Annotated in this window: 39 protein-coding genes, 1 tRNA gene, 1 pseudogene and 1 CRISPR repeat array (2 of these 42 only partly in view); of the genes and pseudogenes, 20 read left to right on the top strand and 21 right to left on the bottom strand. The window is 41.4% G+C overall.

Annotation, left to right across the window (positions count from 1 at the left end; genetic code table 11):
• A protein-coding gene (locus tag H6G08_RS02745; RefSeq protein ID WP_190538753.1) for a phycobiliprotein lyase crosses the window boundary here: on the bottom strand, window positions 1-374 show its 5' portion. The gene continues 166 nt to the left of window position 1, outside the view; the window shows 374 of its 540 coding nt (coding positions 1-374); the start codon lies at window positions 372-374; the stop codon falls past the left edge of the window.
• 506 nt (window positions 375-880) lie between these two features.
• Between H6G08_RS02745 and H6G08_RS02740 the strand changes: the two genes are divergently transcribed.
• Both H6G08_RS02740 and H6G08_RS02735 read left to right on the top strand, forming a co-directional pair.
• A complete protein-coding gene (locus H6G08_RS02740) occupies window positions 881-2,326 on the top strand; it encodes an efflux RND transporter periplasmic adaptor subunit (RefSeq protein WP_190538752.1) in 1,446 nt (481 codons plus the stop codon).
• 23 nt (window positions 2,327-2,349) lie between these two features.
• Window positions 2,350-5,595 carry an efflux RND transporter permease subunit gene (locus H6G08_RS02735; RefSeq protein ID WP_190538751.1) on the top strand — a complete coding sequence of 1,082 codons (3,246 nt, stop codon included), beginning with the start codon at window positions 2,350-2,352 and terminating at the stop codon, window positions 5,593-5,595.
• A 311-nt stretch (window positions 5,596-5,906) separates the two neighbouring features.
• Here H6G08_RS02735 and H6G08_RS02730 read toward each other — a convergent pair whose 3' ends face one another.
• A complete protein-coding gene (locus H6G08_RS02730) occupies window positions 5,907-7,367 on the bottom strand; it encodes a hypothetical protein (protein WP_190538750.1) in 1,461 nt (486 codons plus the stop codon).
• Between the two features lie 421 nt (window positions 7,368-7,788).
• Window positions 7,789-8,268 (bottom strand): hypothetical protein, encoded by a 480-nt coding sequence (locus tag H6G08_RS02725; protein ID WP_190538749.1) that lies wholly within the window; start codon window positions 8,266-8,268, stop codon window positions 7,789-7,791.
• Window positions 8,269-8,339: 71 nt separating this feature from the next.
• Between H6G08_RS02725 and H6G08_RS02720 the strand changes: the two genes are divergently transcribed.
• The gene (locus H6G08_RS02720; RefSeq protein WP_190538748.1) at window positions 8,340-13,484 is read left to right on the top strand and encodes an nSTAND1 domain-containing NTPase; all 5,145 of its coding nucleotides are present in this window, start codon (window positions 8,340-8,342) and stop codon (window positions 13,482-13,484) included.
• A gap of 19 nt (window positions 13,485-13,503) precedes the next feature.
• Window positions 13,504-13,653 (top strand): hypothetical protein, encoded by a 150-nt coding sequence (locus tag H6G08_RS02715; RefSeq protein WP_190538747.1) that lies wholly within the window; start codon window positions 13,504-13,506, stop codon window positions 13,651-13,653.
• Window positions 13,654-13,900: 247 nt separating this feature from the next.
• On the opposite strand, the gene H6G08_RS02710 is transcribed toward H6G08_RS02715, so the two are convergent.
• On the bottom strand, window positions 13,901-14,494 hold the full coding sequence (locus H6G08_RS02710) for a nuclear transport factor 2 family protein (RefSeq protein WP_190538746.1): 594 nt from the start codon (window positions 14,492-14,494) through the stop codon (window positions 13,901-13,903).
• Between the two features lie 148 nt (window positions 14,495-14,642).
• Here H6G08_RS02710 and H6G08_RS02705 point away from each other — a divergent pair, with 148 nt between their 5' ends.
• Window positions 14,643-20,093 (top strand): ATP-binding sensor histidine kinase, encoded by a 5,451-nt coding sequence (locus H6G08_RS02705; RefSeq protein WP_190538745.1) that lies wholly within the window; start codon window positions 14,643-14,645, stop codon window positions 20,091-20,093.
• A 125-nt stretch (window positions 20,094-20,218) separates the two neighbouring features.
• Here the strand turns inward: H6G08_RS02705 and H6G08_RS02700 are convergent, their stop codons facing one another.
• The 3 genes from H6G08_RS02700 to H6G08_RS02690 all read right to left on the bottom strand — a co-directional run bounded on the left by H6G08_RS02700 (window position 20,219) and on the right by H6G08_RS02690 (window position 22,795).
• Window positions 20,219-21,412 carry a site-specific integrase gene (locus H6G08_RS02700; RefSeq protein WP_190538744.1) on the bottom strand — a complete coding sequence of 398 codons (1,194 nt, stop codon included), beginning with the start codon at window positions 21,410-21,412 and terminating at the stop codon, window positions 20,219-20,221.
• Window positions 21,413-21,590: 178 nt separating this feature from the next.
• Window positions 21,591-21,664 (bottom strand) — tRNA-Arg (locus H6G08_RS02695).
• A 33-nt stretch (window positions 21,665-21,697) separates the two neighbouring features.
• A complete protein-coding gene (locus H6G08_RS02690) occupies window positions 21,698-22,795 on the bottom strand; it encodes a tocopherol cyclase family protein (protein ID WP_190538769.1) in 1,098 nt (365 codons plus the stop codon).
• A 121-nt stretch (window positions 22,796-22,916) separates the two neighbouring features.
• Here H6G08_RS02690 and H6G08_RS38480 point away from each other — a divergent pair, with 121 nt between their 5' ends.
• From H6G08_RS38480 to H6G08_RS02680, 3 genes are all read left to right on the top strand, one after another.
• Complete coding sequence (locus H6G08_RS38480) at window positions 22,917-23,168, top strand: WD40 repeat domain-containing protein (RefSeq protein ID WP_313940975.1); 252 nt, start codon at window positions 22,917-22,919, stop codon at window positions 23,166-23,168.
• A gap of 9 nt (window positions 23,169-23,177) precedes the next feature.
• Entirely contained in the window at window positions 23,178-23,828 is a 651-nt protein-coding gene (locus tag H6G08_RS02685) for a WD40 repeat domain-containing protein (protein ID WP_313940973.1), read from the top strand.
• Between the two features lie 71 nt (window positions 23,829-23,899).
• Window positions 23,900-25,333 carry a WD40 domain-containing protein gene (locus H6G08_RS02680; RefSeq protein ID WP_190538743.1) on the top strand — a complete coding sequence of 478 codons (1,434 nt, stop codon included), beginning with the start codon at window positions 23,900-23,902 and terminating at the stop codon, window positions 25,331-25,333.
• Between the two features lie 34 nt (window positions 25,334-25,367).
• Here H6G08_RS02680 and H6G08_RS02675 read toward each other — a convergent pair whose 3' ends face one another.
• Together H6G08_RS02675 and H6G08_RS02670 are read right to left on the bottom strand one after the other, a co-directional pair.
• Window positions 25,368-26,822, bottom strand: coding sequence for a GTP-binding protein (locus H6G08_RS02675; RefSeq protein ID WP_190538742.1), 1,455 nt, complete (start codon window positions 26,820-26,822; stop codon window positions 25,368-25,370).
• Window positions 26,823-27,216: 394 nt separating this feature from the next.
• Window positions 27,217-27,819, bottom strand: a complete 603-nt coding sequence (locus H6G08_RS02670) for a hypothetical protein (RefSeq protein ID WP_190538741.1) — start codon at window positions 27,817-27,819, stop codon at window positions 27,217-27,219.
• A 400-nt stretch (window positions 27,820-28,219) separates the two neighbouring features.
• On the opposite strand from H6G08_RS02670, the gene tpiA reads away from it, so the two are divergent.
• Entirely contained in the window at window positions 28,220-28,945 is a 726-nt protein-coding gene (tpiA, locus tag H6G08_RS02665; RefSeq protein WP_190538768.1) for a triose-phosphate isomerase, read from the top strand.
• A gap of 150 nt (window positions 28,946-29,095) precedes the next feature.
• Window positions 29,096-29,959 carry a dihydropteroate synthase gene (folP, locus tag H6G08_RS02660; protein WP_199322327.1) on the top strand — a complete coding sequence of 288 codons (864 nt, stop codon included), beginning with the start codon at window positions 29,096-29,098 and terminating at the stop codon, window positions 29,957-29,959.
• On the opposite strand, the gene H6G08_RS02655 is transcribed toward folP, so the two are convergent.
• The 6 genes from H6G08_RS02655 to fabI form a co-directional block, all read right to left on the bottom strand.
• Window positions 29,956-30,783, bottom strand: coding sequence for an SPFH domain-containing protein (locus H6G08_RS02655; RefSeq protein WP_190538740.1), 828 nt, complete (start codon window positions 30,781-30,783; stop codon window positions 29,956-29,958). The two genes, folP and H6G08_RS02655, sit on opposite strands and share 4 nt — an antisense overlap.
• A 516-nt stretch (window positions 30,784-31,299) precedes the next feature.
• Window positions 31,300-32,553: a CRISPR direct-repeat array (repeat unit 37 nt; unit sequence GTTGAAATTTCAAATAATCCCTATGAGGGATTGAAAC).
• Between the two features lie 319 nt (window positions 32,554-32,872).
• The gene (locus H6G08_RS02650) at window positions 32,873-34,600 is read right to left on the bottom strand and encodes an alpha/beta hydrolase (RefSeq protein WP_190538766.1); all 1,728 of its coding nucleotides are present in this window, start codon (window positions 34,598-34,600) and stop codon (window positions 32,873-32,875) included.
• A gap of 117 nt (window positions 34,601-34,717) precedes the next feature.
• Window positions 34,718-36,181: an SLBB domain-containing protein gene (locus tag H6G08_RS02645; RefSeq protein ID WP_190538739.1), complete on the bottom strand. Its 1,464-nt coding sequence runs from the start codon at window positions 36,179-36,181 to the stop codon at window positions 34,718-34,720.
• A gap of 1,094 nt (window positions 36,182-37,275) precedes the next feature.
• On the bottom strand, window positions 37,276-38,259 hold the full coding sequence (locus H6G08_RS02640) for an ABC transporter ATP-binding protein (protein ID WP_190538765.1): 984 nt from the start codon (window positions 38,257-38,259) through the stop codon (window positions 37,276-37,278).
• Window positions 38,260-38,435: 176 nt separating this feature from the next.
• Window positions 38,436-39,104, bottom strand: a complete 669-nt coding sequence (hisB, locus tag H6G08_RS02635) for an imidazoleglycerol-phosphate dehydratase HisB (RefSeq protein ID WP_190538738.1) — start codon at window positions 39,102-39,104, stop codon at window positions 38,436-38,438.
• A gap of 134 nt (window positions 39,105-39,238) precedes the next feature.
• On the bottom strand, window positions 39,239-40,015 hold the full coding sequence (gene fabI / locus H6G08_RS02630; protein WP_190538737.1) for an enoyl-ACP reductase FabI: 777 nt from the start codon (window positions 40,013-40,015) through the stop codon (window positions 39,239-39,241).
• Window positions 40,016-40,397: 382 nt separating this feature from the next.
• On the opposite strand from fabI, the gene ntcA reads away from it, so the two are divergent.
• From ntcA to rbsK, 6 genes and pseudogenes are all read left to right on the top strand, one after another.
• Window positions 40,398-41,069: a global nitrogen regulator NtcA gene (ntcA, locus tag H6G08_RS02625; RefSeq protein WP_010998529.1), complete on the top strand. Its 672-nt coding sequence runs from the start codon at window positions 40,398-40,400 to the stop codon at window positions 41,067-41,069.
• A gap of 456 nt (window positions 41,070-41,525) precedes the next feature.
• Window positions 41,526-43,019, top strand: coding sequence for a DUF3084 family protein (locus tag H6G08_RS02620; RefSeq protein ID WP_190538736.1), 1,494 nt, complete (start codon window positions 41,526-41,528; stop codon window positions 43,017-43,019).
• A 254-nt stretch (window positions 43,020-43,273) separates the two neighbouring features.
• Window positions 43,274-43,720, top strand: a complete 447-nt coding sequence (locus tag H6G08_RS02615; RefSeq protein WP_190538735.1) for a pre-16S rRNA-processing nuclease YqgF — start codon at window positions 43,274-43,276, stop codon at window positions 43,718-43,720.
• Between the two features lie 150 nt (window positions 43,721-43,870).
• Window positions 43,871-44,137 (top strand): annotated as a pseudogene (locus H6G08_RS02610) (DUF1838 family protein); the annotation flags it as partial.
• 33 nt (window positions 44,138-44,170) lie between these two features.
• The gene (locus H6G08_RS02605; RefSeq protein ID WP_190538733.1) at window positions 44,171-44,830 is read left to right on the top strand and encodes a HEAT repeat domain-containing protein; all 660 of its coding nucleotides are present in this window, start codon (window positions 44,171-44,173) and stop codon (window positions 44,828-44,830) included.
• Between the two features lie 79 nt (window positions 44,831-44,909).
• The gene (gene rbsK / locus H6G08_RS02600) at window positions 44,910-45,830 is read left to right on the top strand and encodes a ribokinase (RefSeq protein WP_190538732.1); all 921 of its coding nucleotides are present in this window, start codon (window positions 44,910-44,912) and stop codon (window positions 45,828-45,830) included.
• 685 nt (window positions 45,831-46,515) lie between these two features.
• Here the strand turns inward: rbsK and H6G08_RS02595 are convergent.
• Both H6G08_RS02595 and H6G08_RS02590 read right to left on the bottom strand, forming a co-directional pair.
• Window positions 46,516-48,966, bottom strand: a complete 2,451-nt coding sequence (locus H6G08_RS02595) for a CHAT domain-containing protein (RefSeq protein ID WP_190538731.1) — start codon at window positions 48,964-48,966, stop codon at window positions 46,516-46,518.
• A gap of 683 nt (window positions 48,967-49,649) precedes the next feature.
• Entirely contained in the window at window positions 49,650-50,786 is a 1,137-nt protein-coding gene (locus tag H6G08_RS02590; protein WP_190538730.1) for a saccharopine dehydrogenase family protein, read from the bottom strand.
• Between the two features lie 270 nt (window positions 50,787-51,056).
• Between H6G08_RS02590 and H6G08_RS02585 the strand changes: the two genes are divergently transcribed.
• Window positions 51,057-51,731, top strand: coding sequence for a HEAT repeat domain-containing protein (locus H6G08_RS02585; protein ID WP_190538729.1), 675 nt, complete (start codon window positions 51,057-51,059; stop codon window positions 51,729-51,731).
• A gap of 311 nt (window positions 51,732-52,042) precedes the next feature.
• Here H6G08_RS02585 and H6G08_RS02580 read toward each other — a convergent pair whose 3' ends face one another.
• Window positions 52,043-52,462, bottom strand: a complete 420-nt coding sequence (locus H6G08_RS02580; protein WP_190538728.1) for an Hsp20/alpha crystallin family protein — start codon at window positions 52,460-52,462, stop codon at window positions 52,043-52,045.
• Window positions 52,463-52,926: 464 nt separating this feature from the next.
• Here H6G08_RS02580 and H6G08_RS02575 point away from each other — a divergent pair, with 464 nt between their 5' ends.
• The 3 genes from H6G08_RS02575 (at window position 52,927) to H6G08_RS02565 (ending at window position 55,355) form a co-directional block, all read left to right on the top strand.
• Entirely contained in the window at window positions 52,927-53,160 is a 234-nt protein-coding gene (locus H6G08_RS02575; protein WP_190538727.1) for a hypothetical protein, read from the top strand.
• Window positions 53,161-53,681: 521 nt separating this feature from the next.
• Window positions 53,682-54,617 carry a competence protein CoiA family protein gene (locus tag H6G08_RS02570; protein WP_190538726.1) on the top strand — a complete coding sequence of 312 codons (936 nt, stop codon included), beginning with the start codon at window positions 53,682-53,684 and terminating at the stop codon, window positions 54,615-54,617.
• Window positions 54,618-54,893: 276 nt separating this feature from the next.
• Entirely contained in the window at window positions 54,894-55,355 is a 462-nt protein-coding gene (locus H6G08_RS02565; RefSeq protein WP_199322325.1) for a hypothetical protein, read from the top strand.
• A gap of 154 nt (window positions 55,356-55,509) precedes the next feature.
• Here H6G08_RS02565 and H6G08_RS02560 read toward each other — a convergent pair whose 3' ends face one another.
• The 3 genes from H6G08_RS02560 to H6G08_RS02550 form a co-directional block, all read right to left on the bottom strand.
• On the bottom strand, window positions 55,510-55,923 hold the full coding sequence (locus H6G08_RS02560; RefSeq protein ID WP_190538725.1) for a heavy metal-responsive transcriptional regulator: 414 nt from the start codon (window positions 55,921-55,923) through the stop codon (window positions 55,510-55,512).
• A gap of 761 nt (window positions 55,924-56,684) precedes the next feature.
• Entirely contained in the window at window positions 56,685-57,320 is a 636-nt protein-coding gene (locus tag H6G08_RS02555; RefSeq protein WP_190538724.1) for a cupredoxin domain-containing protein, read from the bottom strand.
• A 69-nt stretch (window positions 57,321-57,389) separates the two neighbouring features.
• A protein-coding gene (locus H6G08_RS02550) for a heavy metal translocating P-type ATPase (RefSeq protein WP_190538723.1) crosses the window boundary here: on the bottom strand, window positions 57,390-57,671 show its final stretch. 1,983 nt of this gene lie beyond the right edge of the window; 282 of the gene's 2,265 nt are visible here — the last part of the coding sequence; its start codon lies beyond the right edge, outside the window; the stop codon is at window positions 57,390-57,392.

Here is a 57,671-nt window from a genome sequence, read left to right as displayed (position 1 = left end):
TAATATTCGGCGGTGATTGGCTTAGATGTGGCGAAACCGCGATCGCGATACAAAATATTTCCTAATGCACCAAATAATGTGGAACCTTGAGATTCTGGCTTACCTGTGACTACATCTGTACTATCCCAGGTGACTTCTGTACCACATACCAAACTGACTGCATCTGGTAATTCGTGTAATTGCGCTAGTTTTTGCAATTCTTCGCATCCCGGCTCTAAAAACCGAATTGCGATCGCACTGACTATTTCTTTGGTCGTTCCTGATGATAGGGTGTAATAACGCCGTTCCGATCGCCACTTACCCACTGATTCCTGAAAAAATTCTGCAATCTGTGATTCTTCAGTGGTTTTTGTCAGTTTGAGTGGTGATTTCACTGCTTTCCTTCCTTAGACAAAATAATATAGATAGTAATAGATAGTTTGGCTTGGAAACTCACTACATTACATCTGTCCCTAATACCAAATTTCTTTACTATTTTTAATCTAAACTAGATATTGAAACTATTACTGATAGTTTGGCTACAATGCTAAACAACCAAATTTTTACTTTCTTTCTGCCTGGGGATAGAAGCTAAAAATTAAAAAATTATTTTGTAGTCTTGCTTTGTCTTATATCTTGCGGCAGATCTTAGGAAGGCTAAAAATACGTATACTAAATTTACATGAGGAGTTCAGTACCATTAAATTCTCTGGCACTGTCTAAAACTAATTCTTCCTTCTGCAAAATGCAGGCTGGAAATCTAGCTTCAACCACTCAGGGGAAAAGTTGATTCCATGCAAATTCACAAAGAATTGGTGACAGCAGTACAGCAAAGAGAATTTATCTGCTTTTGTCTTTGTAGACGGCTGTTTTCAGCCAGCGCCGCCCGATGAGAAAATCAATGATTTTGGACGGAAATAAGCCGCACAAACTCTTAAACATGCCAAATACTATAGCTGCATCCCAAATAATTAACTCTCGGTTACATCACAAAGCTCATCAAGAACATAAGCAAAAGTCTAGGTTAGTAATTGCTTGCTTCCTGGGCTTGAGCTTATTCACAACGAGTTGTGCTTCATCTCCCAAAGAATCAGCCGATGCTCAATCTCAAGGGCCTAATGCAGGTAGACAAGGGGGTGGCGCTACACCTGTAGATGTGGCGATCGCGCGCACGGATAGCCTGCAAACACAACCGGAGTATACTGGTACTACCATTCCCTACCGTACAGTATCACTGCGATCGCAAGTTGAAGGGCGATTATTAGGATTAAATGTCGATGTTGGCGATCGAGTTAGACAAGGGCAAAATATTGGACAATTAGATGATGTCCTGCTGTTAACAGACCTCAAGCAAGCAGAAGCAGAATTAGCCTCACTGCAATCAGAAGTAGCCAGAGCTACAAATCAAGTAAGTAATGCCCGCGCTCAAGTAGAAAGTGCTAGGTTGCAATTAGTACAAGCTCAAGCGGATTCCCAACGCCAACAGCAACTAGTTAAACAAGGCGCGATCGCGGAGCAAACAGCCCAACAAGCCCGCACTGAAGCGCAAACAGCCGCCCAAGCCTTACGAGCTGCCACCGAGCAAGTACGCACCGAACAGCAAGCAGTCGCCGCCGCCCAAGGTCGAGTAACCGCCCAAAAAGCCGTAGTTGCCCAAGCTAAAGAACGCCGCTCCTATACCCGCTTAACATCTCCCATCGCTGGTGTAATTACTGAGAAAGTGACAGAACCAGGTAACCTACTGCAAGCAGGTGGGGAAGTATTAAAAATAGCCGACTTTAATCGCGTTAAAGTCGTCGTCCAAGTTTCCGAATTAGAACTGGGACAAATTAAAATTGGGCAATCTGTAGAAGTGCGTTTAGATGCTTTCCCCGACCAAACATTAGTCGGGAGAGTCGCCCGCATTTCCCCCGCCGCCGATGCGACAGCTAGGTTAATTCCTGTAGAAGTAGTCATTCCCAACAGCGAGGGTAAAATTGGTAGCGGATTATTAGCAAGAGTTAATTTTGCTACTCAAGCAGCACAGCGAGTAGTAGTACCGCAAACAGCACTTCAGAAACCAGCTAGAAATCAAGCTGCTTCCCAAACTACAGAAAATAAACAAGCATCAAATGAGCAAACGGGTACTTTATTTGTAGTTACAAATACTGAAGGTAAAGCCCAAGTCACAGCCCGTTCTGTAACTCTAGGAAAAAGAGCTGATGCGAAAGTCGAAATTTTATCTGGGTTGCAACCAGGAGAAAGCTATGTTGTGCGCAGTGGTAAACCGCTAAAAGATGGGGACGCCGTGCGTCTTTCAATTATTTCAGAAAAATCTCAGTCAACCCCGAAAGGGAATCAACAGTAATTTTTGAATAATCAAAGAGAAAGATGCAACAGGTCAAACAAACTAGCGGTTTTAGTATCAGCGCTATCTCCATCCGCCAACACATTGGCACACTTATGCTTACCCTGGCAGTAATAGTTTTAGGTGTATTCTTTATCCTAAAACTGCCAGTAGATTTACTACCATCAATTACCTATCCCCGGATTGGGGTGCGGATACAAGCCCCCGGCGTTTCTCCAGAAGTTGCGGTTGATGAAGTCACCAAGCCTCTAGAAGAAGCCTTTTCCGCCACAGAGGGAGTATTACAGGTTTTTTCCCAAACTCGTGAGGGACAAGTCAGCTTAGATTTGTTCTTCCAACCAGGGGGAAATATTGACCAAGCCTTGAATGATGCAACAGCAGCATTTAATAGAGCCAGAAGCACCTTACCAGATACCATTGAAGAACCGCGCTTATTTAAAGTCGATCCTTCCCAATTACCCGTATATGAATTGGCGTTAACCTCACCATCCTTAGCAGGTGTAGATTTGCGGGTTTTCGCTGAAGAAGAATTAGCCCGCGAACTCGGTGTAGTTCCCGGAGTCGCCGGGGTAGATGTATCGGGGGGAGTGCAAGAAGAAGTTAGGGTTAATATCGATTTAGACAGGTTACAAGCCTTAGGCGTAGGTTTAACCGATGTCTTAGACGAACTGAGAGACCGTAACGTCGATGTCTCTGGCGGTCGGATTTTAGGGCAAAATTCCGAACCTTTAACCCGGACTGTGGGAAGGTTCAAAAATGCTCAGGAATTGAGAAATTTATCTTTTGAGGTAGGCTCTACTTCATCTGCTAACTCAGCCAGCAATCCTCTAAGTACAATTCCAGCACGCCGCGTTTACATGCGGGACTTTGCCGAAATTATTGATGGCTCAGAACTACAACGGGTTTATGTTCTTTTGAATGGGGAAGAAGCGGTTAAAGTCAGCATTCAAAAGCAACCAGACGCAAACACCATTGATGTTGTTGATGGTGTAAAAAAACGTTTAGAAGAACTGCGCCAATCTGGGGTGATTCCCGAAGGGACAATTTTGACACCTACCCTAGATGAATCACGGTTTATCCGTAATTCTATTTCCAATGTTACCAGTTCTGGTTTGATTGGGACAGCATTGGCCGCGATCGCAGTTTTACTCTTTCTTGGTTCCCTCAGACAAACATTCATCATCGTCATTGCTATCCCCCTAGCCACTCTCGCCGCAATTATCTTGATGGGAATGTTTGGTTTATCCCTCAACGTTTTTAGTTTAGGTGGTTTAGCTTTAGGTGTCGGTATTGTCGTTGATAACTCCATCGTCATGTTGGAGAACATCGCCGAAGGTGCGGGAATGACTCCGGGTAAAGATAACAAATCCCGCTTGAGTTCGCAACAACTCATTTCCCAAGCTGAACAAAGTAGCCAACAAGTCGAATCAGCCCTGATTGCTTCCACCAGTACCAACTTGGTAGCGGTATTACCGTTTTTGCTCATCGGTGGATTTATCGCCCTACTCTTCAACGAATTAATTCTCACCATCTCCTTTTCCGTCGCCGCCTCAATTTTAATCGCCGTTACCGTTGTCCCCATGCTTTCTTCGCGGATGTTGGGATGGCGTGTTTCCAGTAAATTGAGCGAATTTTGGCTGCTAAAACAATTTAACCGCAGATTTGATGCTGCTACAGGCGGATATGCTCGGTTTTTAGCTGGTATATTGCGCTGGCGGTTAGTTGCAGTCGCTTTAGCACTGCTGCTTTTTGGTGGTGGTAGTTTGTGGATGGCTCCACAAATTCCCCAAGAAATTCTCCCCCGCATCAACACCGGACAAGCCAACTTAAATGCTCAATTTCCCCCCGGTACACCCTTAGAAACCAATCAAAAAGTCATGAATGCGGTGAACGAAATTCTCCGCAGTCAACCAGAAACCGAATATGTATTCACGACAATTGGGGGTGCGCTCTTTGGTAACACCACTAATGCTAATCCTCTGCGAGGTACTAGCAACATTACCCTCAAAACAGGTACTAACGTAGAAGCTTATGTAGAAAGAGTTACCCAGCAATTTAACAAGCTGAATTTAGCCGGAATTCGCCTGCGCCTTTCCCCCGGTCAAGTCCGAGGTTTAATTCTCAACAACTCACCCATCAGAGGTGCTGACATTGATTTAATTCTTCAGGGAAATAACACAGACACCTTAGAACAAGCTGGTCGTCAAGTATTAGCCGCCTTAGAAGAGCAAGCCACCCTCGCCAGATTCCGTCCTGATGCAGACGACCGTCAACCAGAAATTCAAATTCTTCCCGATTGGGAACGAGTTGCAGCCTTAGGACTGACAACTCAAGACATCGGTGACACCATTCAAACAGCCCTCGAAGGTAGCGTACCCACTCAACTACAACGGGGTAACCGCTTAGTAGATGTTCGCGTACAGTTAGATGAAAGATCAGTACAAACACCTTCCCAACTAGAAAGGTTACCTTTGTTTGTCGATAATAATCGTCAAATTCGCTTGCGAGATGTTGCCAAAATCGTTGAAGCTCAAGCACCTGGAGAAGTACAACGCATTAATCAACGTCAGGTATTCTTAATAGCCGGAAACTTAGCCGAAGGAGCTAGCTTAAGTGACGCTCTTGCCCAAGTAAATAAAGTAGTTAATAGCATAGATTTACCTGAGGGCGTTAGTTTATTACCAAGTACAGCTGCTGAATCTAATCGACAACTTCAAAGTTCGTTACAGCTATTAGGCGGACTAGCTAGCTTTTTAGTCTTTGTAGTGATGGCGGTGCAATACAATTCTCTCATTGACCCGCTAGTAATTATGTTTACAATTCCCTTAGCATTAGCTGGGGGTATATTCGGACTTTACATCACTCAAACAGCTATTGGTGCGACTGTGATAGTTGGTGCCGTGTTGCTAGTAGGTATCGTAGTTAACAACGCCATCATCATGGTAGAACTAGCAAACCAAATCCTCGAACGGGAAGATGTTGACCGCAAAACAGCGATTTTAAAAGCAGCACCCCAAAGGTTACGTCCAGTATTAATGACTACAATTACTACTGTTTTGGGTATGTTTCCCCTAGCCTTAGGTATTGGCGAAGGTTCAGAATTTTTGCAACCATTAGGAGTAGTAGTATTTTCCGGTTTGTCTTTAGCAACAGTATTGACTCTGTTTATCATTCCTTGCTTCTACACACTACTCCACGACATTCTTGATTGGCGCTGGACAAAGCCCATTTTTACGCGACTGCGTTTATTGGGGAAAAAATTCTCGTGACATCTGCTCCAAAAAACTTATACCAATTCAAATAATCTTGGCGACACATCAAAATATTCTCGAGGGCATGGCAGTGCCAGTGCCCCTACAATCTGTCGCATTCTTTTTTCCAATTGGTATAAGTATAAAGCAGACATAAGCTCGCAAAATATGAAGCACTTGGCGATCGCTCTCAATTACAATTGCATTAAGGGACTTCCAGAGAATAAATTACTCAATTTATTTAAGCAGATTTTTCTTTACTCCCCCTGCTCCCTGCCCCCTGCCCCTCTGCCTGCATAGCGATTGGTTATTTTTTTAATTGGAAGTCCCTAACTGTATCGTCTCCATAAACGCCGCCAAAGCAAAACTACTAATATAGCGATGACAAAGCCGCTGAGGGTGTATATTCCCTTGGTAGCTGGGACTAGCCACCAAGGTTCTTGGTTTGCCTGCTGTGTAACTGTTTTTACCTCTTTGGTTGTTGTTCCTGCTTTTGTACTTAATGGCTGTGTAACTGTCTTTACTTCTGTTGTTGTCTTTACGTCTTCTATACTGGGTTTGAGATTGAAAGAATTAATTAGGAACGATCTAACAGGGTTATCGTTCTTTTCACCCAATCCTGGCAAAGCCGCAACAAAAGAGCCAAAAGTCCAGCCTACAGCCAGAAGGCTAAGGAATTCTTGAAAATTGCGATCGCGTTCAGCTTTTTCTAATTCAACTCGACTGCTAACTGCATTAATAGTATCTGAGAGTAATTTTAAACCTCGCTCTAGGTTTTCTGAGTCTTTAGTTATCTGTAGCCGATATTTATCTTTAACTAATTTACTAAACTCTGTGAAAAACTCAACTTCTGTTTCTTTATTTGCTGTAATTTTCTGAGATTTTTGTTGAATTCTCTCTAGCCGTTTTTCATAATTGCTCAAATTAATATCAATCGTCCCACCCTGAAAATCAAGTATAGTTAATTCTCTGGTATATTCATTAAGTGTATTTTGCACATCGACTAATGTTTTCTGCAATGTATTTAACTCGCCTTTCTTCTTTCTAGCTTGTTCAATAGCATCACTTCCGACTTTAATCTTCGTAAAATAATTTTGTAGAGAATTTTTTAAGAAACGACTTTGGCTATAAGCCCAAACTATTTTGTGGCGATAATAAAATAAACGTATCCAGTCAGCATAAAATTTGCCAGATTGGTCTAAAGTAGCTTCATCTGGATATATTATGATAATAAAATGCTGATTATTTTGAGTTAGTTCAAAAATATTTGCTCCGAGAAAGTGTCCTTGACCTTGTAAATCTCCTTCCCAATCTAAACCGGGCATTAATGCTTGATAACAAGCTTGAGCAATCTCTTCAGAACTCTTAGTTTGAGCAGGAGGTAGCCAGCCAGAAAGCATCCAGGTTTGCCCAATAGTCACTGTTTGACTCTTTAATATGCGCTCAATTTCAGCTTTGATATCGACAAATATTTTAGCAGGTTGAGCATGAGTTTTATTTTTGAATGCACACTCTACAAGTAAGCCATAACTATCACCGAGTAGCACCGGATAGAAATAGCCTTCATATTGTTCATTATGATGTTTTGTCTGTGCGTATACATCTTGGAGAAGATGAACATATTCACCTTGTAAATCTTGCCCATTTTCTAACAATAATGGGCGAATGTATTCAGGAATTTTATTGTAATAAGATTGTTGATTTTGCTTAATTTCTTCTGGATTATCTCCTAAACTATATTTCAAGTCATAGAGAAACAGGTCAATAGTGGGATAGATGAGGTCAGTCATTCAAGGAAATCATTTTAGATTGTTGATTCTGGATGGGAAACACAGACAAATAAAATTTTTCTCCTTCAGGGGAAAGACTATTACATTGCCACTCAGTCAGCCAAAAAATTTAGTTTTTAGCTAATACAGCAGATTACCAGTTGGTGAGGTACAGATTATCGTTGATTGTAGGGGCACTGGCACTGCCATGCCCCGAAGCGCGTACCTCATTTACCTCAAATATGCTGTATATCAAGCCAATTGAAACCGAGTAGGATTTATGGTTTTAACCCATTTTCATAGATTTGACCATTAGTCTAGTAGTCGATTAATAATTACGCAAGTGAAGGTAGGAACTAACCCCGCCTTTTTCAGCTAGGAGGGTTAGGGAAAATAAAGTCAAGCGCTATGGCTCTGGCAAATATAGATAAATGAGATAGCGTTATTTTTGGGCAAAATTTTGGGTTAAAAATTGTTGGAATTTATCAAAGCTACTTAATTTTTTGGCAGTTTCCGAAGGGTTGGGAGTTGCCATAACCCTGATAGCCATATTGGTAATTTCATTGCTTCTCAAGTCTGAGGAACTAACTTGTGGAATACCACGAGTTACCACTTGAGGTTTCTGCTTTGGGGCTGCTTGTTCTAGTTCAGCCTCGCTAGGTAGTAAATTTAACGGGATTTTATCGCCTAAATTATCTAATAAAGATTTAGCAGCTTGAAACCTTTGATTTAAAGTTTCATTAGCTTGGATCATCACCAACAAACGGGGTTCGATGAGTATTTCCCAGGCTTTTGGGTTGGCAGAAAGCTGTTCAGCTACTTGGGATAAGTCGGATTGTTCTGTATCACTGAGAGTAATTTCTGAATCTTGCAGGGCTAGTAACAAAGCTAATAAAGTATTGTTAAGATTGCTGGTTTCCATGAGGAAAATAACTAATATTTTTTGTTTACATAATCAACTAGTTTACCTGATACTTAAATTCATTGGCAGCTATGGAAAGAGAAGCACTGGTGATCGGCATTAATCGCTATCCTACCTTGATACAAAAACCTAGCGATCGCCCGCCGCATCTCAAAGCCCCAGCAACTGATGCCGAAGCCATAGCCCAAATCCTGGAAACTTATGGTAAATTCCATGTCGAGCGTTTACCAGTAGCTTATAATCAGGATGGATCTTACTTTGTCGATCCTCAGCAGCAGCTAACAGTCCAAGAATTAGAAACAGCTATTGTTCAACTTTTCAATCCCCCTGGGCGCAGCATTCCTGATACAGCCTTGCTGTTTTTTGCGGGGCATGGTTTACGCAAAGATATCGGTGGAGTCACAGAAGGCTTTTTAGCTGCCAGCGATACTTGTCCTGTGATTGGACAGTGGGGACTTTCCCTAGACTGGCTACGCAAACTTTTACAATCTTCGCCAGTGCGGCAGCAAATTGTGTGGTTAGATTGTTGTTATAGCGGTGAGTTATTGAGTTTCGATGATGCCGATCCTGGGAGTTTTGAGACAAAGGATAGATGTTTAATTACCGCTTCTCGTGAATTTGAAGTCGCCTATGAAGAGTTGAGTGGCAATCATGGGATTTTGAGTGGCGCATTAGTAGAAGCACTTAAACCGGAAAATCATGCTGAAGGCTGGGTGACAAACTACTCCCTGGTTGACTTAATCAAGCAGCAGCTAAAAACTGCCCGTCAGCGTCCGATTTTTCATAACACTGGCACAGAAATTATCCTCACGGGACAAAAAGAAAAAATTGACCGTGCTGTTTTAATGGCAGAATTCTGCCCTTACAAAGGTTTAGCAGCTTTTGAATTTAACGAATCAGACCCGAAATATTTCTACGGACGCACCGCTTTAACTGATTCGCTGTTGGAGAATATTAGGCAAGGGAATTTTTTGGCAGTTGTCGGCGCTTCGGGAAGTGGTAAATCTAGTGTAGTTAAGGCAGGTTTACTGCATCAACTGAAGTTAGGCAAAAGATTGGGAGGAAGCGATCAATGGGTAATCAAGATTTTTCGCCCCGGAGAGCATCCCCTCAAAAGTTTAGCTAGAGTATTTTTAGATAATATAATTCCTCCCCAGGTTCAGGATGCCCAAACACAGACAGATACACCCAAATCTGAACTTGAAACAGCAGAAGAGTTACTCAATCAGGGTGCAAGGGGATTAACTCAATTAGTCCAAGCCACATTACATCAGCTAGAGCCTGATGCAAACACTCCATCCTTGCAAACCCCAGTTTCCCATCCCGGCATTTCTCACAAAACGGTAGGGGCAGGTTCACGAGATATTCGTGAATCATCGAAGCATATTTGTGAACCCGCCCCTACAGCCTCTGGGCCTAGATTTTATAAATTTGGTGAGAAATCCGGGCATCGTCTCATTCTCGTCATTGACCAATTTGAAGAAGTTTTTACTCTCTGTAAAGATGAAAACGAACGACAGGAGTTTTTTGAGTGTTTGTTAGGGGCATTAAATAATTCTCTGTTGACAGTGGTAATGACGATGCGGGCAGATTTTTTTGGGAAATGTGCCGAACAAGAATATGCAGGATTAGCACAGAAAATTCAAGAGAATCTGATTACTGTCACCCCCATGAATAAAAAGGAGTTGACAGAAGCCATTACCCAACCTGCCTATCAAGTCGGGTTAGAAGTGCAACGGGAACTAGTAGAACAAATGTTAGCCGATGTGGAAGGCCCTGGTAGTTTACCTTTGTTGCAATATACCCTAACGGAATTATGGCGGAAGCGAGAGGTGAATCGCTTAACTCTGGCAGAATATAGCAGACTGGGTGGAGTTAAAGGCACGCTACAAAAACGGGCTGATGAAGTTTATGATGCTCTCGACTCCACAGAACAACTGACTGCTAAACGGATATTCATTGAGTTAACTCAGTTGGGAGAAGGAACAGAAGACACCCGCAGACAGGTGTTTAAGACAGATTTAGTCAACCCCCAGCAATCGGCTGAAGTGGTGGAACAAGTGCTAATGAAGTTGACAGATGCCAGATTAGTGGTGACATCGGAACTGCAAGCACGGGGAGAGAGTCAAAAGACCGTGACAGTGGTGGATGTAACTCATGAAGCATTGATTCGCCATTGGCCAAGACTGCGTGCTTGGGTGAGTGAAAACCGAGCCGCCATCCGCGTTGAGCGCAAGATTGAGGCAGCATCAGAGGAGTGGGAAAGTAAAAACAAGTCCAAAGATTATCTGTTTACCGGGTCAAAATTGGCAGAAGCAGAGAATTACTTACAAGAGTATGGGGATCTCGGTTTGCTGTCGCATTTAGCATCGGAATTTGTGCAGAAAAGTATTCAGCAACGTAATACAAGTAAATGGGTTAGGTTTGGCGTAGTTGCTGCTTTTGTAGGCGTGGTAGCTATAGGCGCAGTGGCTTCAACAATTTTTGGATTTGAGTCTCGCAAACAAGCAAGCATCGCTAATCTGAGAGAAAAAGCTACAAATATCAAATATTTACTGTCATTATCAACAAATGTAGAGCCATTAATTTCAGCAATTGGGGCAACTGGTGAAAGTCAGTCACAACTGGGGGAAGTTTTAAGTGAAGTTCAATCTAGTTTATTAGAAGCAATAGAAGCTGTGCGTGAGCGCAATATTTTTTCCGGTCATACAGGACGTGTCACGGATCTGGCGTTCAGTCCCGATGGTCAGTACATTGTCAGTGGCAGTGATGACAGTAATGACAAGACGCTACGGATGTGGGATACAAAAGGCAAGTTGCTCCACACCCTCAACGGTCATACCGATACTGTCACGGATCTGGCGTTCAGTCCCGATGGTCAGTACATTGTCAGTGGCAGTAGTGACAAGACGCTACGGATGTGGGATACAAAAGGCAAGTTGCTCCACACCCTCAACGGTCATACCGATACTGTCACGGATCTGGCGTTCAGTCCCGATGGTCAGTATATTGTCAGTGGCAGTAGTGACAAGACGCTACGGATGTGGGATACAAAAGGCAAGTTGCTCCACACCCTCAACGGTCATACAGCACCTGTCACGGCGCTGGCGTTCAGTCCCAATGGTCAGTACATTGTCAGTGGCAGTAATGACAAGACGCTACGGATGTGGGATACAAACGGCAACTTGCTCCACACCCTCAACGGTCATACAGCACCTGTCACGGCGCTGGCGTTCAGTCCCGATGGTCAGTACATTGTCAGTGGCAGTAGTGACAATACGCTACGGATGTGGGATACAAACGGCAAGTTGCTCCACACCCTCAACGGTCATACATCTGTTGTCTGGGCGCTGGCGTTCAGTCCCGATGGTCAGTACATTGTCAGTGGCAGTAATGACTATACGCTACGGATGTGGGATACAAAAGGCAAGTTGCTCCACACCCTCAACGGTTATACAGGTCTTGCCAGGGCGTTGGCGTTCAGTCCCGATGGTCAGTATATTGTCAGTGGCAGTAATGACAATACGCTACGGATGTGGGATACAAACGGCAACTTGCTCCACACCCTCAACGGTCATACACGTGAAGTCACGGCGCTGGCGTTTAGTCCCAATGGTCAGTATATTGTCAGTGGCAGTTATGACAACACGCTACGGATGTGGGATACAAAAGGCAAGTTGCTTCACGCCCTCAAGGGTCATACAGGAGGTGTCAATGCGCTGGCGTTCAGTCTCAATGGTCAGTACATTGTCAGTGGCAGTAATGACAAGACGCTACGGATGTGGGATACAAACGGCAAGTTGCTCCACACCCTCAATGGTTATACGGGTCTTGTCAGGGGGCTGGCGTTCAGTCCCGATGGTCAGTATATTGTTAGTGGCATTGATGACAAGACGCTACGGATGTGGGATACAAAAGGCAAGTTGCTCCACACCCTCAAGGGTCATACAGGAGGTGTCAATGCGCTGGCGTTCAGTCCCGATGGTCAGTACATTGTCAGTGGCAGTGTAGACAATACGCTACGGATGTGGGATACAAAAGGCAAGTTGCTCCACACCCTCAAGGGTCATACAGGAGGTGTCAATGCGCTGGCGTTCAGTCCCGATGGTCAGTATATTGTCAGTGGCAGTGTAGACAATACGCTACGGATGTGGGATACAAAAGGCAAGTTGCTCCACACCCTCAACGGTCATACAGCACCTGTCACAGCACTGGCGTTCAGTCCCGATGGTCAGTATACTGTAAGTAGCAGTTATGACAAGACGCTACGGTTGTGGGATACAAAAGGCAACTTGCTCCACACCCTCAAGGGTCATACAAGTTATGTCACGGTGCTAGCGTTTAGTCCCGATGGTCAGTACATTGTCAGTGGCAGTGATGACAACACGCTACGGTTGTGGGATACAAAAGGCAAGTTGCTCCACACCCTCAACGGTCATACAGAACGTGTCAGGGCGCTGGCGTTCAGTCGCGATGGTCAGTATATTGTCAGTGGCAGTGATGACAACACGCTACGGTTGTGGGCTGGTGGTAATTGGCAAGATTGGCTAAAAGTGGGGTGCAATAATTTACACGAGCATCCTACACTTCTAGAAGCTAAGACTGACGAAGCAAAAGCCGCAGCGCAAACCTGTCTCGACTTTGCCAAATGGAGCAACAGCGAAAAAGCTCAATTTCTAGTTAATCAAGGTCAAGCCATAGCAAAGGCAGATGGTGATATCAAAACTGCGGAAGCTAAGTTTAATCAAGCCCGAAAATTGGATTCTAACGTAGCTATCCCTAGTACAACAGAAGTCAGACAGTTAGCTGCCCTTGCTTTGGTTACTCAGGGAGAAAAGCTCGTTAAAGATGGTAAAGTCAAGGAAGCTCTTGCTGCCTACGCAGATGCACAAAAATTCGACCCCAACTTGAAAATATCTGCTGATTCTTGGAATAAACTCTGTGGGAATGGCAGTTTGAGGGGATATGCCGCAGATGTCATGTTTGCCTGTGATAAAGCGGTGGCACTTGAGCCTGAAAATATAAACATTCGTCCAATTCGGGGTATTGCTAGGACGCTGACTGGAAATACTCAAGGAGCAATTGAAGACTTTGAGGCATTTATCAAATCGACTGATAATAAGCAAGACAAAGCACAAATGCAAAGTTGGGTTAATGCTCTCCGTGCTGGTAAAAATCCTTTCACTGAGGAAGAGAAGCAACGTCTATTAAACTGAAGTTCGCCTCAAGCAAAAAATGGTAGTAATAGGCGATCGCACTTCAGAATATCTTCAACTCGCTATCATTAAATTTAGAATACACGACCAGGCACAATGGGCTGTTGATGGGAGTGCGATCGCAGATAATCCCACACCCATTAAAATAACCCTGGAGAAGGGGAATTAAATCTCTTGCTCCCCTCTCCTGGTGGGAGAGGGGCTGGGGGTGAGGGCAGAACGTTGTCGCCAAGCGGGTTTCGCCTTAAGGTGACACAGGTGCGTAGAGTGCGCGCCCCGCCGCTTGGGGCTTGTGATGTTCTTTCCCATGCCCCATGCCCCAAGCCCAATTCCCAATATCCAAAAACTCCACCCACAATGGGATGGAGTTTTTCATGAAAATAAGAAAATTTTTGTGGAGTTTCCTAAAAATTAACCTAGCTTGAAGGCATCATTAAACGTTGCCCACTAGGAGGAGAAGAAAGGTTTAAGAAGGTGATTAATTTCAGTGTGCGACGGCGAATTTTCCAACGCCCATTTTGTTGGATCACTTCATCTTCATAAGTACCATTAGCAACATCAATGCTAGTTTCAGAACGTTTGTGAGTCGCATGGAGATAAGAAGTCATTGTTGCCTTATTACCATTCACATTAATGTTGATTGTACCTATCAAATGTTGGGTAGCTACATAACCATTCCCTTGGAATACAGCATAAACAAAATCTGCCCAAGCATTGGTACCGATATATGTCTGGGTGACTCCACTAGGGAAAACTGCTGTAATCGTTGCATCCGGTGTAAAGCAGTTCGGATAAATATTCTTTCCTTCTATGAGATCTCCTCTCCCAATTGCATCTGTTCCCAAAGCATAGCAAACCGTCAATTTTTCAATATCTGATTGAGCATTAGGTTGCGACGCAAAAGCAAATTCAAATGTCCCCCCTAGTATTACAAGTACAGTAGCAACCACTGCTATTAAGGTTGTCATACCTGGAAAACTCATCAATCGCTGATATTTGTTTTTTTTCATTTAATTTTGCTACCCTACGTAAGTCATTACCAATTGTTCTACCTAGAATTGCCCATCTAAATATAGATGTCAATGTTTTTACAGCAATGCTAAATACTGTTGCATATTTGGGAATACTAAATGCGAAACTCGCAAATATACAATGAGTATGGTTAGCACTCAAATTACTATTCCCGGATATCAAGTCAAAGAAATCATTTATGATGGTTCCAAGACTTTGGTATATCGAGCAATCCGAGAACAAGATTCCTTAAGAGTAGTCATCAAACTGCTGAAAAATCCTTATCCTAGCTTTAGCGAACTGGTACAATTTCGTAATCAATATACTATTGCTAAAAATCTTGACTTCCAAGGAATCATCCAAACCTATAGCTTAGAAACTTACCAAAATGGTTATATATTGGTGATGGAAGACTTTGGGGGAATTTCTCTCAAGGATTATTTTACTCATAATAATTTACAGATAACGCTTCTACAGGAATTCTTGCCAATTGCTGTATCTCTGTGCGATACCTTAGATTTTCTCTATCATCAGAAAATTATTCATAAAGATATTAAACCCGCCAATATTTTAATTAATCCCGAAACCAAGCAAGTTAAATTAATAGATTTTAGTATTGCTTCCTTACTCCCAAGGGAAACCGAATCCCTGAAAAATCCTCAAGTTTTGGAAGGAACATTATCCTATATATCACCCGAACAAACGGGGAGAATGAATCGCGTAATTGATTATCGCACTGATTTTTATTCTTTAGGCGTAACTTTTTACGAATTATTAACTGGTCAATTACCATTTCAATCAGCAGATCTGATGGAGTTGATACATAGTCATATTGCTAAAATGCCTGCGGTATTAGGGAACAGGGAAGAGATTCCCCCAGTACTGTCAGATATTGTGATGAAACTGATGGCGAAAAATGCGGAAGACCGTTATCAAAGTGCCTTAGGATTAAAGCATGATTTAGAAAAATGTTTAGAACAAATCACAGAAATCGGGGAAATTAATGATTTTGAAATTGGGAAGCGGGATATTTGCGATCGCTTTCTCATCCCTGAAAAATTATATGGTAGAGAAAAGGAAGTTGAGCAACTATTAGCAGCATTTGCCAGGGTTTCTCAAGGTGATAGCGAACTCATGTTAATTGCTGGGTTTTCTGGTATTGGTAAAACTGTGGTAGTTAACGAAGTTCATAAACCCATTGTTAAACAACGGGGATATTTTATTAAAGGCAAATTTGACCAGTTTAATCGAAATATTCCTTTTTCAGCATTTGTGCAAGCATTTCGGGATTTGATGGGGCAATTACTCGCTGAAACTGATGCGCAAATCCAACAATGGAAAAGTAAAATTATTCAGGCATTAGGGAACGATGGACAGGTAATTATTGATGTTATTCCCGAATTAGCAAGAATTATTGGTCAACAACCACCTGCAATAGAATTATCTGGGACTGCGGCTCAAAATAGATTTAATTTATTATTCCAGAATTTTCTGCAACTATTTACCAGCAAAGAGCATCCTTTAGTAATATTTTTGGATGATTTACAATGGGCTGATTTGGCTTCATTGAAGTTAATTCAATTATTAATATCAGAAACAAATCAAGGATATTTACTCTTAATTGGTGCATATCGAGATAATGAAGTCTCCCCAGCTCATCCGTTGATTATGACCTTAGATGGGATTAGCAACGCGGGGGCGATTGTAAATACACTTACCCTCCAACCTCTGAGTCAATTACACTTGAATCAACTCGTAGTTGAAACATTAAAGTGTGCAGAAAATTTGGCATTCCCTCTTTCGCAATTGATTTATCGCAAAACTCAAGGTAATCCTTTTTTTGTTACGCAGTTTCTCAAGTCATTACATGAAGATGAACTAATTATTTTTAATTGGCAAGAGGGATGCTGGGAATGTGATATTGCTCAAATCAATCAGCAAACACTCACTTCAGATGTTGTTGAGTTTATGGTATTTCAATTACAAAAATTACCAGAATTGACTCAACAAGTATTAAAGCTTGCTGCTTGTATTGGCAACTCTTTTGATTTAAATACATTAGCAATTGTGTGCCAATTATCGGTCGTAGAAACAGCTGCATCTTTATGGAAAGCCTTGCAGTCAGATTTTATTTTGCCCCAAAGTGCGGTTTATAAGTTTTATCAAGATGCTGAAGAACAAACTCAACTGACAATTAGCAATAAGCACAGCTTAATGCCTTTGGCGTATCACCACACAGCTAAGTATAAATTCTTGCATGACCGCATCCAACAAGCAGCTTATTCTCTAATTCTGGAAGCAAACAGACAAAAGACACATTTACAAATTGGGCGATTGCTTTTACAAAGTATTCCCCCAGCCAAACAAGGAGAACAGATTTTTGATATTGTCAACCAGTTAAATATTGGTAGGGTATTAATTGACGATATCCAAGAACGAAATCAATTAGCGCAATTAAATCTGATTGCTGGAACAAAAGCGAAAGCTGCGACTGCTTATACTGCGGCTGTGGAATATTCTTTGATTGGGTTAGAATTACTTGATGAAGATAGCTGGAAAAAGCAATATCAATTAACATTAGAATTACATGTATTAGTTGCTGAATCTGCTTATTTAAGTGGTAATTTTGAGCAGATGCAACATTTTACAGCAATCATTCTGCAAAATGCCAAAACATTACTAGATAAGGTTTCTATCTACGAAATTCAGATTACTGCTTGCATTATGCAAAGCAAACAAATAGAAGGAATCCAAATTGCCCGCTCAATTCTGCAACAATTAGGCATTAATTTTCCCGAACAACCAACACCCTTAGATATTCAACAAGGTTTACAGCAAGTTGTTGACAATTTACAGGGTAAATCTATCGCGGAATTAGTTCATTTACCAATAATGACAAACCCCGAAAACATCGCAGCGATGAAAATCTTAATGCGAGTCCTTCCTGCGGCTTTTCAAAGCGATCCGGTAATGGTTCCCTTAATCACCTTTGCAATGGTTCAGTTATCGATTAAATACGGCAATACACCTGTTTCTGCCTATGGTTATAGTTTGTATGGATTGCTGCTTTGTGGAGCCTTTAGTGATATTAACGCTGGCTGTGAATTTGGTAAATTAGCTTTGGGCATATTATCCAAATTTAATTCTTCAGAACTAAAAGCGAAGATATTAACTGTTGTTAATGCACACATAGCCCATTGGCAACAGCATATTAAGGACACATTAACACCTGCGATCGAAGGTTATTCTACAGGGCTAGAAACAGGCGATCTCGAATATGCTGGTTATTGTGCTTATATTTATCCAGTTCATTCTTTTTGGCTAGGGAAGGAACTAGAAATTCTAGAGAAAGACTTTAGTATTTATGTTGATTCTTTAAAAAAAATCAAGCAGCAAGTCGCTTTCTATTGGAGTTCAATTTATTACCAAACTGTGTTTAATCTCCAGGGTAAGTCGGAAAATATATATAAGCTAATTGGCACAGCATATGATGAAGAAGCTATGTTAATTACCCATCAAAAAGCCAATGACTTGTATACAATTAATCACTTGTTTGTAAATAAACTATTCATCAGTTATTTATTCGATGATTATGACCAGGCATTAAAAAATTCTGAAATGACAGAACAGTCTCTAGGAGGAGTTACTGGGCTGGTTGTTGTGCCTTTGTTTTATTTTTACGATTCTTTAGTACGATTAGCTTTGTATTCTAGAGTTCCCCTTTCTGAGCAACAAGCAATTATAGAAAAAGTCCAGAATAATCAGGAAAAAATGGCAGTTTGGGCTAATCATGCCCCGATGAATTATTTACATAAATTCAACCTAGTCAATGCAGAAAAATATCGAGTTTTAGACAGAAAATATGAAGCGGGAGATTGGTACGATCGCGCTATTTCTCTTGCCAAAACAAACGGTTACAGTCAAGAAGAAGCCTTAGCCAACGAACTTGCTGCTAAATTTTATCTTGACTGGGAAAAAGAAACAGTCGCCGCAGGATATATGCAACAAGCATACTACTGCTATTCCCGTTGGGGTGCTAAAGCCAAAACCAACGACTTAGAAAAACGCTATCCTCAACTACTCAAACCCATCCTGCAACAAAGACGAATTCACCCCAATCCTTGGGAAACAATCTCCACCATTGTGTTTCGTAAAACATCTTCATCTGCTCATAGTTCCACGGCTAGTACTAGCAATATTTCGGAAATTCTAGACTTTACCAGTGTACTCAAAGCGGCTCAAACTATTTCTAGCAGTATCGAATTAGATCAACTCCTCACTAGCCTCACCAAAATAATCTTAGAAAACTCTGGTGCAAAAAAATCTGTCTTAATTCTCCCCCAAGAAGATACTTGGAAAATCCGAGCAATCACTTCTATTAATTCTCAAATGCAAATCCAAACATTGCTCGAACAAAAGTTACTAGATACTTGTCAAGATGTACCCCAAAAAATTATTAATTACGTTACTAATACTCAGCAAACAATAGTTATAGATAACTGTCAAACAGATATTCCTGGACTAATTAGCGAATATATACTCACACACCAACCAAAAAGTATATTATGCACACCAATTATTAACCAAGGAAATTTAGTAGGTATTCTCTATCTAGAAAATCAACTCACAAACGGGGTATTTACCCAAGAACGGTTGCAAGTAATTAATCTACTTTCCTCCCAAGCAGCTATCTCTTTAGAAAATGCTCGACTTTATCAAAAAGTCCAACAAGCGTTAGAAGATTTACAACAAGTCCAATTACAAATCGTCCAGAGTGAAAAAATGTCAGCATTGGGCAATTTAGTAGCAGGGGTGGCACATGAAATGAATAATCCTCTTGGTTTTATTTCTGCCAGTCTTACACAAGCTAAACCTACAATTGCTGATATTAGCGAACACCTAAAATTGTATCAAGCAACTCTACCTAATCCAACTGAAGAAATTATTGATCACGCCACAGAAATTGACCTAGATTACATCCAAGAAGACTTACCAAAGATGATGGATGCAATGGTTATGGCTTGCGATCGCCTGAAAAATATCAGTACCAGTCTTCGCATTTTTTCACGAGCAGATAAAGATTACAAAGTACCTTTTAATATCCATGAAGGTATCAATAGCACTATTTTAATTCTGAAACATCGTCTTAAAGCTAACGAACAACGTCCAGCTATTGAGGTGGTTACTGATTATGGTAATTTACCACAGGTTGAATGCTTCCCTGGGCAATTAAATCAGGTATTTATGAATATTTTAGCCAATGCCATTGATGCTTTAGAAGAAGCAAATAATGGGCGGAGTTTTGCAGAAATTAAAGCAAATCCCAACCAAATTACCATTAAAACTTCACTAGAAGGGAAGCACGTAAAGATTTCTATTGCTGATAATGCTCTGGGGATGAGTGCAGAAGTAAAAGACAAGATATTCGAGCATTTATTTACTACGAAAGCTGTCGGGAAAGGAACAGGATTAGGATTGGCGATCGCTCGGCAAATTGTAGTAGATAAACACTCTGGGTTACTCGAATGCAATTCCTCTCTAGGAAAAGGAACTGAGTTTATCATTCAAATACCTATAGCGAGCCTAAATGAGTCGTAAAATTTTTCGTTGACGCAGGGAACAGCCTGGAAAATGGTGCCTTACGCTATTTTGCAGTGGATATTTGAGTGGCTTATGCGACACACTACTGCGGAAAATTGACCTTTTATAAGGTAATTGATTAATTAAAATTCTGGAACAAACAAATCTCTTTTATTACCTGCATAGTGTTTATAAATTATCTCAGGAGAATTACCAACTAACCGAGCAACGTCTTTAGCATCTAATCCATTTTCTAGTGCTAAGGTAATAAAAGTGTGTCTAGTTTGATAAGGTTTTCTATATTCAATTCCTAATCCATTTAGTACAGGTTTCCATACACGGTTTCTAAAGTTGCCAGTATCAATGTAAGTTTTTCCTTGAGGACTGGGGAACAAAATATCATCATTGTTTTTACCTTCACATACTCTTTCAAGTATAGGTTTCAATTTTTGATTAACAGGAAATTTCCTTTTCTCTTGAGTCTTTAATCCAGATTTTTTGGCTAATCCGTTGTCTGTTAGCACGACTGCACAATCAAATGTTACATATCTAAAGTCGCTTGAAATGTTTTTTCTCTCTAGTGCGATCGCTTCTGAAGGTCTACAACCAGTGAGAAATAAGAACTCTACATAGTCACTATAATAAGAATGCTTAACTCTAGAGTATTTAGAACAAAATTTATTACTCCTAAATGCTTCGATTATTAAATCTCTTTCATATACACTAAATGGGTTTATTTCGCCATCATCATTTTTTTGAGATTTAGGAATTGTGATTTTACTAGACATGCCCTTAAAAGGATTATTAGTAATAATTTGAGACTCAATTGCCCAATCACAACAAGCACTTAAACGCACAATAAACCTTTTAGCCGATTCTGGAGGAATATTACTTAAAACCCAATCCCTAATTTCAACTGCTTTCTCTAAATCATGAGTAGGTAATTTGGATAGGTAGTTGCTAAAAACTCTATATTGAAATCTCATTGTGCTGGGTGATGAGATTTTCTTTTTGTGTTCTATAAATTGTTCCCAAATTTCATTAAGGCTAATAGGATATTCTGATTTCTCTGCTTCTACTAATCGAAAGGATTCAGGACGGTATTTATTTAATGTGTAGTCAAATGTCCCTGGAACCAGAATATTACCTTGAATGTCTCTCTCTATCTCTTTGGCTTTGGCTTCTGCTATCTGGCGGTTCCCTGGCGTGTCATCTAGTCCAAGTGTTAAGTATTTTTGCTTTCCATTAAATAATTGCCGGGGTAACGACAACCGTAAGCGCTTGCGGAAACTTTCAACTACGACGGAACCTTTAGTATTGCGTTTTCCTGATTGCATAATGAATATCTTAGACGCTCAGTCTAACATACCATATTTGTGATAGTCATTTGATAGTCAATTTGGGTTGTTTAACAAATGCTAGACAGTGCTTATGTACTATATTTCAGCAATGAAGACAAAAAATAAATCCCTAAAACCTTTATCATTCATAGGTTCCAGGGATTTAGGATATCTACGGGACTGGTGCGTCTCGAACGCACGGCCTAGCGCTTAGGAGGCGCTCGCTCTGTCCAACTGAGCTACAGCCCCAATTAGCAACCATATATAATAATAGCAGTATTGCTAACTAGACTGCCACGCCTCATCCCAAGAACCACCACCAACTTCTACGCCACACAGAGAACTTTGTGCTTGGAGAATAATTTGAGATTTACCTTCACTAACATCACGCAATTGCAATTCTAATTTGCCTTGCATCGTATCCCGACAACAGTAAATTAAACCCTCTGCCGTTGGCGCACGTAAAGGTGTACCCGGTAAATCTGTAGTTCCAATTAACTCAATTTCATAATGGGAATTTCTCCCTTGCATTTCCCATCTTCCCCAAGGCTGAATATTCCATGTAACTTGTGAATTCCAAGGTACAAATTCATAAAACCTACCTTGATAATGCAAGCCAATCATCGCTACAGATTCCATCCACCACAATACACCCCGTCTGCCACCCCCTGCGGTTAATGCTAAATCTGCTTCGCCATCAAAGCTATTACAATTTAACCAAAACCATTTTTGCGGAAACGCACCGCCCCAATTTTTCTCACCATAAGCTGGGGCGTTAGTGAATTCATATATTTTCCCATTCCAATCAATCCAACCGCTAGCCAAACCATGAGCCATTAAAATCTGCCAGCCTGGTTCAAAAATCTGCAAAAATGATACCCAGCCCGCAGTTGATTGTTGTAGACTGCCATGATTACCCCAGCAATACACGGGCTTTATTTCATACTCCCAACGGCAGTAATTACCAGTAGCCGGATCGCTAATTATTCCCTGATTTAAAGTCGCTGTAGCTTGATAACCTTGTTGAATGTGGCTGGCAAACTCTGCGGGGAGAAGGTAAAAAGGTTTAGTGGTTAAATCTGTTTGTCCCCAATGACCCAAAGCTAACACATCCTTACTCGCCCAGAATTTTTTTACATCCGGGAAAGTCCGACATAAATATTCATCATTCGCCCCTAAAACTTGCGCTGCACCACCGCTATAAGGTTGATTACCGATAGGGTCTTCAATAGAATACATAAAAGCAAAAGTTTGCCCACAATCGGGTAAAGTAACCCGATAATACCACCCTTCAAAAAAACGGCGATCGCTTCCATCCCAATGGTAACCAGCATGGGGTGTTTGCGTCATATCAAGGAGATTTTTGGGAATACTCAGCATAGTTTCAATGTGTTGTCTATTTCCCAGTATGCACAATAGAGTTGGTTTAGCGATCGCGATCGCAATTTCGCGCACAAGGTTATTACAATAGAGTGAGTGTAAATTTATACGTTAATTTGCTATGCAAGATTTAATATTTGTACACAGCCTGAAAGGACATTCAGATAAAGTAAAGTCTGTTGTCTTTAGTCCTAATGGGGAAATGCTAGCCAGTGGTAGTGATGACAAAACTATAAAAATTTGGCATTTAGCTAATCAAGAATCTCGCACCCTGAAACTCAGAGAATCTTCCTGGTTTGGAGGCGTGAATTCAGTAGCTTTTAGTCCCGATGGCAAAAAATTAGCTAGTGCTAACGATGATAAAACTATTTAATTATGGGATGTGAACAACGGAAATGAAATTAGCACATTCACAGGACATGAAGACAAGGTTTATTCTGTTGCATTCAGCCCAGATGGCAAAACTTTAGCTAGCAGCAGTAAAGATAAAACTGTTAAATTGTGGTCGTTGGAAACAGGCAGAGAATTATACTCACTTAAGGGACATACAGATGATGTTTTATGTGTTGCATTCAGCCCAGATGGTAATATTTTAGCTACTGGAGGTGCTGGTAATGATAAAACTATTAAACTTTGGTACTTGACTAAACAAAAAGCTTTAACTCTTATTGGTCATGCTGACTGGTTTGGTGGAATTAATTCTCTGGCTTTTAGTCCAGATGGTAAAACATTAGCCAGTGGTAGTTGGGATAAAACAATAAAGTTATGGCATGTAGAAAATGGTCAAGAGTTGCACACCTTTACAGGACATTTGGATCGTGTTTGTTCTGTCGCCTTTCATCCAAATGGCAAAATTATAGCCAGTGGTAGTCAAGACAAAACAATCAAAGTATGGCAAGTAAATAATCCCAAAGAAATCTCTACCTTTTCATCTCCCGATGGTGATGTTTATGCAGTTGCCTTTAGTCCCAATGGTAAGCTGTTAGCTAGCGGCAACAAAGATAAAACTATTACACTCTTCCCTTTTTCGTGAAGCAGTCAGATTAAGTAAATTTCTGGGAATACTAAGCATAGTTTCAATCTGTTACCTACCTATATCCCAGTATGCGCTTTGATATCAATCGTGCCTACCAAATTCTGGAATTGAAACCTGATGCATCACCCCAAGACATCAAGCAAGCTTACCGCCGTCTCGCCAAAATTTGGCATCCAGATAGTTTTCTGGAACCGCAGCAAAAGCTGGTAGCAGAGGAAAAAATTAAAGAAATTAATCAAGCTTACGATAAATTAAAGTCTCATCCAGCAGAGGCGACGATAAATCAATCTGCAAATAAATCTTCGTCAACAGAGGATATCAAGGTTGATGCTTATCAATCTAATGCCGAAACTTTCTATCAACGCGGCATGAAAAATGCTCAACAAGGCAAATATCCAGAAGCAATTGAAGATTTTACCCAAGCAATTCGCCTCAATCCTAATTACTTTGAAGCTTATAAATATCGTGGTTTAGCTTGCTCAAAATTAGGCTATGAAAATCGAGCTAAATCTGATTTACAAAATGCTGCCAAACTAGAACTGCAACAGAAAATTAAACCGCCTCAACCTACATCATCACCAAAGCCACCGCCATCTGATTCACAAAATCAAAGTTCACCTTGGAAATGTGTAAATACTTTAAATCATTTAGGTTGGGTTTTAGCAGCAGCAATTAGTCGAGATGGACAATATATTGCTAGTGGAACTAGTGACAAAACTGTTAAAATTTGGCATTTGCAAACAGGACAATTATTACATACTTTAACTGGTCATAGTAAATGGGTCAGATGCCTAGCTTTTAGCCCAGATAGTCAAACTTTAGTTAGTGGTAGTAATGATGGCACTATTAATATTTGGCAAGTATCTACAGGGAAATTAATCAACACAATTAAGGTACATTCAACCCCTGTAGTTGCTGTTGCTATTAGTGCTGATGGTCAAACTCTGTATAGCGGCGGTACAGATAGTGCAATTAAAATTACCCATATAGCTATGGGGCAATTACTCCAAGTTCTCAAAGGACATGCTGATGTAGTTTATTCCCTGGCTATGTCTCCTAACCAGGATATATTAGTTAGTGGAAGTGGCGATCGCACTGTTAAAATCTGGAAAGTCAAAAGTAAAAAACTGTTGCTGACATTGGTGGGACATTCCAGTTGGGTAACAGGTGTCGCCATTAGTCCCGATGGGCAAATTATCGCCAGTAGCAGTTATGATCAAACTCTCAAGCTATGGAATCCCAGTACAGCTAAAATAATTAACACCCTCGCCGGACATCACAGTTATATTTGGGCTGTGGCTTTTAGTCCTGATGGTGATTATTTAGCTAGCGGTAGCGCCGACCATACTGTGAGAATATGGCATGTGAAAACAGGACAACAGCTTTATACTTTAGCTCATCATACCGACTGGGTTAACTGTTTGGCTTTCAGTCCCGATGGTAAAACCCTGGTTAGTGGTAGCCGCGATATGACAGTTAAAGTTTGGCGATGTGTTACTTAACGATACCTAATTTGGAATAATGCGATCGCACTTTTCAATTCTTTAATTTCACCTTCAGCTTTAATTCTTCTTTAATGCGGTTGAGAATGGAAGTCTCATCCAAAGTTGATAAAATCTGACTAATGACCGCTTTTGGCCCGTCAGGCCCCCAAGTTGCGCCATTAGCTAAATAAGCTTTAGTTACCTGTCCAATTCCATAGGAAGAAACACCAGCAACCCCAGCTTGGGTAACAGCTACGGAAATATAAGGGCCGATAGCTACACCTGCTGTTGCCGTTGCCGAAATCCCCAGTATTGTTTTTAACCCACTCAAACCTAAATTAGCCAAGAGTTCACTGACACCAATACCGCCCATACTCAAGGCAATTTTTTGCAGTAATTGTACAGCCCCGGCTTCAGTCATGGGAATACCGTAAAGCTTAGATAATCCCAAAATCAGAAAAATATCGATAGCAATGCTACTCAGTATATCAACAACAGTTACCGGATTAAGTGCGATCGCTAATGCCTTAGTCATCACCGCTTTCCAAATTAGCTGATTGGCATTCTGTTCGCGAATCATCAGTTTACGCTGGACTAGTTGCTCATTCACCACATCCGCGTAAAGCATAGTATTTAAAGCCACTAACGCCTTACCTTCACGCTGAAGAATTTCTAATATTTTCAGCTTTAGTTCATCAATTTGGGCATTCCCTGTGCGTAACTGAATCCCCCGACTACCATCAGCCCGCATCACCGCAGTTTTTACCAATGGTGAAGCCGCCGCCATGACAATTTCTAAAGGCGAGACTAATTCCTTTACCCGCTCATCCCGAATTTTATGATAAATTGCCATCCGATCCGCTTCGGGATACTGGTCTACCTTGTTAAACACTAGAATGATTGGTTTACCAGCTTCCCGCAACTGAGAAAGCGCCTGATGTTCTAACTTTGTCATATCCCCAGAAATCACAAACAGAATCAAATCTGCCTGTTTTGCCACCTGTTCCGCTAAAGCTGTACGGGTATCGCCATCAATTTCATCTAATCCCGGCGTGTCGATTAATTCTACCTGCGATTGACCCCCAGCAGGTAAAGTTACCCGCAAAGCCCTTTCAGTTTCACCAATTAACTCTTCGCTAATACTCCAGTTAACCGTTTGTGCATCGCGAGTTACACCATGTAAAGGCCCGGTTTCAAACACAGGTTGTCCCACTAAAGCATTCAATAGCGAAGATTTCCCCCGTCCCACCATGCCAAAAGCAGCAATTTGCAGTACCATGCGGTCTAATTTTCCCAGCATGGTTTCCAAATCGTCAATTTCTGTCTCTAAACCCCGTTTTTCTTGGGGGGAGAGGTCGAGATTAGCTACTAAATTACGTAACGCCGTTTGTGCCCGTTTATAGTTGAGTTCTGTTTGAATATCTTCAAAACTAAAAATGGCACTATCTAATTCTTCCTCCCAGTTGGGTGAATTGCTGTGATGAGGTTCGGGCAATATCGAAGTCATGGTTTATTAAAAGGCAGAGGGCAGAGGGCAGAGGGCAGAAGGGAATAAAAGAATAAATATCTATGACAGAAGTTACGCAAAATACCTTTGAAACTCTTATTTCTTCGTGTCCTTCGTGTCTTCGTGGTTCGTTTCTTCCGTAGTTTGTGCATCAGTTCTATATGACTTATACACAATTTCAGAATTCTTCTCCCAAGGGGAGACGCTGCGCGTTGGCGGAAGCCTCTCGCAGAGAAGGCGTTCTTGGCGTCTACCCTGAGGGAAGCCGCTTCGCGTCTAATGCGGTTTAATAAATAAAGTTATTTTCTTTCTCCTCCTGCCTACCTTCACAACTCAATTCCGATCCTAATGTGTTTTAGCAAGAGTTAGCAGAGAAAAACACACTATTCCTGCTTCACCCTGCTTTCACCATCCACACCAAAAAACTCAGAACAGTTTCTAACGGTGGAAGCGGATAATCGGTTAAATCAATGGTGACAGTTTGTCCTTCCAGCTTCAGAAATCGCCATTGCGTACCACTGCTGACTGTACCGTAAACTGCTGTAATCGATTGTCCTTTAGCTTCATTGAATCTTTTTGCAGCTACCATTTCCGCCATACATTGTCCAATTCCCGATTTTAAATCAGATTTTTTCGCCTCAACAATTACAATCGCAGGTGCTTCCACTGTTAACTGTTCGGGAGAACGACTGATTAAAAAATCACATACACCATTCAACCCGATACTGGCGTCAACGTTAAATTCCTCCCCAGAAAAGACGCTAATTGAAGCCTTGAGGATGCGTCGCACTTCTAGCAATACGGGATTAATAATTACCTCAGAACGAGCTTTTTCCGTATCCACTGCGATCGCCCAAGGTAAATCTTCTAAAATAGCTTGCAGTCTGGGACTAGGTTGTATAGGTTGGAGCGAGTCAGGAAAAAAGCGTACTCCCTCTACAGTATTGAGGTGAAAATCTTGTTTCACTTTTTCAATGGTAAATTGACTGTAGGGCATAGTTAGAGATTTTTATAGCTAGCAAATGTATTTCTAGCCTAACGTTTTCAGCAGAGTGAAAATATTAGCCTGGAAATTCTGTGCGATCGCTCATTCACCGTACATTCACTTATGCAGCAAGTATTTTTTGTTTGAGATAAAATGAAATAAGTGAAAAAGTGCGATCGCATCCCCAAGTTACCATCACAGCTCGCACCCTTGCATAATTAAACATTCCTGGCTGAAAATTCATTATTATCCGCAAGCCATACAAAGTCACAAATATCACAAAAATCAAGCCACGCACTGAGAATTTAATATCCTAATAGGTAGTTTAAAGGTTCAGGGAATAGGATTGTCCGAAAAAGTAGTACATTGAAAAATGCATCTAAATAGCGTTAGGAACTTGACTAAATCACCTGTGCGGAAAATAGTTATTGCCGGTAACTGGAAAATGTTCAAAACCCAGGCAGAATCCGAAGAGTTTTTACGCGGATTTTTGCCTCACCTAGAGGAGACACCAGACAATCGCGAAGTATTACTGTGTCCTCCTTTCACCGACTTAAGCATATTGTCCAAGTATTTGCATGGTAGCCGCGTTCAACTGGGCGCGCAAAACGTCCACTGGGAAGAAAATGGAGCCTACACAGGTGAAATTTCTGGCCCCATGCTGACAGAAATCGGGGTGCGCTTTGTCATTGTAGGTCACAGCGAACGCAGACAATATTTTGGCGAAACAGACGCAACCGTTAACCTCCGGTTAAAAGCTGCACAGAAATATGGTCTTACCCCCATTCTCTGTGTAGGTGAAACCAAAGAACAACGAGATCATGGCAAAACCGAATCCTTGATTATCAGTCAGCTAGAGAAAGGTCTAGTAGATGTCAATCAAGATAACTTAGTAATTGCTTACGAACCCATCTGGGCAATTGGCACAGGTGACACTTGTGAAGCCACAGAAGCAAATCGTGTCATTGGCATCATTCGTAGCCAGTTGACCAATGCCAACGTTTCCATTCAATATGGTGGCTCAGTTAAGCCCAATAATATTGATGAAATTATGGCTCAACCAGAAATCGATGGCGTCCTCGTCGGCGGCGCTAGCCTCGAAGCTGACAGTTTCGCCAGAATTGTCAATTATAAATAATGGGCATGGGGCATGGGGCATGGGGTATTGGTGATTTGTCAATGGTCAATAGTCAATAGTCAATAGTCAATGGTCATTTGTCATTTGTCATTTGTATTCCTTCTCCCCTAGTCCCTAGCCCCTAGCCCCTAGTCCCTTGCCTAATGCCCAATGCCCAACATACCAAATAACCTCATACTCCGGGGACGCTGTTTCCAATGGGGACAGCAGACTTACCTCATGGGCGTGTTAAATGTTACGCCCGATAGCTTTAGCGATGGCGGGGAATTTAATAATCTTCATGGAGCTGTAGCCCAAGCGAAAGCACTAGTAGCTGCTGGTGCAGATATTATTGATGTCGGCGGACAATCTACTCGCCCAGGGGCAGAGCAAATCACGCTGGAAGAAGAATTGCAGCGCGTTCTTCCAGTTGTGCAAGCCCTGCGCTCAGAAATTGATCTACCTGTTTCCGTAGATACAACTAGAGCAGAAGTAGCAAAAGCATCTGTAGCTATTGGTGCTGATTTAATTAATGATATTTCTGGTGGCACCTTCGATCCGCAAATGTTACCCACAGTAGCTAACTTGGGAGTGCCAATAGTGTTGATGCACATCCGGGGAAATCCGCAGAATATGCAACAACAAACTGATTATCAAGATTTAATGGCAGAAATTTATAACTTTCTCGCACAGCAAATTACTGCTGCAACGGCTGTAGGCATTGACCAGCAGAAAATTATAATCGATCCTGGTATTGGTTTTGCTAAGAATTATGAGCAAAATTTAGAAATATTTCGCCGCTTGCAGTCATTAAAAACATTAAAATGCCCTATTTTAGTAGGGCCATCCCGTAAAAGTTTCATCGGCCGAATTTTAAATCAACCAGATGCCAAAGCACGAGTCTGGGGAACAGCTGCGGCTTGCTGTGCGGCGATTTTTCATGGCGCTGATATCCTCCGCGTTCATGATGTCAAAGAAATGCGCGATGTCTTGCTGGTAACTGATGCCATATATCGGCATTCAGCACCAGACTAACCACCATTGCCATTGCCTTCATGACTAGTTGATTCAGCAATCACCTCTTTCATCAAGTCACTACCTGTGCCAGGATCGACAAAGACAACTTTAGCATTGGGGCTTTCGCCTAATCTGTAGCTAGCATTGATATAGTCTTGAGCTACTAAATAACGCAGAATATCTTTACTTTCAGGATTGGTACGCAAAGCTTCGGCAATTATCTGCATAGAAGTCATAGTTCCTTCAGCTTTCTTAATTGCCGCTTGCCGTTCTCCTTCTGCTTCCGAAATCAGCGCCCGTTTTTTAATTTCGGCGGCGCGTTCTTCTTCCATTGACTTGCGTACACTTTCTGGTGGGGTAATGCGCTGAATATCCAAGCGGATAATTTCCACGCCCCAACCTCCAGTTGTATCATTTAACTGGTCTAAAATGGCTTTATCCATTTCCCGGCGAGAAACATTAGTTTCTTCGACAGTATTCTGCGCAATAATTTCTCGGAGTGTGGTGTGAGCTAACTGTACCAACGCGCCTTGCAAATCATCAATGGCGTAAAAGCTCTTTTCTATATCTTTAATCCGCCAATAGAGAATAGCATCAACTTCTAGATAAATATTATCTTTAGTGATTACATTCTGGGGCTTAATGTCGATATATTGCTCTCTGGTAGTATCTTCCATGACAATCTGATCCACCAAGGGAACAATAAAGTTCAACCCCGGATTAAGTTTGCGGTGATACCGCCCTAATCTTTCCACCAAGGCGACATTACCCTGGTTAATTAACTTTGCCGATCCTAAGGCGTAACCTATAAGTGCAAAGACTATAGCAATGATTGGCTCCATAGATGCTCCTACGCTTGCTTTTGGAGAAATTTTAGTTTAAAGGACATGGTACTATCTTGTCCTATCTCTAAGTCTAATGTTTTGAGTTTGTAATTTTTTAAACATCAACTTAAACATTGGTTCACCCATTGCAGCTGGTTTGCTACAATCAGACCAATGTGGCTGAATGCACCCGCTATTAAAGCATCTTGCTTACATCCTGGCAAGCTATCTCTGTTTTGGTAGGGAGTAGGGGGCAGGAAGTCTGGAAGTCTCCCATGTGTCTACAGCCAAAGTTTTTTTGGCAGAATGCGCGAAGGGGTAGGTGTAAAACAAGAACCTTGCAGAAAAATTGCTGAAACTCTTTATCTGTCAGATTTTTAACGTTTAATTACTATTGATGCACTCGCGCGCCTTATGCAGAGAGACTTTCAGTCATTTTGGGTTTGCTAGTTCTCTATTTTGCATGTTATGATTACTCCATCCGCGCTGCCGAACCTTGAAAACTCCATATAACTTGACTTTGAAGCTTCCGCAGTTGAAATTTCAAATAATCCCTATGAGGGATTGAAACATTTCCAGGGGCGAATAACTCGAACCCGCAAGAAGGTTGAAATTTCAAATAATCCCTATGAGGGATTGAAACTTTTCTTGTGCTTCTGAATCTCAGGAAATGCTAATGTTGAAATTTCAAATAATCCCTATGAGGGATTGAAACAAAGACCTTAACAACTACACAATTAGGGATGCGCGTTGAAATTTCAAATAATCCCTATGAGGGATTGAAACTTGCACTGGTTTGACAATCATTTTTAATTCGTTCAGGTTGAAATTTCAAATAATCCCTATGAGGGATTGAAACATTTAGGATTCTCCTACTGGTAATAGCCGCACTAATGTTGAAATTTCAAATAATCCCTATGAGGGATTGAAACTTGAAAAGCATATTCAGCAGTTCTCAAGCCTGCGGTTGAAATTTCAAATAATCCCTATGAGGGATTGAAACGATTTTGCAAGAAATATTGATACTGCTGCTAAACGTTGAAATTTCAAATAATCCCTATGAGGGATTGAAACTATCTACTACAACCGGAGTGTGGGCACTAAGCACGTTGAAATTTCAAATAATCCCTATGAGGGATTGAAACAATTATATCTTTAGTCTTATATACCGAGTATTGGGTTGAAATTTCAAATAATCCCTATGAGGGATTGAAACGAGAATATTGTTGTTGATAATAATGTAGATTTTGTTGAAATTTCAAATAATCCCTATGAGGGATTGAAACGCGAGTTATAAAAACTTAGTTGTTACACCCTCTGTTGAAATTTCAAATAATCCCTATGAGGGATTGAAACAGAAGATGTACGAGACGGAATTAATCAAAAGCTTGAGTTGAAATTTCAAATAATCCCTATGAGGGATTGAAACACATTGAGAAGCCTAGCAATATAGGACTAGATAAGGTTGAAATTTCAAATAATCCCTATGAGGGATTGAAACGTGCTTTAATCCACCCCATAGGCGATCGCCCTCTTGTTGAAATTTCAAATAATCCCTATGAGGGATTGAAACAGAGAAACCTCTAAACACTCTCAATGATGGTTTAGTTGAAATTTCAAATAATCCCTATGAGGGATTGAAACTCCTAAAATTAAGTTTCGCAGCTTCTAAATCGATGTTGAAATTTCAAATAATCCCTATGAGGGATTGAAACTAGTTTGTACTTCAGTGCAGTAAGTGTATTCAAATAGTTGAAATTTCAAATAATCCCTATGAGGGATTGAAACAAATTGGTATTGAAACACCTTTCATCTAATTCCTGAGACACTTCATCAATTGTTGAAATTTCAAAGAAAGTGTATTTCAGGTAAATGAGGTACGCGCTTCGGGGCATGGCAGTGCCAGTGCCCCTACAATCAACGATTATCTGTACCTCACCAATTTGCAATCTGCTGTATATAGGAATAGGAATCCGATTTGATTTGGTGAAAAAATAACCGTATTTGTAGTTAGGGCATTGCCCACCGAAACCCCGATATGGTGGGCAATACATTCCCAATGCCCAATGCCCAATGCCCAATGCCCAATGCCCATTTTCAAAACATGCTAAGTTGCAAAATTAGCGATCGCACTAGCTAATGAGGTAGGTTTTAAAATTAATTCGGCAAAAGCTGCATTCAAATGTCCTAAATCGGGATTTGCTGTTAAACTCAGCCAAGTTTTGATACTTCCTGGTAAATCAGAATTTAGCCGTAGAGGTATTTCTGATGTAGACAAGGATTGGGCGTAAGCTGGGGTAAGAAATTGTTGATATAGCTTCGCTTCTGGCGTTGATTGTTTGACAAACGCCAAGGTAACGCCACGAGTTAATTGACGCAGGGAATTGGTTTCTGTACCGCGCTTTTCTTTGACAATGGTAGTTACCTGACTCATGCTATAGGCAGGATCGCTAATACTTAAGTGCGTACCACCGATAGCCGTCACTAAATATTTATTACCACGGAGTTGGGCAAAGGGCTGGATTTGGTGCTTGAGTGCTGGGGTGAGAGAATCTTCTGTGCTAGTTAAAAATAATACTGGTTGGGTAACTTGATTGAGACCATTATCGCCAAAGAGTTTACCGATTAAAGGATTAAATGCGATCGCACTTTTAACTCTTTCATCTCTCAACTGTAGTTTTTTCTCTGTTAAGGGAGCAGCAGCACATTGTAACCAATCTCCCGGCGCTTGGTTAAAGGAGAGGGAATTTTGACAGAATTCGCGCACAGCTTGTAAGTCAACTTCTCCCCCTAACAATGCTAAAGCTGTATACCCGCCCAAAGAATGACCGATAACAGTTACATTATCAGTGGTGAATTTTCCTTGTAATTCTCCTGGCTGATTGTTGCGCTTGGCTAATTCGTCGAGTAAAAAACTAATATCTTTTGGTCGTTCAATAAATTCTCTCGGCGCTAGCAGTTGAGCTAAATTATCTGGTGGAGAGTTACGATTAATTGCAGTAATTTGACTATCTGGATGTTCAATTGCTGCTACCGTTACCCCATAGGAGGCGAGATGGCGAGCTAAATAAGCAAAAAATCGTCTATTAGCCCCAAAACCGTGAGAAAATACCACTAGTGGTGATTGTGTCTTACCTTGACTCCAATAAATATCTACAGGAATCGTTCTTTTACGTTGTTGGTCTTGTAAAGTTAGGGTTTGTTGCTGTACTACTTGTTTACCAATTACTGCCGGATCGAAGCTGGGATTAAATGTAGTATTTTTAACAAATAAATCTCTTGCTAATAAAGTGCTTAAAGCTTGACTTTCAAGGTAATTTGTGTTTAAGGCTATAGCTATTTCTACGGCTTTACTGGCATCTACTGTTACAGTTTCTCCGGGGTAAGCCCGTAACAAGCCCAAGAAACTCAAACCATTAACTTGACGCAAAGATAAATTGAGTGCGGCTTGCAAACCTTCTACAGTACTACCAGGGATAGCTGCTCCCAAAGAAGCAATTAATTGTTGACCTTGAGGCGATCGCACTAAATCATCAAAGAATTTATCGGCTATTTCTGGATCTACCTCCAGACGACGAGTCATTAATTCGCGGATTTGGGGAGTTAATAAAGGGCCAAAAACTTGGAGATTTTGGGGTAGTTTACCTGTTTTGGCAAATGTTTCCAAATCGGCGATCGCAATTGATTGCTGAAATGGCCCTAACTTAATATTCACCTTTTGGGCGGCAAAAGTAGCAGGTGTTGCCATACCCCAACTCAGAGCAATGGTTATGCTACACAGTAACCCTTGCACCCAAGAGATTTTACGTTGCTGTCTGCCTAGTTTAAAAAGCATATTAGCCATTAGCTATGAGTTACCAATCATAACGCATAACCTTGACTAGTAAAGTGTTGTTTTTGTTGCCTTCTGGGGGTAGAAATATCAACTAATACCCCCAGTTGCACGCCAGATCTAAAATCCGCTAAATATCGTTCTGAGAATACCCAAAACAGCACCGATAGGATTGAACAATACACCCAAGGTATCACCAGTCCTAGCTGTACCGTTACGGCTGACTACCACCACATCATTATTGCGGAGGATAGGATTAGTTTTTTCGTTAATTCCCTGAGAGAAATCTACTTGTACAACACGCTTAGTTACAGAACCATTGGGGTTAAGGCGAATCAAGTCTACAGCACCGCTTTTTGCTCTTGCATCGTTAAAGCCACCAGCAGCCAATAAAGCCTGATTTAAGGAACTATTCGGTTTGAGTTCCACAGCTCCTGGTTTTTTCACTTCGCCGACCACACCCACTTGAATGCTGGTAGGAGATAAAGTAGTACTAGCTAATTGAGTCGCTTCTGCTGGGTTAATTTCGGTGGCTGTAGGTACAACAATGGTGTCACCATCTTGGACAATCACATCTTGATTGACATCCCCACTCTGTAATAATTGCCAGAGATTAACATCTATAGTTTGTTCTGAGCCAGTTCTGGTAGGACGGCGTAGCTTGAGACTGCGAATATCAGCTTGTGCTGTAATCCCCCCAGCCAGTTGAATCGCTCTAGTTAAAGTGGGTAAACCAGTACCAGCTGCTCCCCCTTCTCCCCCTGTGGTGGAACCTGGTGTCACCATATAAGAGCCAGGACGGTTAACTTCACCAATAATCGCAACTGTGCGTGGTCTGGAAGGATCGGCGGCAAAGTTAGCGGCAAACAAATTGCGTGCTTCTGCTACGTTAAAGGTAGTGGCTGTGGGCACAACAATTGTGTCTCCATCCCGCAAGGTAATATCTTGCCCGATTCTACCTGTTTGGATCAGCTCTTTCAAATTCAGGGTGACTGTTTGCTCGCCATTGCGTCCTAACTTCCGGCGCAATTGCACTTGAGTGACATCTGCTGCTAATGTCACCCCTTGAGCTGTGGTCAGGGCTGCTAATACAGTTGGGTATTGAACACCAGGATTATTTCCCGCACCTCCCTGTAAACTGAGAGTGTAAGCACCAGGGCGCGTTACTTCTCCCGCCACAAAAATATTAATCGGCCGAGGTGACAACAGATTTACAGAAATCAGGGGACGTTTCAAATAGCGGCTGTATCTTTGAGAAATTTCGTCAGCAGCTTGTTCGGTAGTTAGTCCTAGAACTGAAACACTACCAATTAAAGGTAAATTAATCGAGCCACCAGGAGGAATTTGGTATTCCCCAGTATATTCTGGTACTTCAAATACGTTTACACGGATGAGGTCGCCCCCACCTAATGTATAGTTTGTATCTATAGGTGCTGATGCTGCTGGTGTTGTTGTCGGTGGAATCTGTGATACTGGTTGTCGCTGAGCTAGGCTGGCAGATGGCGCAGCAACATTGACAGCCGTTAAAAAGACCACACCCAGACTTGATTGGATGAGGATTTTCAGCAAACCTGTATTAAGCATATTTACCCGATATTCTGAAACTACAATTGCTAAAGTACTGTCTAAACATTCTAATCGTGACTATACTGAATTATTCAAGCTCTCTAACATTTTTATTTTCTTAGAAAAACTTGACCTTCCGGAGCAGTATTTATTTAGCAGGTTTAAATTTTTTATAAAACTTTCCGATAGGCACTACATCCCCGTGTCTTTAGACCTTGGATGTAGTGCCAAAGGCAATTTTAATTGCCATCAATCTTTGTCTTTGGCAGTCTAGAAATATACTTTCTGAGCAAATCAGCCATAGAAAATCCCTGCTTCTGTGCCTCCTGCTGTAGTTGCATCAGTTCGTATTGCTAGCGCGAATTTCTAGTTTTTTAGTCCTTGACATATACAGTGGATTGTACGTATATCTAAAGATAGAGTACAGGCTGAAAAACCGCTAGCACGTGACTATACAAATCTGGGGTGTCTCCACACGACTGGCTAGAAAGTAGTAATGCTCGGTGGGTAGGGAAAGTCCACCTGAAAAACCCAGTCATAACCTAACAAGTTGCGCGTGAACCTAGAAAAGAAAACAATTGAAAACACAATGTATCCTGGGGCACAGGAGAACATAGGGAAAACAGAGAAACAGACTCTTAAGGCACTCTCGTAGGGGCGGGTTTATTCAGATTGTCGTTAATCAGCGAGAATATTGGTGAACCCGCCCTTACTACCTGAAAGCTTGGGGACAGATGCCCTCTAGGTCTTTTGTGAATTGGCTCGGCATTTCGTACAGTAGTAGCGGATGCTTGGTTAAGTACTGCCCGTGTACCAACAGCGTTGGGAATAGGGACACAAAGGTTTACGGCTTGCTGGACGAACCAAGAATCCCCTACCTTTCCGATTAAATGAGCGTAGCAAAATTTAATCAGGCAGGGGAGTGTCAAAAAGTTCGTTTAAACCTAAAGTCACTTAAATCTAGGAATCTTGTCAATATCCTCATGATTGAAGTGACTTTTTGCGTCGGGATAGAAATTAATGTTGTTGGCTGATGGGATTTTCAGGTAAATTCAAACGCGGAGGTACGCAAAGAATGAGGTAAGAGTTAATTTTTTAGTCAGTGAAATTATTTAAGAGAATGATTTTTTTTGTTGAATTTGTTGGATAAAGAACTCTTCTAAGGAAGGACGAGACAAATTCATAGCCAGGATTTGAGCGCCTGTCATGCGGAGGTTGGTGAGAAAATCGTAGTAATTATCTTGTGGTAATATACCTTGCCAAGAATTATCAGCTTTAAAGGTTATGTTGGGTATCCATTGTTGAAGAAATTCTACATCGCCGCCTTGACCTTTAATGTGATAGGCAGTGGAATTACCTAAAAGTTCTGAGAAGGAACCAGTGCAAATTAGTTCCCCTTGAGAAAGAATGGCGACGCGATCGCAAATTTGTTCTACTTCACTGAGAATATGGCTATTGAAAAAAATTGTCTTCCCTTCAGCTTTCAATTTTAAGATAATTTCCCGCATTTGGTAGCGTCCCATCGGATCGAGACCAGACATCGGTTCATCCAAAAATATTAACTTGGGATCGTTAATTAATGCCTGTGCCATGCCCACACGCTGTAACATTCCTTTAGAATAGCGACGCATTTGTTTTTTACGTGCATCGACTAAAGATAACCCGACTAATTCTAATAGTTCAGGAATGCGTTGACGTTGGATATTTTGGGGAATTTGAAATAGTCCGGCTGCTAACTGCAAAAATTCCCAGCCTGTGAGATAGTCATATAAATAAGGATTTTCCGGCAGATAACCAATATATTGCTTCACACTGCGATCGCCCAGTGGTTTACCCAGCAATAACCCCCGCCCAGAAGTCGGACGGATAATTCCTAGTAGTAGTTTTAACAGAGTTGTTTTACCAGCACCATTAGGCCCCAATAAGCCAAAAGTTTCTCCTGGGTAAACAATCAAAGAGCAACTTTTGAGCGATAGAACTTTTTGCTGCATCCAAAAGCCAGTACGGTAGACCTTACGCAACTCTGAAGTTAATACTACTGGTGGAGTATCGGGAGTATTCAATCGAGAATCAGAAACATCTACAACAGACTTCATCTCCGTTCTATGCACCTTATGGCTGTAACTTTTTATCCAATTACAGGTTACCCATTGGGGAGCAAGAAATAACATGGGGCATGGGGCATTGGGCATGGGGCATCGGTCAACAGTCAACAGTCAACAGTCAACAGTCAACAGTCAAAAGCAATTCATGCCTCCCCCATCCCCCTAATTCACAACACGCCTTTAGAACTGGGAATCATCCCCCCACGCCGGGGATCGATTTCTACGGCGATGCGCATGGCTCTGGCAAAAGCTTTGAATGTGGCTTCAATAATGTGATGGGAATTAATGCCATCTAGTTGACGAATATGTAGTGTCAATTGGCTGTGGTTGACTAGGGCAACAAAAAATTCCCGTACTAGTTGGGTATCATAGGTTCCCACTCGCTCCGTAGGAATCTGTAGACCATAACTTAGATGAGGTCTGCCAGAAAAATCCAATGCTACCTGTACTAAAGCTTCATCCAATGGGGCGAGGAAATTACCAAAGCGGATAATGCCTTTGCGATCGCCTAGTGCTTTACTCAAGGCTTGCCCTAAGGTAATACCCACATCTTCGTTGGTGTGGTGATCGTCAATTTCCCAGTCTCCCTTGGCTTGGACATCTAAGTCAATTAAACCGTGGGAAGCAATTTGATGCAGCATGTGATCTAAAAAGGGAATACCCGTTGCTGCCTTACAGATTCCTGTACCATCGAGGTTAACCGTAACTTGCACATCGGTTTCGCCTGTAGTGCGATGAACCGAGGCAATTCTGGGACTGGTAAGAGATTGTTCGTATTGAGAAATATTAACTTGGCGTTGGACAAAGTCCTGACTGGAAGTATCGCTGATTTGCATAACTAATAGGGGATATGGAGGACAAGGGAGACAAGGAGGATAAAGGAGACAATTGACAATTGTACAGACGCGATTAATCGCGTCTCTGCCCAATGCCCAATGCCCAATGCCCCATGCCCCATGCCCAAAACTAACTACATTCCCATAATTTCATATCCGGCATCGACATATATGACTTGTCCGGTAATGCCGCTAGACAAATCGCTGCAAAGGAAGGCTGCAGTATTTCCTACTTCTACTTGGGTGACTGTACGTCGTAGGGGGGCAACTTGCTCTACATGATGAATCATATCTAAAATGCCGCCTACAGCACTAGAGGCTAAGGTGCGGATGGGGCCAGCAGAAATAGCATTGACGCGAATATTTTGCGGGCCGAGTTCCGTTGCTAGGTAACGCACGCTGGCTTCTAAACCGGCTTTGGCAACGCCCATCACGTTATAGTTAGGCACTGCCCTGACGCTACCTAAATATGAGAGTGTGAGGATGCTTCCACCTTCGGTCATTAAGGGCTTGGCTGCACCACTTAATTGTACGAGGGAGTAAGTACTAACTTGCAATGCTGTGTTGAAGCCTGCCCGCGATGTTTGGCTAAAATCTCCGCTTAAATCGTCTTTATTGGCAAAAGCCAGACAATGAATTAAAATGTCTAGTTTTCCCCACTGACTGCGGATAGTTTCAAAGGTAGACTGAATCTGTTCGTCGTTTTGGACATCACATGGCAAAAATAAGCTGGGGTTGAGAGGTTCTACCAAATCGGCAACTTTTTTCTCCATCTTGCCGCGCTCATCTGGTAAATAGGTAATACCTAAGTTTGCGCCTGCTTTGTGCAGTTGTTGAGCGATTCCCCAGGCAATTGAGCGGTTGTTGGCAATACCTGTAACCAGAGCGTTTTTTCCAGTCAGATCCAGCATATAACTTTTTTAAAGTAAACAATCATGCTAGAGCATACTAGAATCTGAGGTTACTTTGACTTGGTTTTACAGAGGATTTGTGAAAATGATTATTAGTACGAGTGTTTAATAGTTATAAAATGATTGTTTATTTCTTAATAAATTCTCAAGATATCTTGATTTCGCCTTTAATAAACCTTTTAAATTAAGCTATTACAAGGGGCTTTTCAAAAAGTTCTCGCTAAAAATATCAATAATTATGTATCATTATAAACAAATAGCTAGGAAATAAGGATTTGGAGTATAGGAAAGTACAAAAAGGTTGACGGTGCTTTATTGATTTTTCAGGTGTATTCTTAGGTAATCAGTTTTTGTTTTTCCGGCATTGGGTAGGGGAAGGGAGATGATCGTGACACAAGATAAAGCCCTAGCAAATGTTTTTCGTCAGATGGCAACTGGAGCGTTTCCTCCGGTTGTCGAAACGTTTGAACGCAATAAAACGATCTTTTTTCCTGGCGATCCTGCTGAACGAGTTTATTTTCTATTAAAAGGTGCAGTGAAGCTTTCTAGGGTGTATGAAGCAGGAGAGGAAATAACAGTAGCATTGCTGCGGGAAAATAGTGTTTTTGGCGTGCTGTCATTACTGACGGGAAACAAGTCGGATAGATTTTACCATGCCGTTGCATTTACGCCTGTAGAATTACTGTCAGCGCCAATTGAACAGGTAGAGCAAGCACTCAAGGAAAATCCAGAATTATCAATGTTAATGCTGCGAGGTCTGTCTTCGCGAATTTTACAAACAGAGATGATGATTGAAACTCTTGCACACCGAGATATGGGTTCAAGGTTAGTAAGTTTTTTATTAATTCTCTGTCGAGATTTTGGCGTTCCTTGTGCTGATGGGATCACAATTGATCTGAAGTTATCTCATCAGGCGATCGCGGAAGCAATTGGTTCTACTCGCGTTACCGTCACTCGGTTACTTGGAGATTTACGTGAGAAAAAGATGATTTCAATCCACAAGAAAAAGATTACTGTGCATAAACCGGTGACTTTAAGTAGACAATTCACTTAAAAGCAATTGGGATAAGTAGAGATGACAAGTGTTGTGTTTTTTGGGGTAACACCAATCCTAGAGTTCGCTCCCAAAATTGATAAAATACTCCATTACCAACACAACCCTTGATATTGTCAGCAGTTAGTTGCACATTCAGCTATTCTGCTTTTAAGTTGCACAATCCATCGTCAAGGCTGTTGACTGTTGACCGTTGACAGTTAACAGCCCCGATCAGTAGTTATGCAATTTAGACGCGCATTAGCTTATCTCTATCGCGCCACGCCACTTGCTTTTTTGTGGAATGCAAAATGACCGCAGGGCTACTCTCCTTGAGGGTGGCGCATCAAATTAGACCAAAAACAACTAACAAATGATAAGCCAAGCCAGTAAATTCAGTGATTGTCAATCTCTAATTCCCCACAAAAAATGTTTGAAAGTAGTAGGCTGTATCTGGAAGCATTTCGGTAGCTGAAGATGACCACCGGGTACATCCTCATTGCAGCAATTTTATTCTTGGGGGGTATGCTTGCCACTTTGGGCGATCGCATTGGTACCAGAGTTGGCAAAGCACGCCTCTCTCTGTTTAAGCTACGTCCCAAAAATACGGCGGTACTAGTGACCATTTTTACTGGCACTTTAATTTCCGCCTCAACTTTAGCAATTTTATTTGCTGCGGATGAAGGATTGCGCAAAGGGGTCTTTGAGTTAGAAGATATTCAAAACGACTTAAGAAATAAACGCGAACAATTAAAAACCGCAGAAACGCAAAAAAGTCAAGTAGAGGGGGAGTTAAACCAAGCAAGAATTGAACAAACACAGGCGCAAAAAGACTTACAAGCAATTAATCAGTCCTTACAAGCGGCAAACGCCAAACAACAGGCGACTCAAGCCCAACTCAACCGCACTTTGACTCAACAAGCCCAAACGCAAAATCAATTGCAACGGACTCAAAATCAATTAGGTCAAGTTGTCGCTCAATATCAAAAAGCAATCAGCGAATTGCAAAGCGTTTATGACGAGAAAAAGAGTTTACTGGCAGAAATTGAACAACGCAAGATAGAACGCCAAAGGCTGTACGCTGAAGCTAAAAAAGCCATTGATGAAGCCAAAACCGCCATTGAAAACCGCGATCGCGAATTAGCCAATCGCCAAGAAGCCATTGAACAGCGAGATCAAAAAATCTCCCAACTGGATCAACTAATTCAAAAGCGCAATCGGGAAGTAGCCGCGCGGGAACAAGTGATTACCATGCGAGAATCACGGCTCAAGGAATTGGAAAAGCAACAAAACTATCTAGAGCAAGAAGTCGCCAGACTAGAAAAATATTATCAATCTTACCGCGACCTGCGCTTAGGTAAATTAGCCTTGGTGCGGGGTCAAGTTTTAGCGGCGGCGGTAATTCAAGTTCAAAAGCCTGCGGCGGCGCGTCAGGCGATAACTCAACTATTAACAGACGCTAATCAGAATGCTTTGCAGGAATTAGCCGAACCAGGGACAATTACAGCCAGTAACGAACAAATTTTACAGGTTACCCAAGATAGAATTGAACAATTAGTGAAACAAATTGAGGATGGGCGAGAATATGTTGTGCGCATTTTCTCTGCTGGTAACTACGTCAGAGGCGAAAAGCAGATAGAATTCTTTACGGATACAGCCAAAAATCAACTCGTCTTTTCTCAGGGACAGGTACTAGCGACGACTACCGCCGATCCCAAAACCATGACATCTTATCAGTTAAGACAGAGGCTGGATTTACTGATTTCTGCGTCCCAATTTCGCGCCCGGAATGCGGGGATCGTCGAAACGGTACAAATAGATGGTACTTTTTTGCGGTTTGTCGCCCAATTAAGACAATTTGAGCAAGCATTAGAAATTAAAGCGATCGCAGCTGAGGACACTTTTACCGCCGGGCCATTGAGAGTAAAACTAATAGCTATATTTAACGGACAAGTTATTTTTAGTACTTAAAAAAATAGTAGGAATCCGCTTTGATTCGGGGAACAGGGAACAGGGAACAGGGAACAGGTAAGAAGGAATAAAAGTGTACTGAGTTTTTTTCTCCAAATCAAATATGAGTCTTATAGTCAATAATTAAATTAGGAATTAAAAATTATACAAGTTTGAGAAAAGCAGGAAGCAGAATATAAGCTCTATTCTTGCTGAATATGTCTAAATTTCTTAATTTTGAATTTTGAATTTTGAATTTTGAATTGGAAATACTTATGAATCTCCGTGAATCATCACCGACAGAAGCAGTAATTTTAGGCTTCGATCCCGGTCGCGATAAATGTGGGTTAGCAGTCATCGGTATAGATAGACAACTTCATTATCATGAGGTGGTACCTGCAAATGAAGCGATCGCGACTATTGAAAAACTACGTCAGAGGTTTGCTGTATCCTTAATGGTGATGGGCGACCAAACTACAGCCAAGCAATGGAAAAAGCGGCTGAATCAAGAATTAGCCGAACCATTGAATATTGCTTTAGTCGATGAACGTTACTCTACTTTAGAAGCACGCGATCGCTATTGGCAAATGTACCCCCCCAAAGGACTAACCAAACTATTACCGCAGGGTATGCGACAACCACCGCGACCGATAGATGACATAGTTGCCATTCTGTTAATTGAAAGATACTTAAATCGTCTAGTTGAATCAGTTAACAATTAACCTAGTACTCTGACAAGTTAACTTTGCTGGGTGCATCAAATTTTCTAGTTCTTTCTTTTCCTCTTTCTTTGAGTGCTTCGCGTCTTCGTGGTTCGTTTCTTTACCCCTTAAAGTTGGGTTGCCAGACTACTATTCAGTGCTACTGCAACTTGGGCGCGAGACTGTCCCTGGTTACCCTGGATGAAACTAGGCTACGGTCATCCAGCACGCTTAAGATTTGAGACGACAACAACTAGGGTAGAATTCTTTGAACAACTCCATCCCAACTTGATTAAACTAATTCGCGAACAAGTGCCCATCTATGAATTTACACCCGATCGCAGTGACGAAGCAAATATGACCAGTACACTGTACTTTAAGCAGCACTTTAATGCTTACCTCAAAGGAGAACGCTTTCCCATTCCTGAAGAGCTGTAACTTAATTTAAGAGTGCAAATTATCATCAATTTTATGGATCTCAGTCAAATCGAAACCGATCTGCAAAACCCAGATTTTCAATATCGCCTGAAGGCAATTTCCGCCCTGCAAGATTATCCGGCTGATGTCGCTGTTCCTTTACTTAGCCGCCACATTCAAGATCCAGAATTTTTGGTACGCACCTTTGTAGCTAGGGAATTAGGTAAGCAAAAAACCTCAGAATCCTTTGCCGCCCTGTTACAAATGATCAAATTTGATAACACGCCCAACGTCCGCGCCGAAGCCTGTAATTCCCTATCCTTATTTGGCAAAGTTTCTGCCTCTCATTTGGTGCAAACATTTTTGCGAGACGATCACTGGTTAGTACGTCGTAGTATTTTAGCAGCCTTAGTAGAAATGGATTGCCCGGAAGAAGTTCTAGAAGTTTGTCTTTTGGGCTTAGACGGCGACGATGCAGCAGTTCAGGAAGCATCTGTTGATGCTTTGGGGTGGTTAGCAAATTCCCGCCAGTCTGCAGCCGCTTTATCTCAACTTCTAATTCTGAAAAATTCTGCATCTGAATATATCCGAGTGCGAGTTGCTTATGCCCTCAAGCACTTTAATAACCCTGAAGCCAAATCAGCTCTTGCAGAACTCAGACAAGATACCGATCATCGCGTAGTCGGCGCGGCAATGGAAACTTTAATTTCTTGAAGGGAACAAGGGAAGACATCTTGTACAGACGCGATGAATCGCGTCTCTAGTTATATTTAATTACGCCGAATTACTTATCATGAGTATTATTGTTTTTGGCAGCATTAATATAGATTTAGTCGCCACAGTTCCCCAATTACCAATGGCGGGAGAAACATTATTAGGACATAACTTTGTGCAAGTTCCCGGAGGTAAAGGCGCAAATCAAGCCGTTGCATTGGCACGTTTACAAGTTCCTACTTATATGGTAGGGCGCGTAGGTACAGACAGTTTTGCGTCAGAATTACTCTACAATTTGGAAAATTCTGGTGTAGATACTAGCAATGTTTCTATTGACGATAATGTCAGTTCGGGAGTGGCGCTGATTGCTGTTGATGACAAAGGTGAAAATCAAATTATTATTGTTCCTGGTGCCAATGGGCGTGTAAATCACGAAGATGTAGAACGATTATCTGATTTATTACCAAATAGCACCGCCTTACTTTTACAATTTGAAATTCCCATTGCAGCTGTGGTAGCGGCGGCGAAAGCAGCCCATCAAGCAGGGGTAAAAGTGATTCTCGATCCTGCACCAGCGCAATCTCATGTGCCAGATGAACTTTATCCACTAGTAGATATCATTACACCCAATGAAGTAGAAGCGGGTCAATTGGTAGGGTTTCCAGTAAGTAATGAAGAATCAGCAAAACAAGCTGCGGCGATTTTATTACAACGGGGTGTGAAATGTGCGATCGTCAAACTTGGTGCAAAAGGTGTTTTCTGCGCCACGGCTGAAGAAAGTTTTTTTGTACCCGTGTTTCCCATTCAAGTTGTAGATACGGTTGCGGCGGGCGATGCTTTTAATGGTGGTTTAGCCGCCGCACTTTATGAAGGATTATCTTTACATCAGGCGGTTATGTGGGGTGCAGCTGCGGGTGCTTTAGCTGCAACAAAACCAGGCGCGCAAACTTCGTTACCTGATAGATTGACATTTGAGGCGTTTTTGCAGGAAAGAGGGTAAGAAGCAGGGGGGCAGGGAGCAGGGAGCAGGGGGAGGAAAGAGAATATTACACCTATTTCAGGTATTTGAATTGGTATCACTACCTTTTAGGTGTCTATATTCAATTACCCAATTTGTTTTGAGAAAAAATGCGTAGGCGTAGCTCGCCTTCGGCATCGCCAAAAACAATAAAGCCTAGCTACACACCTGCTTCTTGTCATACATTGCCATTTTTGCGCCAGTAATATACCTTTTTACTTGCGGAAAACACCAAAATGAGTAACCAATATGGCTTTTCACTTGCGGAAAACACCTTTAGGAGTGCGCGATTTACCGAAACGAGTAAGCGTTATGGCTTTTTGAGTAGGTGAAATAGTATTTTACTTGCGGAAAACACAATAATTAGAACTCGTTAAGGCTTAATGAGAAGGTAAAATGGCTTTTTGCTTACTTAAAACAGAAAAATGAGTATTTGATTGAGATAAACGAGAAAGCGATCGCCTTTTTTGTTTACACAAAATTTAAAAATCAGTCCTCAATATGTGTAAATGATAAAGCTGGCACATTTTCAGCAAAAAAAACAGATTGTAGGGGCACTGGCACTGCCATGCCCTCTAGAATATATTGTCAGGACACAGCAAAACCCCGTATCCTCACAAAAAATCTATCGATACTAGAGATTCCCTAAATAATGACAAATGACGAATTATCTTTCCCCAATCAATGTAAACGCCGCCCAATTCACAGGGTTTGGAAACTTCTCCTTAGTCTTCAACATCGCCTGACGCAACGCCAACGCCTTATCCGGCTGAGTTTGCAAACTTTTATAAAACTCCACCATTAAATATTGTGTCGCTGCATCCGGTACTTGCCACAACGACACCAACACGCTAGGAACCCCCGCAGAAATCAACGAACGCGACAACCCAATCACCCCATCACCGGAAAGTTTACCTTTCCCCGTTTCACAAGCACTTAAAACCACTAATTGCGCTTTTAATTTTAAATCTAAAATTTCCTCAGCCTTGAGTAACCCATCATCTTTACCCGATGGTGCAAAAGCAATCCAGCTACCCAAACCCCGGTTATCATCCGCCCAACCGTGAGTAGCTAGGTGAATTACATCGAATAAAGATAAGCGTTGCAATATATTTGCTTTCGTCGCCTCTTTACCCAAAATCGGCTGAGTTTTTAACATCTGAGCAATTGTTTTTGCTTCTAGTTCCGCCCCTGGGAGTGGCTTTAACTTTGTTGCAGGTTTGCCTGGTTTTGTAGACACAAAAGGCATGGTAGGATTACCGACAATCAAGGCGTTATTATAATTAGTCTGTCTCCCTGCGCCTAATTGATGCGTAAAGTCTAACACCTGAATTGCTGGGGCGGTAAGAATAGTGTGTTTTTCAATTATTGGTTTACCTTGTTCATCCATCAGTGCAGGAAAAGGAACAAGAAATAAACTACTTTGCGGAACAAAAGTTACAGGTTGATTGGGGTTGGTTGGTAATAAGTCAGCTATGGGTTTAATTAATAGTTGATGGAGTTTTTGTAAGTTTTCTCGTTGGGCTTTTTCATTATTAGGGTTATTGAATTGTGATTCAAAAATACTCCTGTCGTCATCAACTACACCCAAAGAATCACGGGTGTTAAAAACTAATTCTTCTAAAGTTGTATTATCTTTTTGCCACAGGGGTTTGAGGTCAGCTTTGCGGAATGTGACTTCCCCATTCGGTTTAATAACCCAGATATAGAGGTCTGATTCTTTAGCTTGTTGTTTACCAGCTACTTTGAAATCATCATAAATAATAGAATATTGCACGAGAGTAGCATTTTGCTGTTTGGCGATTTGTTTAATCTGGGCAATTGTCGGTGCTAGCGGTGATTTATCCCCCTGTTTATTATTAGTAGATACACGAGATGCTAACAACTCAACAAACGCCCTAGCACGACCACGTTCGGCTATTTCTAAAGCAGCATCAGTTTTATTTTGGGCGATGAGGACTTGTTGTAAAATTCTATAGGTGCGGCTTTGGGTGTCAAAAAATAAGACTTTATTGGTATCAGCTAACTTTTTATCTCGCAGAGATTCCAACACATTAATTCCCTCATACAAGGTTTTCTCTGCTATGGGAAGATTACCTTGTTTGTAGAAAGCAAGTCCTAGATTGTTTAAAGAGATTCCCTCGCCTAATCTATCTTTAATTTCTTTGGCGATCGCTAATCTCTGCTGGTGGTACTCAATCGCTTTTGGGTAGTCTGCCAATGCATGGTAAGCAAGACCGAGATTACCCAGCGCCGTTCCCTCGCCTAGTCTATCTTTAATTTCTTTGGCGATCGCTAAACTCTGCTGGAGGTACTCAATGGCTTTTGGGTAGTCTGCCAATGCATAGTAGGCAAGACCGAGATTACCCAGGGCGATTCCCTCGTCTAATCTGTCTTTAATTTCGCGGAGAATTGCTAAACTCTGCTGGTGGTACTCAATCGCTTTTGGGTAGTCTCCCAACTCAAAGTAGGCAAGACCGAGATTACCCAGCGCCCCACCTTCGCCCCTGCGATCTTTAATTTCATGGGTGATCGCTAATTTCTGTTGGAAGTACTCAATCGCTTTTGGGTAGTCTCCCAAGTTAAGGTAGGCAATACCGAGGTTACCCAGGGCGTTTCCCTCGCCTAATCTATGTTTAGTTTCACGGGCGATCGCTAAATGTTGCTGGTGATACTCAATGGTTTTATTGTAGTCTCCCAATGCATAGTAAGCAAGACCGAGATTACCCAGCGCCGTTCCCTCGCTTAATCTGTCTTTAATTTCACGACTGATCGCTAAACTCTGCTGATAGTAATCAATGGCTTTTGGGTAGTCTCCCATTGCATAGTAAGCAAGACCGAAACTACCAAGTATCCAACTCTCGCCTTTACGGTCTTTGATTTCTCGGTAAATAATCAGTGCTTGTTGCCAAGATTGCAATGCTGCTTCAAATTGACTGGTATCAAACTGCTGAATACCTTGCTTAAACAGTCTATCAGCTTCGGCTTTCCTAGCTTGTGGTGTTTGCGCCAGTACTCGTAATTCTCCCGGCGTTCCTGAAAGGTTGAAATTTATCGGTGTGGAAGCTGTGGCAATAACTAGGGCGAGGAAACTTAGAGCAATTTTGTGAAAACGCATATTAAAGGATGAAGTTATGGCTGGATGAGGATTACAGCAGTTTCGGTGATAATTGAACCACAGAGCCTTTCGTAGGGGCACGGCACCGACAATTTTCTGGTACATATCATAATCTGGCTGATGCCGTGCCCCTACTGCGTGGTCTATTGACTTAAAACATCTGTCAGTAATTAAGTTATGCTTTTTAGCTGGGTAAAAATGCTAAAGATTTGATGAATTTGGCTAAGTTTTGGCATATATTAACCACAATACCCCCGTTATTTGATGGCTTACTCTTACATAGCTCTAAGCAGGGTGAGGTTATGCAACTTTCAGACACCCTTGGCGAATGGTGAGTATGATTTCTCAATAGCGATCTACATTGTTCTCTCGCTTACCCGATATATCGCCCGCAGGCTCAAAGCCTGGGGCTCACGCTACAAAGCCCACCTGCGTGGGCTTTGTTCAATTAGCCGCACCCTTGAGGGTGACGGCGGGATTGCGGGATAAGCGAGGAGTCTTACCCCTAATTCGCCAGCAAATCCTCGTAGGGGCGGGGTTTCCCCGCCCCTACAATTTGGGATAATTGATTTTTTGTAATTCCCTAAGTCTTCACCATCAAACCTTAGAGGATGTTTTAAAAGTTCTGTCGCGGGTAGCAAAACCTTTCAGATCCCCCTAAATCCCCCTTAGAAAGATTTATTCTAATTTTCTAGCCAATTATGATTAATTTCAATGCCTCTGCTTGCCATTGTTTGTATAAATAAATCTGTCGTTAATGCCTCTTCTACAGGTAAAACGCCAGGTTTTTGCAGTTTACCTTCGAGTAGTAATTGCGCAATGCTACCTGTACCACAACCAGAAGCTAACGCGGTATTTGCATAAACTAAATTTGCACAATAAATACCTGTTTTACCATCTTTCATTCCGGTAACTTCTGCGCGTACTGCTACCCCAATTCCCGTAAAAGGATTAGTAACATCCGTCATAAAATGACTGACATGAGATAGAAATTCAATCGTGCTGCGACGTTGCATTAACCATTTAGGAAAGATATGGGCAGCTATCCAAGTTAGGTGATTATAAAAATCGGGTATTGAACCAAATTTTGTAATTACAGTTTTCACTGAAGGAAAAGAATGAGGCATTGTGAAAGTTTCTGGCATATCAAACCAATAAACTCCACTACGTCCATAGGGAGCGGGAAAATTAATAATTTCTCGGTCACTGTAGGGTTTTACTAATTGCCAATTACCATTTATCCAAGCTTCAAAACTATGTTGTAATCCTAAAAAAGTTGTGCGCATAACTGTAATGCCAGCACCACCAGAACCAGAAACTAAATAACTAAGATGGATTTTTTCTGGTTTGTCGAATTGCTCAACACATTGCCGCACCATGCTGTTAGAAATACCCGGAAAAATCCCCGTATTAATAATTGCTGTGACATTAGCAGCCACAGCCTTTTCGTTATACTCTAAAGCCTTACTCGTATAAGAACGGTGATCGCTAACATCTAAATAGTTAACGCCTTGTTCAATACAAATTTGGAGAACATTCGTATCGCGGTAGTGAAAAGGCCCGGCACAGTGAATGATTAAATCGGAATTAGCGATCGCTTCTCGCAGCTTATCAACTTCCGCCAAGTCCAACAATAAAAACTGTACATTTGTGCCTAAATTCCAGTTATTTTTGCTACTTAGCCACTTAGCATAATCCCCCTCAGCCACAGGGGAACGTCCAGTAATTGTGATTTCTGCCTGAGTGTGGGTGGCTAGATCCTGAGCAACACTGCTACCAATCCTTCCCCTACCTCCAAGAATCAAAACGCGGTTTGTCATGAGTACTGCTGGTCAAAACTAGACTTATTGCATCAATTTTCAGTTCTAGTTGTCATCGGCAACAAGTAAGACATTGGGTATTAGGTGGGTAGTAGTTGAGGAGCTAGGGGACAAGGGGGACAAGGAGGACAAGGGAGACAAGGGGGAAGAATGCCCAATGCCCAATGCCCCATGCCCTACTAAACCTTATCTGGTTAACCGCCCTAGAATGAGGTTCTCTTTATGAGAAAAAATTTTATAAAGTAAAGATAAGTAAAGAAAGTGATAAAAATGGCAGCTTTAACCTTAGAAGAAATTTCTGCTCAGTTAGAAAGTGCAAATTTACGCGATCGCATGGTGGCTTTGGCTAATCTCCGCGATGTTCCTTCTGAAGATGCCGTACCTTTAATTAAAAAGGTGTTGAATGACGACTCTCTGCAACTGCGTTCAATGGCTATTTTCGCCTTGGGCGTGAAACAAACACCAGAAAGTTACCCGCTTTTAGTCAAAATTCTAGAAACTGACCCAGATTATGGCATCAGAGCCGATGCTGCTGGAGCTTTAGGATATTTAGGCGATCCGAGAGCCTTTGAAGTGCTATCACGGGCGTTTTATGAAAATACTGATTGGCTAGTCCGCTTTAGTGCAGCAGTTTCTCTAGGCAATATTCAAGATCCCCGCGCCCATGCGATTTTAATTGAAGCGCTAGATAGTAAAGAAGTGATCATCCAACAAGCTGCGATCGCAGCTTTAGGAGAAATTAAAGACATCGAATCCGTAGATCTCATTCTGCGCTTTGCCCAAGCCGAAGATTGGCTAGTAAGGCAACGCCTTGCCGAAGCCTTAGGTAATCTGCCCACACCCAAGAGTCTCTCCGCCTTAAAATACCTCGAAAAAGATAGCCATCCCCACGTTGCCGAAGCCGCCAGAATTTCCCTACAACGGCTAGAAACCACAAGCAATTAAATTGGGTGGTCAAGAAGAGGAAAAGGGGCAGGGGGCAGGGGGCAGGGGGCAAGGGGGAAGACCGGGGCGGAGCTTGGACTCCGCCCCATATAAGCGCTCTTTATGAACTGGGCTGGTACCCATGTTCTGCTCCGCTTCACCCAGGGGAAAGGGCTTGTTCCCCCCGCCTTTTCCAGTCAGTTGTCAATGGTCAATGGTCATTTGTCCCCCTGCCCCTCCGCCTCTTCGGTCATACAAAATAAAAGAGCTTGGTGATATTATTACCAAGCTCTAAGTTATCTCAATCAACCATTGGAGGAAAAAGCTTCAAACTAAGCAGTCGGTTGTTCTAGATTAACTTTGACAACTTTGTTCTTTTCTTGCTCAGATTTGGGTAATGTCAAAGTCAAAATACCATCTTGATAATCTGCGGTAACATTGGTATTTTGAATTCTCGCTTTGAGGGGAATTACACGCTGGAATTTACCGTAATAAAATTCAGAACGAGTCCGCTCTTGATTTTCAAGTTTTCTTTCTGCTACTACTTTAACAGCATTTTCAGTTACTTCAATATCTACATCTTTTGCTGCTACTCCAGGTAGTTCGAGTCTGAGATACAAGGCATCGTCAGTTTCCGTCAATTCGGCTGCTGGAGTCTTAAATGTTTGTGCTTGTAAATCTTCAAAGATTTTATCAATTTGACTTTGCACTGTAGCGATTTCAGCAAATGGGTTGTAGCGTAAAATAGCCATATTTTTTCTAACCTCTAATTGTTTATTTACTGGAGTTACGATTTAATTTGTTGCTTTGATTCTTATATTATTCATGATGAAAACTTGTGTAAATTCGGTTTTTATCACCGCACTCATGATGATTACCGAACTCAATTATGCGGGAAAATATATTACGGTTTACGCGAATTGTAGGGTTCGGTAAACCAGAATGTAAATTGCTCTAATTACCTATAACTAATATTCTCAAATTAGAGATTTTCAGAGATACAAAGCATCTTGGCTGATTACTAACTATTCTTTTCTGCTCGGTGACTGGAGTGAGGGCTATAATAAAGCATCATCAGCAGATAGCTGAAGAAAACTCAAGACTAGACTGGCTGGTGAGAAATTATATAGTAGTAAGTTATACTAATTAAACTTGTATTGGGAAAATTTATCCCCTTTTGGGGAATAGAAAATGCGATCGCCTAATCTGACCTATCATGAAGTATCATATTTGCGACAAAGAAGCGACACCCGAATGGCTCACCCTAGAATCCATTGATTACATAGCTGATTGCTTAGAAGCTTGCGAGACAATGGAAATGTTAGCCGATTTACGCGCTATCTTCCCCAGAGTCGCGCTACGCTGTGCAAGTATCAAGGTAAATGCTGTTCAACGTCAAACAATTGTGGAATGGTTGCAGGTGCTAAACCAAGATGAAGCTGCTGCATAGCAAATCCTGTTAACCGATGAAAAGCTAATTAAAGTCAACAGTCAACAGTCAACAGTCAACAGTCAACAGTCAACAGTCAACAGTTAACAGTCAAAAGGTTAATACATCAAGTCTTGTGACTGTTTGAAATGGTAGCTTTATTTACGCCGTGTTGTACTAGCTTCCTGTGTTGAGCAGCACAAAAGTATCAGCTTGGCTTCACACTTCAATATGTATTGAATTACGCTCAAATTTATTTAATTTAAATTAAACTTAATCATACTAATTTACACAAATAACTTCACAGCTACGTAGTGTCAAAACATTTTTATCCTAAAAAATACTTGATGTATTACTAACATTCTTTAATTTAATATTATACCAATTTGAAAAAACAATGCGACAGACTGTAGGGGCATGGCAATGCCATGCCCTCTAGAACATGTTGATATTATCTAATTTTCTCCCCAAAGATAGAGACATTTTAAAAAAGTTGCAGCACACTGGTAAGAGCAACTTTCAGCTTCAATCACGGTGTAAAAATGTGGCTTAAATATGGTGTAGATATAGAGGAAAAATTGATATGTATTGAAGATATCCCCAGAGGGAAGACTTCACTTAAGTGCCCTTATTGCCAGGGTAGTTTAATTGCGAAAAAAGGCAAGGTAAAAGAACATCATTTCGCCCACGAGCAAGAAACTTGTCGCCCTGTAGCTAATAGGCAATTTCCTACTCTGCCACTGTATGACGATTTTAACATTCAGCTATCAGGAAAAGATTTGGCACAGTTAAAATTGTTGTGGCAGGAGTACGGAGCTAAAAATTATCCCATAAGTTCTTACTTAGTAACGCCTGGGTTGCTCAAAGCAGGAATGTTGAGAAAAAATGTATATTTAATACCACCTGAATATGAATTGAGCGATTTGGGTAAAATTCCTGTAGGAGCGCTAGAATTAACTCAATTTAATGAACTACAGGAACCTTTATTACTAAAAAAACTGCTGAAATTGGAGCTAGATTTTGAACATGCTAAACATAAAAAAGCTGCTGATTTAGCATATCGCCTCACTGATTTAAGACTGTACCGCGCTCAACTTAAACGTGTCTTAGCTTGTAAACTCTATTTTTTGGAGATTGAAACCAATCGGGGAATTCTCTCTAAAATTGGAGTTACTACAAGACATATTCAAGAACGTGTAGCAGAAATTAAACTAGATTTAGTTAAACATTACCCAGAAATATTGAATATCAAAGTTCTCGGAACTTGGGAACACCGAGGAAATGCAGAAAAATATTTCAAACACCGCTATCAAAAGTTTAATTATCCCATTGGGAGCTTAACTGAATATTACAAATTTAATATTCAGGAGGCTAATAATGTGTTAAGCGAACTCAAAAAAATGCAGCCATTAATACTTACTCAAATTTTCATTGAGGTTCTAGAAGACAATTCTAGCTTAGTCAAAGTTGCTGCATAAAATAGCATTACAGCATATTTCAGGTACATGAGGTATGCGCTTCGGGGCATGGCAGTGCCAATCTACAATCAACGATTATCTGTACCTCACCAACTCGCAATTCGCTGTATCTCTCAATTGACGGCAATAATCATGAATTTACCATGTGCATGGGTTGTAAATTCATATATTGAATTTATTAAAGTTTGCTGAACTTCTTGAAGTTTTTTAAATGTCCTTGTTTTTAAGATTTGCAGTGTTATCTTATACAAGATAAGTTCGATATATGGAGAAACAATGATGAAAAATATTGCTAAAATCGGACGGCGATTAATTTCAATGTTTTTGCTTGTGCTTGTGAGTAGCTTGATGTTTTTGCCATCTCCAGCGCTGGCTGCTGATTGGGTAAAAGTTAATCGGGACAATTTTTACAGCACAGTGTTGCACTCTGACAATACTGTAATTTTGCTGATGCTTCCATCGCTTTACACTGAGTACGATGATGGAATGTTTCAAGAGCAAGTAGCAAACATCAAATCAGAAGTTGAAAAGGCTTATGGTGATAAATATACACTTGCTATCAGCAGCGATCGCGAAAATCCAGAAATTTACTATAGTATTCCTGCACCACGTATCTTCCCACCTTTTCCTGTAATTACTGCTTTTAAACATGGGGAACGGTTATTTGGAACATTTATTTCGCCAGACTCTCCCACAGTAGCAATTGAAAGGATTAACGATCAAATCGCAAATAGCTAATTTTTCATTTCTCCAGCATCTGGTAAGGGTGAGACATCTTTGGCTTTGTTAGGGTATGTAGTAGGAAATTCATCGATAAAACTCATATTTGATTTCTCAAATTAAAGTAGGGTGGGGATTGCCCACTCTACTTAATATTATTTGGTAACTTTGATTATTCATGTTCAATAATGGGACAAATAGTGGAATGATGCTGATCTGGTTTAATTTCCCAGCCGGAAAGCAAACCTGATAATTCTTGTCTCAAAATCATTAATTGCTGAATTTGTTCATCAATAGCTTTTACTTTATCTTCCAATCTCATCTTGATATGTTCGCAAGGTAATTCGCCGCTATCATGAACGTTTAAAAATTCTTTAATTTCGGATAAACTTAATCCTAAGCTTTGGGCACGTTTAATAAAATGCAGTCGTTCTAAAACATCAGCGTTAAATAATCTAAATCCGCCTTCTGTTCTTCCTGATGATTTGAGTAAACCAAGTTCTTCATAATAGCGAATAGTTTTAATCGGTACGCCGCTTTCTTTAGCAACGACACCTATCTGCTTTGCTTCTGCTTGAGCTAACATACTTACCAAACCCTGAGTGCGATATGATTACCGATTGTATGATAGACTCTCCAGTTGGATGGAGAGTCAAGAACGTTAACGTCTTCAGCTCACAGCCTGGGGCTAAACAAACAAAGCCTGAGAAATATTGAGTTGTAACGCATTCCCCACGGATAAATCCGGGGGCTTTTAGTAGCCCTGAGAAATAGCGGCTTGGTTCCTGTTCAGGTTCCGAAACACTATCTCCCGAACGTGTCGAGCGAGGACGCGGTTACGATTAAACAGAGGAGCCAGTGCGTTGGGCGGGTTTCCCGACTTAAAGCAACTGGCGTGATGTACTCACCCCCACGCCCCAAAAACACACTGTTTTGCCCTTTGGCAAGCAATACGTTTTTACCCTATCAAGGCTACGCGACAGCCTCTATGTCTACTAGCGAAGCCGTTTCTGTGGGGTTGCACAGTGTCTTTGCCTATTTCAACATACACCGATTATCCCATGAAGCACAAGTTTTTTGACAGCGAATAAATTCGCCTGCGCCTTACCCCCATACATGAATGTAGGGGCTTCCACGGCGCGAGGTGTTTGGTGACTCTGGAGTACCCAAATACGACTTTGAAGTACCCAAATACGACTTTGAGGTACTCAAATACGACTTTGAAGTACTCCAATACGACTTTTAGGTACTCAAATACGACTTTGAAGTACCCAAATACGACTTTGAGGTACTCAAATACGACTTTGAAGTACTCCAATACGACTTTTAGGTACCCAAATACGACTTTTAGGTACTTTTTCGCGAATAATAAGAATCAGTTTCGGCAAAATCTTTTCGCTCTTGCAAGTCAGCAACACTAGCAATTGTCGCCAAGTTTCTTTCTGAGTTATTTTCTGCAGCTTGAACTGCGATCGCACCATGAAACATATTCATTCCACAACTAAAAGCATACTCGCCTGGTGTGTCGGGTGTAAATTCTATTGTTGTGACTTGATTTAGGGGTAAATCTGCGGCGATGCGAAAGTCGGGAATTATCACTTGTTCTAAACAACTGCTGGGATCTGTGCGGGTAAATTTCAGGCGTACTGGTTTCCCTGCTTGTACTACAATTCGACTGGGATCGTATCCGCCATCAACAGTAATGGTTACTTCTTGAATATTTTCTTTTGTTGCAACTGCTTTTTGAGATTTGGGTTTACTCAGCAAAAACCACCAAATTTCTAAGCCCATTAATCCCAATCCGCCAAGAGTGACGGCGATTTTATTTCCTAATGGTTGTTCAATTCTTTGAAATTGCTGGGTTTGGATTGTTGGCGATGAATGCGCTTCGTGGGATGTTTGCGCAACTGCTTTACTAGATGCAATTGCGAATAATATCCCAAAACTAACTATACTACCGATCAATGCTGTTTTCTTCACCATGAAAAAACCTCCTGTTTTATTGTGCTTGGCTTGTTTAAAGACGCGATTAATCGCGTCTCTACAATTTGTCTAGCCCCTAGCCCCTTTAGCTTGAAAGTTACGCAAACGTAGGGCGTTAGTTACTACGGAAACTGAACTAAAAGCCATTGCTGCACCGGCGATGATAGGATTTAGCAACCAACCAAAGAAGGGGAAGAGAATTCCGGCGGCGATGGGAATGCCGGCGACGTTGTAAATAAAGGCAAAGAAGAGATTTTGGCGAATATTGCGAATTGTGGCGCGGCTGAGTTGAATTGCTGTAACTATACTTAGTAAATCGCCAGATATTAAGGTAATGTCACTCGCTGCGAT

Source organism: Calothrix anomala FACHB-343 (assembly GCF_014696435.1).
GTDB classification, from domain to species: domain Bacteria; phylum Cyanobacteriota; class Cyanobacteriia; order Cyanobacteriales; family Nostocaceae; genus Aulosira; species Aulosira anomala_A.
Note: the sequence above shows the minus strand (reverse complement) of the source record. Positions and strands in the feature narration are given on the sequence as shown.

Excerpts from the sequence above, each read along its gene's own strand:
- rbsK (WP_190538732.1), top strand. The coding sequence starts at position 44,910 with ATGAGTATTATTGTTTTTGGCAGCATTAATATAGATTTAGTCGCCACA.
- H6G08_RS02555 (WP_190538724.1), bottom strand. The coding sequence starts at position 57,320 with ATGGTGAAGAAAACAGCATTGATCGGTAGTATAGTTAGTTTTGGGATA.
- H6G08_RS38480 (WP_313940975.1), top strand. The coding sequence starts at position 22,917 with ATGCAAGATTTAATATTTGTACACAGCCTGAAAGGACATTCAGATAAA.
- H6G08_RS02700 (WP_190538744.1), bottom strand. The coding sequence starts at position 21,412 with ATGCAATCAGGAAAACGCAATACTAAAGGTTCCGTCGTAGTTGAAAGT.
- H6G08_RS02730 (WP_190538750.1), bottom strand. The coding sequence starts at position 7,367 with ATGACTGACCTCATCTATCCCACTATTGACCTGTTTCTCTATGACTTG.
- H6G08_RS02675 (WP_190538742.1), bottom strand. The coding sequence starts at position 26,822 with ATGACTTCGATATTGCCCGAACCTCATCACAGCAATTCACCCAACTGG.
- H6G08_RS02570 (WP_190538726.1), top strand. The coding sequence starts at position 53,682 with ATGTGGCTTAAATATGGTGTAGATATAGAGGAAAAATTGATATGTATT.
- H6G08_RS02670 (WP_190538741.1), bottom strand. The coding sequence starts at position 27,819 with ATGCCCTACAGTCAATTTACCATTGAAAAAGTGAAACAAGATTTTCAC.
- hisB (WP_190538738.1), bottom strand. The coding sequence starts at position 39,104 with ATGCAAATCAGCGATACTTCCAGTCAGGACTTTGTCCAACGCCAAGTT.
- H6G08_RS02710 (WP_190538746.1), bottom strand. The coding sequence starts at position 14,494 with ATGAAAAAAAACAAATATCAGCGATTGATGAGTTTTCCAGGTATGACA.
- H6G08_RS02645 (WP_190538739.1), bottom strand. The coding sequence starts at position 36,181 with ATGCTTAATACAGGTTTGCTGAAAATCCTCATCCAATCAAGTCTGGGT.
- H6G08_RS02680 (WP_190538743.1), top strand. The coding sequence starts at position 23,900 with ATGCGCTTTGATATCAATCGTGCCTACCAAATTCTGGAATTGAAACCT.
- H6G08_RS02580 (WP_190538728.1), bottom strand. The coding sequence starts at position 52,462 with ATGGCTATTTTACGCTACAACCCATTTGCTGAAATCGCTACAGTGCAA.
- H6G08_RS02585 (WP_190538729.1), top strand. The coding sequence starts at position 51,057 with ATGGCAGCTTTAACCTTAGAAGAAATTTCTGCTCAGTTAGAAAGTGCA.
- folP (WP_199322327.1), top strand. The coding sequence starts at position 29,096 with ATGCCCAACATACCAAATAACCTCATACTCCGGGGACGCTGTTTCCAA.
- H6G08_RS02725 (WP_190538749.1), bottom strand. The coding sequence starts at position 8,268 with ATGGAAACCAGCAATCTTAACAATACTTTATTAGCTTTGTTACTAGCC.
- H6G08_RS02640 (WP_190538765.1), bottom strand. The coding sequence starts at position 38,259 with ATGAAGTCTGTTGTAGATGTTTCTGATTCTCGATTGAATACTCCCGAT.
- H6G08_RS02715 (WP_190538747.1), top strand. The coding sequence starts at position 13,504 with ATGGTAGTAATAGGCGATCGCACTTCAGAATATCTTCAACTCGCTATC.
- H6G08_RS02620 (WP_190538736.1), top strand. The coding sequence starts at position 41,526 with ATGACCACCGGGTACATCCTCATTGCAGCAATTTTATTCTTGGGGGGT.
- H6G08_RS02575 (WP_190538727.1), top strand. The coding sequence starts at position 52,927 with ATGAAGTATCATATTTGCGACAAAGAAGCGACACCCGAATGGCTCACC.
- H6G08_RS02655 (WP_190538740.1), bottom strand. The coding sequence starts at position 30,783 with ATGGAGCCAATCATTGCTATAGTCTTTGCACTTATAGGTTACGCCTTA.
- H6G08_RS02615 (WP_190538735.1), top strand. The coding sequence starts at position 43,274 with ATGAATCTCCGTGAATCATCACCGACAGAAGCAGTAATTTTAGGCTTC.
- H6G08_RS02595 (WP_190538731.1), bottom strand. The coding sequence starts at position 48,966 with ATGCGTTTTCACAAAATTGCTCTAAGTTTCCTCGCCCTAGTTATTGCC.
- fabI (WP_190538737.1), bottom strand. The coding sequence starts at position 40,015 with ATGCTGGATCTGACTGGAAAAAACGCTCTGGTTACAGGTATTGCCAAC.
- H6G08_RS02560 (WP_190538725.1), bottom strand. The coding sequence starts at position 55,923 with ATGTTAGCTCAAGCAGAAGCAAAGCAGATAGGTGTCGTTGCTAAAGAA.
- H6G08_RS02720 (WP_190538748.1), top strand. The coding sequence starts at position 8,340 with ATGGAAAGAGAAGCACTGGTGATCGGCATTAATCGCTATCCTACCTTG.
- H6G08_RS02590 (WP_190538730.1), bottom strand. The coding sequence starts at position 50,786 with ATGACAAACCGCGTTTTGATTCTTGGAGGTAGGGGAAGGATTGGTAGC.
- H6G08_RS02650 (WP_190538766.1), bottom strand. The coding sequence starts at position 34,600 with ATGCTTTTTAAACTAGGCAGACAGCAACGTAAAATCTCTTGGGTGCAA.
- ntcA (WP_010998529.1), top strand. The coding sequence starts at position 40,398 with ATGATCGTGACACAAGATAAAGCCCTAGCAAATGTTTTTCGTCAGATG.
- H6G08_RS02565 (WP_199322325.1), top strand. The coding sequence starts at position 54,894 with ATGATGAAAAATATTGCTAAAATCGGACGGCGATTAATTTCAATGTTT.
- H6G08_RS02690 (WP_190538769.1), bottom strand. The coding sequence starts at position 22,795 with ATGCTGAGTATTCCCAAAAATCTCCTTGATATGACGCAAACACCCCAT.
- H6G08_RS02740 (WP_190538752.1), top strand. The coding sequence starts at position 881 with ATGATTTTGGACGGAAATAAGCCGCACAAACTCTTAAACATGCCAAAT.
- H6G08_RS02605 (WP_190538733.1), top strand. The coding sequence starts at position 44,171 with ATGGATCTCAGTCAAATCGAAACCGATCTGCAAAACCCAGATTTTCAA.
- H6G08_RS02705 (WP_190538745.1), top strand. The coding sequence starts at position 14,643 with ATGGTTAGCACTCAAATTACTATTCCCGGATATCAAGTCAAAGAAATC.
- H6G08_RS02735 (WP_190538751.1), top strand. The coding sequence starts at position 2,350 with ATGCAACAGGTCAAACAAACTAGCGGTTTTAGTATCAGCGCTATCTCC.